The 52,439-nt window shown below is 74.2% G+C and carries 41 protein-coding genes, 1 tRNA gene and 1 pseudogene; 27 read left to right on the top strand and 16 right to left on the bottom strand.

Translation table 11 applies throughout. The features are described 5' to 3' along the window. Positions 1-240 precede the first annotated feature (240 nt). The 3 genes from ABEA77_RS18705 to ABEA77_RS18695 all read right to left on the bottom strand — a co-directional run bounded on the left by ABEA77_RS18705 (position 241) and on the right by ABEA77_RS18695 (position 3,432). Positions 241-1,896: a long-chain fatty acid--CoA ligase gene (locus ABEA77_RS18705; RefSeq protein WP_345648582.1), complete on the bottom strand. Its 1,656-nt coding sequence runs from the start codon at positions 1,894-1,896 to the stop codon at positions 241-243. Positions 1,897-2,150: 254 nt separating this feature from the next. Beyond that, positions 2,151-2,705, bottom strand: a complete 555-nt coding sequence (locus ABEA77_RS18700) for a SigE family RNA polymerase sigma factor (protein ID WP_345648580.1) — start codon at positions 2,703-2,705, stop codon at positions 2,151-2,153. Positions 2,706-3,120: 415 nt separating this feature from the next. Next, the gene (locus ABEA77_RS18695; protein WP_345648578.1) at positions 3,121-3,432 is read right to left on the bottom strand and encodes a hypothetical protein; all 312 of its coding nucleotides are present in this window, start codon (positions 3,430-3,432) and stop codon (positions 3,121-3,123) included. Positions 3,433-3,886: 454 nt separating this feature from the next. Between ABEA77_RS18695 and ABEA77_RS18690 the strand changes: the two genes are divergently transcribed. After that, positions 3,887-4,783 (top strand): bifunctional DNA primase/polymerase, encoded by an 897-nt coding sequence (locus tag ABEA77_RS18690; protein ID WP_345648577.1) that lies wholly within the window; start codon positions 3,887-3,889, stop codon positions 4,781-4,783. A 388-nt stretch (positions 4,784-5,171) separates the two neighbouring features. On the opposite strand, the gene ABEA77_RS18685 is transcribed toward ABEA77_RS18690, so the two are convergent. Next, entirely contained in the window at positions 5,172-6,161 is a 990-nt protein-coding gene (locus ABEA77_RS18685) for a DUF2382 domain-containing protein (RefSeq protein ID WP_345648575.1), read from the bottom strand. Between the two features lie 411 nt (positions 6,162-6,572). Between ABEA77_RS18685 and ABEA77_RS18680 the strand changes: the two genes are divergently transcribed. Both ABEA77_RS18680 and ABEA77_RS18675 read left to right on the top strand, forming a co-directional pair. After that, on the top strand, positions 6,573-7,271 hold the full coding sequence (locus tag ABEA77_RS18680) for a DUF4232 domain-containing protein (RefSeq protein WP_345648572.1): 699 nt from the start codon (positions 6,573-6,575) through the stop codon (positions 7,269-7,271). A gap of 475 nt (positions 7,272-7,746) precedes the next feature. Beyond that, positions 7,747-8,013, top strand: a complete 267-nt coding sequence (locus ABEA77_RS18675; RefSeq protein ID WP_345648569.1) for a hypothetical protein — start codon at positions 7,747-7,749, stop codon at positions 8,011-8,013. Here ABEA77_RS18675 and ABEA77_RS18670 read toward each other — a convergent pair. Then, the gene (locus ABEA77_RS18670; protein ID WP_425588313.1) at positions 7,985-8,698 is read right to left on the bottom strand and encodes a UTRA domain-containing protein; all 714 of its coding nucleotides are present in this window, start codon (positions 8,696-8,698) and stop codon (positions 7,985-7,987) included. The two genes, ABEA77_RS18675 and ABEA77_RS18670, sit on opposite strands and share 29 nt — an antisense overlap. A gap of 79 nt (positions 8,699-8,777) precedes the next feature. After that, positions 8,778-8,864, bottom strand: a tRNA-Ser gene (locus ABEA77_RS18665). Positions 8,865-9,018: 154 nt separating this feature from the next. Between ABEA77_RS18665 and ABEA77_RS18660 the strand changes: the two genes are divergently transcribed. Continuing rightward, entirely contained in the window at positions 9,019-10,671 is a 1,653-nt protein-coding gene (locus tag ABEA77_RS18660) for a cytochrome c biogenesis protein DipZ (RefSeq protein ID WP_345648564.1), read from the top strand. A gap of 84 nt (positions 10,672-10,755) precedes the next feature. On the opposite strand, the gene ABEA77_RS18655 is transcribed toward ABEA77_RS18660, so the two are convergent. Further along, positions 10,756-12,426, bottom strand: coding sequence for a S1C family serine protease (locus ABEA77_RS18655; protein ID WP_345648563.1), 1,671 nt, complete (start codon positions 12,424-12,426; stop codon positions 10,756-10,758). Between the two features lie 259 nt (positions 12,427-12,685). Here ABEA77_RS18655 and ABEA77_RS18650 point away from each other — a divergent pair, with 259 nt between their 5' ends. The 3 genes and pseudogenes from ABEA77_RS18650 to ABEA77_RS18640 all read left to right on the top strand — a co-directional run bounded on the left by ABEA77_RS18650 (position 12,686) and on the right by ABEA77_RS18640 (position 15,753). Further along, positions 12,686-13,510: a glycerophosphodiester phosphodiesterase gene (locus ABEA77_RS18650; protein ID WP_345648561.1), complete on the top strand. Its 825-nt coding sequence runs from the start codon at positions 12,686-12,688 to the stop codon at positions 13,508-13,510. A 73-nt stretch (positions 13,511-13,583) separates the two neighbouring features. Next, positions 13,584-14,131, top strand: a pseudogene (locus tag ABEA77_RS18645) (ATP-binding protein); the annotation flags it as partial. A 671-nt stretch (positions 14,132-14,802) separates the two neighbouring features. Beyond that, entirely contained in the window at positions 14,803-15,753 is a 951-nt protein-coding gene (locus ABEA77_RS18640) for a DUF5926 family protein (protein ID WP_345648558.1), read from the top strand. A 514-nt stretch (positions 15,754-16,267) separates the two neighbouring features. Here ABEA77_RS18640 and ABEA77_RS18635 read toward each other — a convergent pair. Then, a complete protein-coding gene (locus ABEA77_RS18635; protein WP_345648555.1) occupies positions 16,268-16,948 on the bottom strand; it encodes a bifunctional DNA primase/polymerase in 681 nt (226 codons plus the stop codon). 694 nt (positions 16,949-17,642) lie between these two features. Here ABEA77_RS18635 and ABEA77_RS18630 point away from each other — a divergent pair. Continuing rightward, complete coding sequence (locus tag ABEA77_RS18630) at positions 17,643-19,097, top strand: PP2C family protein-serine/threonine phosphatase (protein ID WP_345648552.1); 1,455 nt, start codon at positions 17,643-17,645, stop codon at positions 19,095-19,097. A gap of 197 nt (positions 19,098-19,294) precedes the next feature. Further along, positions 19,295-20,776, top strand: a complete 1,482-nt coding sequence (locus tag ABEA77_RS18625; RefSeq protein WP_345648549.1) for an aminopeptidase P family protein — start codon at positions 19,295-19,297, stop codon at positions 20,774-20,776. Positions 20,777-20,896: 120 nt separating this feature from the next. Here ABEA77_RS18625 and ABEA77_RS18620 read toward each other — a convergent pair whose 3' ends face one another. Next, positions 20,897-21,352 carry an ATP-binding protein gene (locus ABEA77_RS18620; RefSeq protein WP_345648547.1) on the bottom strand — a complete coding sequence of 152 codons (456 nt, stop codon included), beginning with the start codon at positions 21,350-21,352 and terminating at the stop codon, positions 20,897-20,899. A gap of 192 nt (positions 21,353-21,544) precedes the next feature. Between ABEA77_RS18620 and ABEA77_RS18615 the strand changes: the two genes are divergently transcribed. From ABEA77_RS18615 to ABEA77_RS18575, 9 genes are all read left to right on the top strand, one after another. Then, on the top strand, positions 21,545-22,447 hold the full coding sequence (locus ABEA77_RS18615; RefSeq protein ID WP_345648545.1) for a hypothetical protein: 903 nt from the start codon (positions 21,545-21,547) through the stop codon (positions 22,445-22,447). Positions 22,448-22,748: 301 nt separating this feature from the next. Next, positions 22,749-23,435: a YcnI family copper-binding membrane protein gene (locus ABEA77_RS18610; protein ID WP_345648542.1), complete on the top strand. Its 687-nt coding sequence runs from the start codon at positions 22,749-22,751 to the stop codon at positions 23,433-23,435. A 131-nt stretch (positions 23,436-23,566) separates the two neighbouring features. Beyond that, positions 23,567-24,229 carry an SCO family protein gene (locus ABEA77_RS18605; RefSeq protein WP_345648540.1) on the top strand — a complete coding sequence of 221 codons (663 nt, stop codon included), beginning with the start codon at positions 23,567-23,569 and terminating at the stop codon, positions 24,227-24,229. Next, a complete protein-coding gene (locus tag ABEA77_RS18600; protein ID WP_425588312.1) occupies positions 24,226-24,708 on the top strand; it encodes a copper chaperone PCu(A)C in 483 nt (160 codons plus the stop codon). Before ABEA77_RS18605 ends, ABEA77_RS18600 begins: the two co-directional genes overlap by 4 nt. A gap of 19 nt (positions 24,709-24,727) precedes the next feature. Beyond that, positions 24,728-27,058, top strand: a complete 2,331-nt coding sequence (locus tag ABEA77_RS18595; RefSeq protein ID WP_345648537.1) for a copper resistance CopC/CopD family protein — start codon at positions 24,728-24,730, stop codon at positions 27,056-27,058. Positions 27,059-27,062: 4 nt separating this feature from the next. Further along, on the top strand, positions 27,063-28,385 hold the full coding sequence (gene efeB, locus ABEA77_RS18590) for an iron uptake transporter deferrochelatase/peroxidase subunit (protein WP_345648534.1): 1,323 nt from the start codon (positions 27,063-27,065) through the stop codon (positions 28,383-28,385). Positions 28,386-28,470: 85 nt separating this feature from the next. Continuing rightward, the gene (gene pheA / locus ABEA77_RS18585; protein WP_345648531.1) at positions 28,471-29,406 is read left to right on the top strand and encodes a prephenate dehydratase; all 936 of its coding nucleotides are present in this window, start codon (positions 28,471-28,473) and stop codon (positions 29,404-29,406) included. Between the two features lie 657 nt (positions 29,407-30,063). Further along, entirely contained in the window at positions 30,064-31,341 is a 1,278-nt protein-coding gene (gene serS, locus ABEA77_RS18580; RefSeq protein WP_345648528.1) for a serine--tRNA ligase, read from the top strand. An 8-nt stretch (positions 31,342-31,349) separates the two neighbouring features. Further along, positions 31,350-32,174, top strand: coding sequence for an HAD family hydrolase (locus ABEA77_RS18575; protein WP_425588318.1), 825 nt, complete (start codon positions 31,350-31,352; stop codon positions 32,172-32,174). Positions 32,175-32,477: 303 nt separating this feature from the next. Here the strand turns inward: ABEA77_RS18575 and ABEA77_RS18570 are convergent, their stop codons facing one another. The 3 genes from ABEA77_RS18570 to pdhA are packed head-to-tail and all read right to left on the bottom strand — an operon-like array spanning position 32,478 to position 36,167. Next, complete coding sequence (locus tag ABEA77_RS18570; RefSeq protein ID WP_345648524.1) at positions 32,478-33,869, bottom strand: dihydrolipoamide acetyltransferase family protein; 1,392 nt, start codon at positions 33,867-33,869, stop codon at positions 32,478-32,480. 11 nt (positions 33,870-33,880) lie between these two features. Then, the gene (locus ABEA77_RS18565) at positions 33,881-34,861 is read right to left on the bottom strand and encodes an alpha-ketoacid dehydrogenase subunit beta (RefSeq protein ID WP_345648521.1); all 981 of its coding nucleotides are present in this window, start codon (positions 34,859-34,861) and stop codon (positions 33,881-33,883) included. Between the two features lies 1 nt (position 34,862). After that, positions 34,863-36,167 (bottom strand): pyruvate dehydrogenase (acetyl-transferring) E1 component subunit alpha, encoded by a 1,305-nt coding sequence (gene pdhA, locus ABEA77_RS18560; RefSeq protein WP_345648518.1) that lies wholly within the window; start codon positions 36,165-36,167, stop codon positions 34,863-34,865. A gap of 351 nt (positions 36,168-36,518) precedes the next feature. Here pdhA and ABEA77_RS18555 point away from each other — a divergent pair, with 351 nt between their 5' ends. The 3 genes from ABEA77_RS18555 (at position 36,519) to ABEA77_RS18545 (ending at position 38,914) form a co-directional block, all read left to right on the top strand. Next, complete coding sequence (locus ABEA77_RS18555; RefSeq protein ID WP_345648515.1) at positions 36,519-37,178, top strand: response regulator; 660 nt, start codon at positions 36,519-36,521, stop codon at positions 37,176-37,178. A gap of 170 nt (positions 37,179-37,348) precedes the next feature. Beyond that, positions 37,349-37,828: a pyridoxamine 5'-phosphate oxidase family protein gene (locus tag ABEA77_RS18550; RefSeq protein WP_345648512.1), complete on the top strand. Its 480-nt coding sequence runs from the start codon at positions 37,349-37,351 to the stop codon at positions 37,826-37,828. 105 nt (positions 37,829-37,933) lie between these two features. Continuing rightward, entirely contained in the window at positions 37,934-38,914 is a 981-nt protein-coding gene (locus ABEA77_RS18545) for a phosphotransferase (RefSeq protein ID WP_345648680.1), read from the top strand. Positions 38,915-38,958: 44 nt separating this feature from the next. On the opposite strand, the gene ABEA77_RS18540 is transcribed toward ABEA77_RS18545, so the two are convergent. Beyond that, positions 38,959-40,713, bottom strand: coding sequence for a protein kinase domain-containing protein (locus ABEA77_RS18540; RefSeq protein WP_345648509.1), 1,755 nt, complete (start codon positions 40,711-40,713; stop codon positions 38,959-38,961). A 418-nt stretch (positions 40,714-41,131) separates the two neighbouring features. Here ABEA77_RS18540 and ABEA77_RS18535 point away from each other — a divergent pair, with 418 nt between their 5' ends. The 6 genes from ABEA77_RS18535 (at position 41,132) to ABEA77_RS18510 (ending at position 48,420) form a co-directional block, all read left to right on the top strand. After that, positions 41,132-42,769: a Stk1 family PASTA domain-containing Ser/Thr kinase gene (locus tag ABEA77_RS18535; RefSeq protein ID WP_345648507.1), complete on the top strand. Its 1,638-nt coding sequence runs from the start codon at positions 41,132-41,134 to the stop codon at positions 42,767-42,769. Between the two features lie 118 nt (positions 42,770-42,887). Further along, positions 42,888-43,376: a hypothetical protein gene (locus tag ABEA77_RS18530; RefSeq protein ID WP_345648504.1), complete on the top strand. Its 489-nt coding sequence runs from the start codon at positions 42,888-42,890 to the stop codon at positions 43,374-43,376. Positions 43,377-43,507: 131 nt separating this feature from the next. After that, positions 43,508-44,140: a PadR family transcriptional regulator gene (locus tag ABEA77_RS18525; RefSeq protein ID WP_345648501.1), complete on the top strand. Its 633-nt coding sequence runs from the start codon at positions 43,508-43,510 to the stop codon at positions 44,138-44,140. A gap of 72 nt (positions 44,141-44,212) precedes the next feature. Then, a complete protein-coding gene (locus ABEA77_RS18520; protein WP_345648498.1) occupies positions 44,213-44,995 on the top strand; it encodes an ABC transporter ATP-binding protein in 783 nt (260 codons plus the stop codon). Continuing rightward, complete coding sequence (locus ABEA77_RS18515; RefSeq protein ID WP_345648495.1) at positions 44,992-47,838, top strand: FtsX-like permease family protein; 2,847 nt, start codon at positions 44,992-44,994, stop codon at positions 47,836-47,838. The genes ABEA77_RS18520 and ABEA77_RS18515 overlap by 4 nt, the downstream gene beginning before the upstream one ends. Positions 47,839-47,871: 33 nt before the next feature. After that, the gene (locus ABEA77_RS18510; RefSeq protein ID WP_425588311.1) at positions 47,872-48,420 is read left to right on the top strand and encodes a bacterial proteasome activator family protein; all 549 of its coding nucleotides are present in this window, start codon (positions 47,872-47,874) and stop codon (positions 48,418-48,420) included. A gap of 506 nt (positions 48,421-48,926) precedes the next feature. On the opposite strand, the gene ABEA77_RS18505 is transcribed toward ABEA77_RS18510, so the two are convergent. From ABEA77_RS18505 to ABEA77_RS18495, 3 genes are all read right to left on the bottom strand, one after another. Next, positions 48,927-49,904 (bottom strand): NAD(P)H-quinone oxidoreductase, encoded by a 978-nt coding sequence (locus tag ABEA77_RS18505; RefSeq protein ID WP_345648492.1) that lies wholly within the window; start codon positions 49,902-49,904, stop codon positions 48,927-48,929. 131 nt (positions 49,905-50,035) lie between these two features. Further along, positions 50,036-51,130, bottom strand: a complete 1,095-nt coding sequence (locus ABEA77_RS18500) for a potassium channel family protein (RefSeq protein WP_345648490.1) — start codon at positions 51,128-51,130, stop codon at positions 50,036-50,038. Continuing rightward, positions 51,127-52,439, bottom strand: a 1,313-nt coding sequence (locus ABEA77_RS18495) for a molybdopterin molybdotransferase MoeA (protein WP_345648487.1), incomplete at its 5' end; no start/stop codon positions are given. The genes ABEA77_RS18495 and ABEA77_RS18500, both read right to left, overlap by 4 nt.

The following is a 52,439-nucleotide window of genomic DNA, read 5'->3' as shown; positions in this document are numbered from 1 at the left end:
GGGTCGCACCGGAACAGGCTCGCGTCGCAGCCGGACCGCGCCGGACCGGGTCGCACCGGAACAGGCTCGCGTCGCAGCCGGGCCGCACCGGACCGGGTCGCACCGGAACAGGCTCGCGTCGCAGCCGGGCCGCACCGGACCGGGTCGCACTGGAACAGGCTCGCGTCGCAGCCGGGCCGCACCGGATCGGGGCCACGTCCGGCTCGCGTCGCAGCCGGGGCGCACCGGAACCGGCTCGCGTCAGAACCGGGTCACGTCCAGCTCGCCGTTGGCGTACTGCCGCCTGATCACCTTCTTGTCGAACTTCCCGACGCTGGTCTTCGGCACGGACTCCACCAGCGCCCAGCGCTCCGGCACCTGCCACTTGGCTACCTGCCCCGCGAGGAAGTCGCGCAGCTCCTCGTAGCCGGCGCCGGCGCCCTCCTTGAGGACGACGGTGGCGAGCGGGCGCTCGCCCCACCGGTCGTCGGGCACGGCGACCACCGCGGCCTCGGCGACGGCGGGATGCCCCATCAGGGCGTTCTCCAGGCCGACGCTGGAGATCCACTCGCCGCCCGACTTGATGACGTCCTTGGCCCGGTCGGTGAGGGTGAGGTAGCCGTCGGGGCTGATGACGCCGACGTCGCCGGTCCGCAGCCAGCCGTCCGGGCTGAACTTGTCGTCCGGCGTGAGCTCCGCGCCCGCGCTTCCGCCGTAGTAGGCGCGCGCCACCCAGGGGCCCCGTACCTCCAGTTCGCCCGCCGACTCGCCGTCCCAGGGCAGGAGAGCGCCGTCGGGCCCGGCGAGGCGCGCCTCGACGCCGATGGGGAAGCGGCCCTGTGTGACGCGGTAGGGCCACTCCGCCTCGGGGGTGAGGCCGGGCGGCGGGTACGAGGTGGTGCCGAGCGGCGAGGTCTCCGTCATGCCCCAGGCGTGCAGGAGGCGCACGCCGAGCTTGTCGTACGCCTCCATCAGCGACGGCGGGCAGGCGGCGCCACCGATGGTGACGCGGTACATCGACGACAGGTCGCGCGGGCGCTCGGTGACCTCGGTGAGCAGGCCCTGCCAGATGGTGGGGACCGCGGCCGCGTGGGTGGGCCGCTCCTGTTCGATCATGTCGGCGAGCGGCGCGGGCTGGAGGAACCTGTCGGGCATCAGCATGCTCGCGCCGACCATGAACGTGGCGTGCGGCACGCCCCACGCGTTGACGTGGAACTGCGGCACGACCACCAGGGACAGGTCGCGCTCCGTCAGGCCGAACGCGGCGGCGGTGGTGGCCTGCATCGAGTGCAGGAAGATCGAACGGTGCGAGAACACCACGCCCTTGGGCTCGCCCGTGGTGCCCGAGGTGTAGCACATGGCGGCGGCGGAGCGCTCGTCGAGGTCGGGCCAGTCGAAGGCGTCGAAGTCGGGTGAGTGGCGGGCGATGAGCTCCTCGTAGTCGTGCACCTGCGCGTCCGCCCCGGCGAGCAGCGAGAGGTCGCCGGGGCCGCTGACGACGACGTGCTCGACGGTCGGCAGGTGGGGCAGGAGGGGCGCGAGCAGCGGCAGCAGCGAGCCGTTCACCACGATCACGCGGTCTTCGGCGTGGTTCGCGATGTAGATCAGCTGCTCGGGCGGCAGGCGCAGGTTGAGCGTGTGCAGGATCGCGCCCATGGCCGGGACGGCGAGGTACGCCTCGACGTGCTCGGCGTTGTTCCACATGAGCGTCGCCACCCGCTCGTCGTCCCGTACCCCGAGGTCGGCGCGGAGCGCGGCGGCGAGTTGCACGGCCCGGCCGCCTGCCGCCGCGAAGCTCCTGCGCTGCGGCTCGCCCTCCCCTGTCCAGGTGATGATGCGGGATTTGGCATGGATCGTCATCCCGTGACGGAGGATGCGGGTGACGGTCAGCGGTACGTCCTGCATGGTGCTCAGCACGGCGTCCTCCCGGGAACGGTGGTCCACGGCCCGCGGTGGCGGCTGCGGGGGATGCCTGGATTCTGCGCGGTGACCGGCGCGAAAGTCACTACCCGGGAGTAGACCATCCGATCTTCATCCGGTCGGCCCGATCTTCGTCCGGTCGGCCTTCCGGTCAGGGGGCGGGTCTTCGTACGGTCGGCCTTCATCCGGTTCACAGGGCCGGGTCTTCGTCCGGTCGGCCTTCCGGTCAGGGGAGCGGGCGGCCCGTTCGGTCAGGGGACCGGCGCGAGCTCCGGGTCCTCGCGGAGTTTGGCCAGGGCGCGGGAGACCGCGCTCTTGACGGTGCCGACCGAGACGCCCATGACCTCGGCGGTCTGGGCCTCACTCAGGTCCTCGTAGTACCGCAGGACGACCATGGCGCGCTGCCGGTCGGGCAGCCGGGTGACCGCGCGCCACATCGCGTCGTGCAGCACCTGGCGCTCGGCGACGTCGGGCGCCCCGCCCTGCGCGCGGGCCGGCTCGGGCAACTCCTCGCAGGCGAACTCGTCGATCCTGCGCTTGCGCCACTGCGAGGTGCGGGTGTTGACCAGCGCACGGCGTACGTAGCCGTCGAGGGCGCGGTGGTCCTCGATGCGCTCCCAGGCGACATACGTCTTGGTGAGCGCGGTCTGCAACAGGTCCTCCGCGTCGAGCGGATTCGCGGTGAGGGAGCGGGCGGTGCGCAGCAGTACGGGCCCCCGCGCCCGTACGTACGAGGAGAACGACGCGTACGGTGCGTGGCCGTGGCCGGCGGCTCCGGAAGCGCTCGTGCGGACAGGCGTGGTCATGTGCACCACGCTAGGAGCGGCGGCGCTCCCGGGGATCGGCCCCAGGTCCCGAAGCGGGGTCCCCCTCAGGGTGTAGGGCCCAGGGAAACCCCACCTCCTGTGGGTGGAGGCAGCGCGGGGTCACCCTCGGGGCCGGGCCCGCGAGTCGCCGGCGCACGGCCGCACGGGGAGGCGCGGGGAGGCCGCGCCCCCCGCGCCCTCCGGGGCGCACGGGGATGCCGGGGCGCGGGGCGTGTGGGGGGTGGGGGGTGCCCGGGGGGCGGGGACGCCGGCCGGGCGCCGCGGGGCGCGGGCGCGGGCGTACGAGCGCGGGCGTACGAGCGCGGCGGTCCGCGCGGGGTGCTCCCACACCCTTCGCGCGGACCGCCGCTGTCACCGCTCGGTCAGTCCCCCCGGCCCCCCGGGCCGGGACCGCTCACCACAGGTGGTGGAAGGCCACCGTCACGTTGTCGTTGTGCTGGTCGATGGCCGTGAAGGCGGAGCCGATCACATTGGCCGTGTTGTTCTGGTTCGACGCACCGGCACCGGTCGCCACCTGCTGCGTGGTGGTGGAGTTGCCGTAGTTGTTGTGCCCGACGCCGCTGCCGGCGAGGGTCGCCACGGTCGCGTTCGATCCGTCGTCCGCGACGCTGCCGTTGTCGGCCGAGGCGACCCCCGTGAACAGCGCGGCGGCGAGGGGGAGGGCGGCGACAGCTGCGATGACGCGGGCGGTGCGGATGCTTGCCATGTCTTGTTCCTCCAGAGAACCAGATGTACAGCGGTTGCCGCGGGTGCGGCAGGTCCTGCGGGCCCTGCGCCTGCTGTGGGACCACGGGACCGTGTACTGCGGGATGCAGCGTGAACTTCGGCTTTTTACGGGGCAGTTGGCCGACCACCCCGGTCCTGCTCTCGACGTCGCGAGATCAGAATTGCCCACCGAATCCCCGGCGAACCAGACCGGAGGGATCTATTCCCTCGCAAGCGTGAGGACTTGTCGATAAACCCCTTTCCTGACTTCAAGGGGGCGTTCCGGTACGAGAGCGGACACCGGACCCCTTTCCGCGCAAGAGCTGAACCGTTCCGGCAGCCAATCGGCGCGCCAGGCGCACCCCGGCGCGTCGCGCTGCCGTCGAGCGACCCGATCCGAACAAGTAATCGAATCTCTCTTCCACCCGATCGAACGGATGTGCGAAAATGAACGCATGGCCACCACCGCCCGGCACGCCGCAACCCTGGCTCTCGCGCACGCGCTCTCCGCCGCCGAGCGCGGGCTGCCCGTCTTCCCCCTGTCTCCCACCAAGCTCCCCGCCCTCCGCTCGCCCCACCGTGGTCAACCGGGGCACGTCAGCTGCCGCGGCGAGTGCGGCCTGCCTGGTCACGGCGTGTACGACGCGACCACGGACCCCGTCGCCGTCCGGGCCCTGTTCGACGCCGCGCCCTGGGCCACGGGGTACGGGATCGCCTGCGGGCGGCCCCCGTACCACCTGATCGGCATCGACCTCGACATCAGCGGCCACGAGCCGGCCGCCGGTACCACGCCCGACTCCGTCGCGGCGCTCCAGCAGCTCGCGTTCGAACACCTCTTCACGCTGCCGGAGACGGTCACCGTCCTCACACCGAGCGGCGGCCGGCACATCTGGCTCAGGGGCCCCGCCAACGTCGTCGTCCCCAACTCCGCGGGCCGCCTCGCCCCCGGCATCGACGTGCGGGGCGGCGGCGGCTATCTGGTCGGGCCCGGCTCGGTCGCCACGCGCGGCGCGTACCGCCTCGCCCCTGGTACGGCCGATCTCAGCGCGCCCGCGCCCTGCCCGCGCGCCCTGCTACGGCTCCTCACGCCCTCGGCGCACGCCGGGCACTGCGGGCACCCGCCTCATGGGCAGTCGGCGCGCCAGGGCGAGGGCCTGGTGCAGTTCGTCCTCGCCTCGCACGAGGGGCAGCGCAACACCCGCCTGTTCTGGGCCGCCTGCCGCGCGTACGAGCACGGCTTCGGCGAGGCGCTCGCCGACACCCTCGTCGAGGCCGCCCTCCACACCGGCCTGACCGAACGCGAGGCGCGCGCCACGATCGCCTCGGCGCGGCGGCTGACGTTGGAGCGCTGAGGGCGGGCGCCGGGGGCGCGCGCCCGGCGCCCGCCCCGGTCGAGCAGGGCGAACGGCGGCGGCTCGGCCACCGCGGGCAGGGGGAGCGGCGGGCCCGGCCGCCGCGGGCGGGGGAGCGGCGGGCCCGGCCGCCGCGGGCTCCCTCGGCGGGCGGAGTGGGCCCGGCTGCGACGGGCTTCCTCGGCGGGTCCGGCTGCCGCGGGCTTCCTCGGCAGGCGGAGTGGGCCCGGCTGCCGCGGTCCGGCGGCCGTAGGCAGGACGTGGCGAGCGCGGGCAGGACGTGGCCGCGGGTGCGCCTGGTGCGCCCCGCGGCCACGTATGCCCTACGCCGTACGCCTACCGGAACCCGTACCCCCTGGACCCGCGCGCGTGACGGGGTTCAGGAGCTTCAGGAGCGGGGCGGCGTGTCCCCGCGGCCCGGTATGTGGCCCTTCTTGCCGTCCTCGGTCGTGGTCTCGGCCTCGATGCGCTCCTTGCGGACCGTACCCTTGACCGTCTGCTGCTCGACCTTCTCCTCGGTCGTCAGCCGGACCCGTTCGACGGGCTCGGTGCGCATCTCCACCACCGGGCGCTCCTCGTGCAGCGTCACCACGTGGTCGGCCTCGGAGATGTCCTCGCCGCGCAGCGCCGCGTCACGGTTCTCCTCCGTGATGGGCTCCCGTACGACACGCACCTCCTCGTGGCGCACGGGCACGGTCTGCTGCTGCTCCTCCGTCACCACGTACTTGTGGAGACGGGCCTGGCCCGCGTCGCGGCGCTCCGTGGTGACGTGCATCCGCTCCTCGGAGCGGGTCATCGCCACGTCCTCCGCGGCGGTGTCGCCGCGGCCCGCCGCGCCCTCCTTGCCGAGGCCCGAGGTGCCGCCCGTACGCGACTGCCGCAGCGCGGCGCTGTCGCCCCGGGTGCCGGCGCCGCCCGCCGCGTCGCCCGCGGCCGGACCCCTCCGGCCTGCCGCGCCCGCGGCGCCCGCGCCGCCCATCGCGGCCACGCCGCCCTTGGCGTCGGGACCCGCGTCGGTCTTGGCGTGCTTGCCGCCCTGCCGCTGGTCGCCCGCACCGCCGCCGTCGAGGCCGTAGTACCGGTACAGCCGGTGCTCCTCCTGCTCGGAGAGGTGGCCGCCCGCGTCGATGTCCACGTTCGGCGCGTCCTTGACCTGGTCCCTGTCGTAGGGGACCTCCAGGTGGTCCTGCACCAGATTGGCGTCGTGCATGGGGATGAACGACTCGCTCGAGCCGAACATCCCCGTCTTCACGGTGACCCACTCGGGATTCCCCGTGGCGTCGTCGTAGAAGACGTGCTTCGCACTACCGATCTTGTTCCCGTCGGCGTCGTAAACGGGGTGGTCCAGGACCGCGGGGATCTGTTCCTGTGTGATCATCGCGATTCCTCCTTGGTTCGCGGTTCGAGTGCCGGGTATCCACATCCAGCCTCACATCTCACCTGAACCGGGTAAATCACTATAAATCTCCTCCCGATCTGGCTGTATCCCGCATCACCGCAGGTCAGAGGCGCACCTACGGCGGCACGGCCGCCACCCCCGCCCCCTCCACCCGGGGTTCGACGTCCCGATGTCACGGCCTCGATGTCACGGCCCGCCGACCGGAGTGTCACGGGCGCGTCCCGGCCGGGCCGGTCCGTGAACCCGGCCGGTGCCCCGGGGATCGGACCAGTCACAACAGCACACCGGCGGGGCCCGCCGGGGCGCCAAGGACCGCTCAGCACACCGCGGGGCCCGCCGGGCGTCCCGACCCGCCCCGCACATCCTCACGACCGATCTCATGGAGAAGCGATGCACCTCAGGAAGATCTCAGCCCTCACGCTCGTCGCCCTGGCCGCCGGCGTCTCGCTCACCGCCTGCGGCAGCGGCTCCTCGACGAAGGCCGGTTCCGCGGCGGGCGACAGTGACTCGTCCGCGAGCGCGCCCGCCTCTTCCGCTGACGACTCGGGCGGCGCCGACGACTCCGCGAACGGCTCCGGCAGCGGCAGCGGCAGCGGCACGGCGAACGCGAGCACGCTCTCCAGCCACTCGGGCACGGCGTCCGGGTCCGGCGCGGCCTCGGGCGCCGGTGCGGCGTCCGGTTCCGCCTCGGGCGGCACCTGCCGCACGGCGAACCTCGCCTTCTCCACCTCGGGCGCCATGGCGGAGGGGGAACTCCTGGTCAACCTCCGCAACACCGGCCCCTCGGCCTGCACCCTGCACGGCTTCCCCGGCGTGGACCTCAAGGGCCGCGACGGCACGGTCAGCGCGGCCCGCAGCAAGGTCGCCGCACCCTCGGTGAGCCTGGCTCCCGGCCAGGAAACCCGCTTCACCCTGCACTACCCGCCGAACCACTCCGGTGGCTCCGGAGTCACCTTCACCACTCTGATCGTCACCCCGCCCAACGAGACCCACCCCCACACCCTGGCCCAGGCCATCAACATCCCCGTCACGGACGGCAGCGCGCCGGGCCCGGGCATCACGGTCGACCCGGTCGGCACGGGCAAGTAGCCCCCGCCCCGTCGTGCGGCCCCGGCCCCCGGCGCCGGGGGCCGGGGCCGCACGACGGCGTTCCCCACAGGACCCGCCCGAACCCGCCCCGAACGGCCCTCACACCCGCGCCGGACGCCCCCACCCCCACGCGGCGAGCGTCCGCGCCTCCACCACGGCCATCCGGGCTGCCCGGTCCGCCGGGCCGGTGTGGGCGCTCTGCCCCGCCGCCGCCCCTCCCACTCGCGGTACAACAGCCCCACCCCCGCGGTGAACACCGACGGGCGGGCTGTCGCAGACATCGCCCGGGAGGTGGTGGCCGCCACCGGCTGGGCCGGGCAGCACTCCGCGACCAGGTTGTGATCACCTCGGTGGACCCGAGCCTGAGGCGACTGCGGCCAGCGGTTGGACGCTGGACATCCTGTACACCGCTGGCTCACCCTCGCGATGCGCGCCCAAGCTACGCCCCTACACCGTCGCTGCCAGGAGTAAGCGGATGAAGAAGCACCGAGTTGACCCCAGGGACATGACATGGGAACAGGAAATTCCCTACTACCGCGCCTATTTCTGGGACCGGGGCGCCGTCACGTCGCACGAGTATGAACTGTCCGACGTCGGCATCGACGAGGCATTGGCCTGGACTCGGCAGTACGCACAGGAGAAGGGCTGGACGTACACGTTCTACGTCAGGGTTCACGACAGGAACGAGCCGGGGCTCGTGCGGATTGAAGGCGTCATGGGAGACCCCTTCGACGACGTGTAGGGAACGGACCTACACCCGAGTGTGCGTCGTCATCCACTGAAAACTCCGGTGACTCATCCTTTCGTTCGCACGTCGTGGCGGGCAGGACGATGTCCGCGGTTTCGACCGGGCGGCCGTCGTCGCCGTAGTACGTCCGCCTGATGCGGGTCACCAACGCGCCGCGCTGGATGCCGAGGAGCGTCGCCTCCTCGGCATCCGCATGTCCCGGCTCCGGCTGCTCCACCGCGTGGGTCACCGTGATGCCGATCTCGGCCATGCGGTCGACCACGCCCCTGCCCGCGTGCGGGCCGCCCTCCGGCAGCACGACGAGCGTTCCCGCCGTCAGCTCGTACGGCTCCCAACTCGTCGAGAGCTGCGCGGGCCTGCCGTCCACCAGGAACTCGTACGCCGTGCGCACACACAGCGCCCCCGTACCGACGCCGAGCCGCGCCGCGATCTCCCCGGGCGCCGGCACCTTCGCGTCGGTACGGCTCTCCCACGTGCCCCGGCGGCCGAGCGCCGCCATGTCCGCGCGAAACGGTGACCCGCCCTGCTGCTCACGGTACTGCGAACGCACCATCCGCAACCGCCGACTCGGCTCGGCGGCAGTCGGGGCAGCGATGAATCGCCCGGCCGCAGTGCGGCCGCTGTGAACGTCGCTGCCCCGGCTGTCGACAGATGGCGTGCCCCGTCCGGCAGGGCACACGGAGGACGGGCGGGGCCGGCGGGGCACCGCGAGCGGGACGGCCCCTGACCGATGTGGCTGGTCAGGGGCCGTGCGTATGCGGTGGGTGTGGGATTTGAACCCACGGTGACATTGCTGCCACGACGGTTTTCAAGACCGTTCCCTTAGGCCGCTCGGGCAACCCACCTGGGCCCTCCGCCGCCGGCGGGTGGGGCAGGCGACAGCCTACCGGCTGGGCGGGGGTGGGGGTGGGTGGCGGTAGTTCTTACGGTTCCGTGAAGGGGGTGTTCCACGGAGGGCCGCGGGGCTTCCGGCGCAGGTGGGCGGGCTAGCGTGAGGGCGTGCTCACTTTGGTGCTGATCGGACTCGTCGGCGGGTTCATCACGGGGATATCCCCGTGCGTCCTGCCTGTGCTGCCTGTCGTCTTCATGACGGGCGGCGTGCGGCGGCGGCCGTATCCCGTCGTCGTGGGGCTCGCGCTGAGCTTCAGCGTGTTCACGCTGCTGGGGACGCTGGTCGTCAGCGCGCTGCCCGTGCCGCAGGACGTCATCCGGTGGGCCGGGCTCGTGGTGCTGCTCGTGCTGGGCGTGGCCATGATGTTCCCGGCCGTACAGGACCTGCTGGAGCGGCCGTTCGCGCGGATCGGGCGGCGGCGGGTCGACGGCGAGCGCGGGGACTTCGTGCTCGGGCTCGCGCTCGGCGCGGTGTACGTGCCGTGCGCGGGGCCTGTGCTCGCCGCGATCACCGTCGCGGGCGCCACGCACCGGATCGGCGTGGGCACGGTCGCGCTGACGCTGGCGTTCGCCGTGGGCACGGCCGCGCCGTTGCTGTTCTTCGCGCTCGCCGGGCGCGGTGTCGCCGAGCGGGTGCGGGCCTTCCGCGAACGGCAGCGCGGAGTGCGGTTCGTGGCGGGCCTCGTGGTGATGGGGCTCGCGGTCGCGCTGACGTTCAATGTGACGGACGTGCTCCAGCGCGCCGTTCCCGACTACACCTCGACGCTGAACCAGGCGCTCGACAAGAGCGGCGCCGTGGGCGCGCTCGGCTCCGAGCAGGCCGCGGGGCTCCAGCACTGCGCGCAGCTGCCGAGCCCGCAGCTCGCCGACTGCGGGAAGGCGCCCGCCCTTTCGGGCATCCAGCAGTGGTTCAACACCCCGGGCGACAGGCCGCTCCCGGCGAGCGCGCTCAAGGGCAAGGTCGTGCTCGTCGACTTCTGGGCGTACTCCTGCATCAACTGCCAGCGCGCCATCCCACACCTCAACGCCTGGTACCGCGCCTACGCGAAGGACGGCCTCGTCGTCGTCGGCGTGCACGCGCCCGAGTACGCCTTCGAGCACGTGCCGGCGAACGTGAAGGCCGGCGCCGAGCGGCTCCACATGACCTATCCGATCGCGCTGGACAACGACTTCACGACCTGGAACGCCTTCGGCAACGACTCCTGGCCCGCCGAGTACCTGATCGACGCGAAGGGGCAGGTGCGCCATGTCGCCGTCGGCGAGGGCGAGTACGACACCGGCGAGTCGCTGATCCGGCAGCTGCTGACGGCCGCCCACCCGGGCGCGCACCTGCCGCCGCCGACGCATGTCGCCGACACCACCCCCACCGACGAGGGCCAGACGCCCGAGACGTATCTCGGCTCGGAGCGCGCGGGGTCGTTCGCGGGCGGGCGGCTCTCGGACGGCGTCCACGACTTCACCGTCCCCGGCACGCTGCCGGCCGACGCGTTCGCGCTCGGCGGCACCTGGTCGGTCGGCAAGGAGTCGCTGACCGCGCGCAAGGACGCGGACCTGCGGCTCGCGTACTCGGCAGACGACGTGTACCTGGACGTCGGCGGCACGGGGACGCTCACCGCCACGGTCGGCGGCAGGACCACCACGTACAAGGTCTCCGGCGCGCCGAACATCCACACCCTCGTCCACGGGGACGACCCGACGAGCGGCATCCTGGACGTGAAGCTGTCGCCCGGGCTCAGCGCGTACTCGTTCACCTTCGGGTGACGCCTCCTGCGCCGCCCGTCCCTCGACGCGTCTGCCCCCGGCGCCTGTTGGCGCCGGGGGCAGAGGGGGAGCGTACGGCGGGGGTCAGTTGCTGCTGTCGCCCTTGCGGGCGCCGAGGGTGACCTCGACCGTGTGGCTCTGGCCGTCGCGCTGGTAGGTCAGGCTGACCTTGTCGTTCGGCTTGTGGGTCCAGATCTCGCTGATCAGGGTCGGGCCGCTGTCGATCGGGGTGTCGCCGAACTTCGTGATGACGTCGCCCGAACGCAGACCCGCCTTGGCCGCGGGGCCGTTCGGCGTGACGGCCTGGCTGCCGTTCACACCCTGGGAGGCGATCACCGCGCCGTTGCCGCCCTGGTCGCCCTGCTGCTGGCTGTCGTCCATGGTGACCGTGGCGCCGATGATCGGGTAGACCGGCTGGCCCGTCTTGATCAGCTGCTGGGCGACGGTGGCCGCCTGGTTGATCGGGATGGCGAAGCCGAGGCCGACCGAGCCGGGCTGGCTGCTGCCGCCGCCGAGGCCGCCGCCACCGCCGCTGCTGCCCGGCTGGATCGCCGAGTTGATGCCGACGACGGCGCCGCGCGCGTCGAGCAGCGGGCCGCCCGAGTTGCCCGGGTTGATGGACGCGTCGGTCTGCAGCGCGCTCATGTACGAGGTGCTGTTGCCGCTCTCGTCGCCGGAGACGACCGGGCGGTGCTCGGCGCTGATGATGCCGGTGGTGACCGTGTTGGACAGGCCGAAGGGGGCGCCGATCGCGATGGTCGAGTCGCCGACCTGGACCTTGTCTGAGTCGCCGAGCGGCAGGGGCTTGAGACCCGAGGGGGCGTTCGTCAGCTTGATGACGGCGACGTCGTAGCCCTCGGCGCGGCCGACGACCTGGGCCGCGTACTTCTTGCCGTTGGAGAACGTCGCGGACAGCTTGCCGCCGCTCGCCGCCTCCGCGACCACGTGGTTGTTGGTCAGGATGTGGCCCTGCTTGTCGAAGACGAAGCCGGTGCCGGTGTCGCCGCTGCCGTTGCCGCTTGTGGCGTCGATGGTGACGACGCTGGGCAGTGAGTTGGCCGCGACGGCGGCGACCGAGCCGCCGGCCGCCTTGCCCTTGGGCAGGTCGGCAGCGGAGACCGTGGTGGAGCCGATACCGCCGCTGTCGCCGCTCGACGCGGCCCAGTAGCCGATGCCGCCGCCGATGCCGCCCGCGACGAGCGCGGCGACGATGACGGCGGCGATCAGGCCGCCCCTTATCCGGCCGCCGCGCTCCGGGTGCTGCGCGCCGGGCGCGCCCCAGACGGGTCCGCCGGGGCCCTCGCCACCGCCGCCGTAGCCCTGGCCTCCGATGCCCTCGGAGGGGGTGCCGTACGCGGGGTACTGGGGCGGCGGCCAGCCGCCCGCAGGGGGGCCGCTCGGCGGGGGCGGGGTGGCGCCCGCGGCGTGGGCCGGATGGGCGGCGTGCGCGCCGTGGGTCGCCGCGTGGTGGTGCGGCGGCTGGTCGGGCGGCGGGGGCGCGCCGTACGGGGCGCGGGTCCTCGGGTCCTCGCCGACCGGGGGGCCGGAGGGGGCGGGCGCGGCGGCCGGGGTGCCGACCGGGAACGTGGACGGCTCGCCGGGGGCCGCGGCCGGACGCTCGGGCGGCGCGGCGTGCGGGGGCGCGCCCTCGGGAGCGGAGGTCCCCTCAGGAGCGGCGTCCGGCCCGGGAGGTACGGACTGGGTGGCGGGGCGCTCCGTGCCCTCGCCCGCAGTGCCCTCGTTCTCGGTGCTCACAGCTCTTTTACTCCTCGGTTCCACGGTTCCACGGCTGTCGTCGGCAAGCGTCCCGCTGTGCAAGTGTCGTGGTTAACCCTTACCCACGACACGTCGGGCCACGGTAAGCGGGACCTGTGCGTCATTTGGCCATCTTTTACTTCGGACAATCCGGGCGCATCCCGAGGTGGACCGCCGGGATCCGCGCGGCTCCCCCGCCGACCGGCCGGGGAGGGCCGCCGTTCACCCGGCTGCCCCGCGGGGATGGGACCATGACGCCGTGACCCACGCACGTCAGCACAGCATTCAGGTCGTCGCCCACCGGGGCGCCTCCGAGGACGCGCCCGAGCACACGCTCGCCGCGTACGTGAAGGCCCTGGAGGACGGCGCCGACGCCCTGGAGTGCGACGTGCGGCTCACGGCCGACGGTCATCTCGTATGCGTGCACGACCGCCGGGTGAACCGTACCTCCAACGGCCGTGGCGCGGTGTCCGCGCTCGAACTCGCGGACCTCGCCGCGCTCGACTTCGGCGGGTGGAAGAACAGCCCGGCGTACGCGGAGAGCGAGGAGGGCCCGGAGTGGCGCGACCCCGGGTACACGTCGGTGCTGACGCTGGAGCGGCTGCTCGGACTGGTGCGGGACGCGGGCAGGCCGGTGCAGCTCGCCGTGGAGACGAAGCACCCGACCCGGTGGGCGGGGCAGGTGGAGGAGCGGCTGGTCGAGACGCTGCGCAGGTTCGGCCTCGCGGAGCCGGCGGGGCCGGGAGAGTCTCAGGTGCGCGTCATGAGCTTCTCGGCGCGGTCGCTGCACCGCGTCGCGCGGGCGGCGCCGCAGCTGCCGACGGTCTATCTGATGCAGTACGTCTCGCCGCGGCTGCGGGACGGGCGGCTGCCTGCGGGCGCGCGGATCGCGGGGCCCGGGGTGCGGATCGTCCGCAACCACCCGGGGTACGTCGCCCGGCTGCGCCGCGCGGGGCACCGGGTGCACGTGTGGACGGTGGACGAGCCCGAGGACGTCGAGCTGTGCGTACGGCTCGGGGTCGACGCGATCATCACGAACAGGCCGAAACAAGTCCTCTCCCAACTCGGCCGTACCGGGCCATAACCGGAGGAACCCACACAGGTCGCACCTGAACCGTTCGGCGGGGAGTGCACCGGCGCGCTCGCTGCGTGTCCGAATGTCACGAGTGCGTCAAAGGCTGGTTGGTGGCCGGTTTCCGGTCCAGGCCAATGGGGCATCCACACCGTGGCTTGGGCGAAGGAGGTCTCGGGGGTGGCGATTTTGGTGGCACAGGAAGCGCCGGCGTCGTCGAGCGTGGCCGTGGCCCACGGCCCGGCGGGCGTGGGCGAGGCACGGCACAGGATGCGCGCGCAGCTCAGCCGCAGCGGCGTCTCTGACACGGTCGTCGAGGACGCGGAGCTGGTCCTCTCCGAGCTGTTGAGCAACGCCTGCAGGTACGCGAGGCCGCTGCGGCGGGCGGGCCGCGGCGACGCGGACCCGGACGGCGGCATAAGAGCGGCCTGGAGCGTCGACCCGGCGGGCGGCCTGACGGTCGAGGTGACGGACGGCGGCGGCCCCACGAGGCCCGCGCCCGCCCGGCCGTCCCTGACGGCGCGCGGCGGCCGCGGACTCACCATCATCTCGGCGCTCGCGAAGGACTGGGGCATTCGCGACAGCGCCTCCGGCGAGGTCACCGTCTGGGCCCACCTCTCGGCCCCCGACCCCGCCCACTGACGCTCCGGCCGCTGTGCCCCATGGCCCCTCTCGGCTCCCGTGGACCGTGGCGCCTTGGCCTGTGGCTCCGGCTCCGGCCCGCCCCCTGACGCTCCGGTCGCGGTGCCCCTCGGCCCGCGGCCCCGGCTCCGCCCCCAGCGCTGTGGACTCCTGACTCCGGCCCCGTGGGCCCCGCTCGCTGACACCCTGCCCCCTCGGGACCATGGCCTCCCCCGGCCTCCGGCTCCGACTACGGCTCCGTGAACCCCCGGCCCCGGCTCCGGGCCCGCCCACCGACGCTCCCAGCGCCGTGCCCACGGCCCCTTGACCCGTGTCCCCGGCCCCCGTGAGCCCCCGACCGCCGGGCCGGTCCCCGACGCGGGTGGGCCGGTCCGCGACACAGGGCCCGAGCTGCTCCCCGCCGGCCGCCCCACCCGTTCCCCCTCCCGCGGTTCCCCGGCAGCCCCGCCGGTTTCCGACCGGCTCCGCGTCCGGGGCCGGACCGGCCTCTCCTTCGCGCGGGCGCTCTCCGCCCTCCGGGCCCCGGCCCCACCGGCCGCGGCGCGGTCGCGCGCGGGCCGCCGCGGGGGTGTGCCGCGCGCCGGGGGCGGGGCCGCGCGGCTAGGCTCGCCGTCTGCATTCGCGCACGACGCATCGCCGCAGCAACCGGGAGACACCCCACGATGGCCAAGAAGCAGAAGAAGGCGCAGCTCACGGACGGACCGATTCCGGTGGTGGGGGCCAGGGAGCCCTGCCCGTGCGGTTCGGGGCGCCGCTACAAGGCGTGCCACGGGCGCGCGGCCTCGCACGCGGTGACGGAGCTGGTGCATCGCCCGTTCGAGGGGCTTCCCGGGGAGCCGCACTGGGTGGCGATGCGGGAGCTGGTGCCCGCGGCGACGGCCGCGCTGACGCTCAGGGACGGGCTGCCCGAGGGCGTGCCGTCGGTGACGCTCGCGACGGTGCTGCCGATGGCCTGGCCCGCGCTGCGCCGCGACGACGGCTCCGTGCTGCTCGCGCTCCAGAACGACACGGCCTCGGGGGACCTCAGCCGCGACCTCGCGGACACCCTGGTGCGTGCGCTGACGGCGGAGCCGGGCAACCCGGTGCCCGCGCGCCGGGTCGAGGGCGAGGGCCCGAGGCTCCAGGACCTGCTCGACCTCTCCGCGGACTTCGCGCCGGTCGTGCACCCGGGCTTCGAGTTCTGGGTGCCGGACGCGGAGAACGCGTCGCCCGAGGTCGCGGCATCGCTGGAACGGGCGAACGCGGCGGCGATCCCGACCGTGCTGCTGTCCGGCGCCGACGCGGCGTACTGGTGCGAGACGCCGGAGAAGAACCACCTGCGCTGGGTGATGCCGCACGCGGAGGAGGCGCTGCTCGACGCGCTGGCCAGGCTGCACGCCGCGGGCGAGTCCTCGCTCGGCGAGGGCACCAGGCTCGTGGGCTCCTTCCGCGCCCACGGCCTCACCGTGCCGGTGTGGGACCTGCCGAGCGCGATGGGCGCCGAGGAGTGCGAGAAGCCGGCCGCGGCGTTCGCCGAGCGGCTCACCGCGGCGCTCGCCGAGACGGCCCCGCTGACGGCGGAACAGCGCAGGGCGCGCGGCGGCCTGACGAACCGCCAGGTGACGCTGAGCTGACGGAGAGCGACGACGACGGGGGCGAGTGGCCGATCCGAAGTGATACCGGTCACACAGTTTTGCCGTGAGGCCCGTACTTCCAGGTAATGAGCGGCCCGAAATCTCTGATCGAATTTGCTAACGGCCGATCTCTTGTTACCGTTCTAGAAGCCCGGTCGCTGGTGCATCCCCCGTCGCCAGCGACCGGGCCTTTGCGTTCTCGGGCCACGCCGGCCGCAGTCGGGCCATTGCTCCGATTTTCCGGCGCCCGCCCGCGCCGCCCCGGGTTTACCTGCGGTTTCCTGGACGGCGAGGGGCGGCGAGACCGCCCCGGAGCGGGGTGGCACCGAACCCCAACTCCCCCTGGACTGCGCTGACCTGCAGGATCTCCACGATCCCGCGCGCCGCGGCGCCGGGCGGAGGCCCGGCGCCTCGCGGGCCCGTGCGGCGCGGTTTTCGGTGAATTTCCGCGCACGCCCCGCTTGCCAGGCCATACGCGGGGAATTGAATTTTGTTCAGTACATCTCAGAACATCTCAGTACGCGAGTCTGCTGCCCTCGTCGGGCGCGCTCGTACTCGCCCGTACCAACGCGTCCACGACGGCCTCGACATCGGGCAGCCAGGGCGCGGAGGAACCGGGCAGCGGGCCGCGTTCCCACCGCACCTGACCGCCCGCGGCCTCGGACGGCGGTAGCACCAGGTAACCGCCGCCACTGTGGAAGCGGAGGGAACTCGGCACCCACGGCTTCGCGTACAGGAGGTCGCCGAGGCGTTCGAGGCCGTACGGGGCGACCAGGATCGACCAGCGGGTCGGCGTCGCCACCACAGGGCCGAGCCGTACGCCGTCGCGGTCGAGCGCGGCGAGCGCCCGCGCGCCCGCGACGGCCGGCAGGCTGATCGCGCAGGGCGCGGAGCCGCCGGTCGCGAGGACGACGGGGGCGGTCGGCCGGTTCGTCCACCACCAGCGGACCATCCGCTCGTCGTACGTGGCCGCGAGCAGGTTGGGGTCGAAGGGGTGGGCGCCCGGCACCGCGCACTCCGGGTCGGGGCAGGAACAGCCCGTGCCGCGGGTGCCGCGGCCGCCGGTCGCCTTCAGCGCGGCACCGGGGACCACGGGCCATCTCCAGGCGGAGAAGGCGAGCGCCGCATCGAGTGGGGCAGGCATCCCCTTGCGCCGGAACCGGAGCCTGCGTCGCCTTCCGAGGATCTCGCGCATGAGCGCTCGTTCCTTTCCGTTGAACGCCGAGTCCACATGAACACTGACTGACACCATCTGGGTGCATCACTTCGTCGTGCGTACCGTCGCGCATACAGCCGTGCGTACATTCAGCCATTCAGCCATTCAGCGTCGCGCTGCGCCGTGCCGCCGGGGTTCGCCCGGTCCCGCATCCGGTACGCGCCGGTGCGCCGTACGGCTCCGGGCGTCCTGCGGGCGGTGGCGCGCGGGCGCCCTGCTGCTGTCCCGCTGTGCTGTGCGTGGTGCTCGCCACTCCGGGGAGACGGGCGTCGGCCGGACCCCGACCTGTCTGACGCCGGGTCGCTGCCGCCGGGTTCCAAGGGGCCCCAACTGCCCCTGTCCGTCACCTTTTACGTACCCATCGCGTACGGAATGACGCTCGGGAGAACGCTTCCGGGGTGCCACGGATTTCCCGTGGGCCCCGGAAAAAACCCTCTTGAGCGAGCTCAGTCGATCGCAAAAACCACAGAGGGGGTACTTTTTTCGGTCAACTTCGCTACGGAGCCGGAGATCGGCCGGGGCACCGGCTTCACGCTGGACATTGCCCGAGTTGTGCGTGTACATGTGGGTACATTGCCGACCGCGCAGAATGACATGGGGGTTTTGCGATGCTATTCAGCGAAACGCACCGCCCGGAAGGTCGGCTGCCATGAACGCTCCACAGGCGCGGAAAGTGGCTGGAATCAGCCCTCTGGTTCCCTCGCCTGCCCAGACACCCCCTCCGCTCGACGACCTCCAGGCGCCGCCCGTCGTCCTCATCCAGGACCGGCTCGCCGGCTGGGTCTCCGACCTCACCACCCTGCACGAGCTGACCGAGCGCCTGGCGCGCACCGACCGCCTGGAGTCCGCACTCACCGAGCTGCTGCGCGCGGGCGCCGCCCTCGTCGGCGCGCGGCGCGGCCTCGTCGTCCTCGACCCGCCCGGCGGCGAGGGCCCCCGCACCACGGTCGGCGTCGGCCTTTCGCGGTCCGATATCGGCCATCTGGAGACCGTGCCGCACGCCGCCACCGCGTACGGCGCGCTGCTCGACGGCACCGGCCCGCTCGACGGCGGGGGCGGCGGCACCGCCGCGCGGCCCGCGGCCGTGGCCACCCCCGACCTGCTCGCGGACCCGGCGCTCGACCCGCGCCACCGGGACGTCGCCCTGCGCCTCGGCTACGGCGCCACGTACGCGGTGCCGCTGCTCAGCGACCCGGACGCCAACGCCGCGGGCGAGCCCGCCGGTCACCGCCCGCGCCGGCTCGGCGCCGCCGTCTGGCTCTACGACGAGCCGGCGGAGCCCGACGAGCGCAGCCGCCACCTCGTCGGCCTCTACTCCCGCTACGCGGGCGAGCACCTGGCGCGCCTCGTCGAACTGGAGCGGGCCCGCGCCCGGGTGGCCGACCTCACCGGGGAACTGCTGCCCACGCGGCTGCCGCACGTGCCCGGCGTACGGCTCGGCCTGTGCCACCACAGCGGGCCGCGCGGCGGCGGCCACTGGTACGACGCGCTGCCGCTGCCCGACGACTGCCTCGGCCTCGCGGTCGGGGCGGTCGACGGCTCGGGCCCAGCGGCGGTGGCCGCGATGAGCAGGCTGCGGGCGGCGCTGCGCGCGTACGCCGTGATGGAGGGCGAGGACCCGGTCGCCGTCCTGTCCGACCTGGAGCTGCTGCTCAGCCTCACGGAGCCCGGCCGCACGGCCACCGCGCTGTTCGCCCACGCGGAGCCGGCCGCGGGCCGCGTCCTGCTCGCGGGCGCCGGACACGCGCCGCCGCTGATCGTCGGCGACCGGCGGTGCGCGTACGTGGAGACGACGCTCTCGGCGCCGCTCGGCATGCTGGCGTGCTGGGAGGCGCCCAGCGTGGAGGTGGTTCCCGAGCCCGGAGAAACGGTGCTGCTGTACACCGACGGGCTGCTGCGGCGCACGGGCGACCCGGTGGACCGGGCGTACGCGCGGCTGCACGCGGCGGCGGCGAGCGTGCCCGCGGCCGTACGGGACGACCCGCAGGCTGTCGCGGACCACGTGGTGCGCACCGTGCTGGCCGACGCGGGCGCCGCCCGGGGCGGGGCCGGCGGCAGTGACGGCAGTGCCAGCAGTGACGGCAGTACGGACGACGTGGTGCTGCTCGCGGTCCGCTTCGAGGGCTGAGCTGCGTTCGAGGGCCGAGAGCTCGGGGCCGCCGGGGGCCCCGCCCGGGGCGCCCCGGCCGCAGTCGTCCCGGCCGGGCGGTTTCGGCGGATTCCTCACAGCAGGGCGCCGGCCCGTCCCGCTCACCTGCGCGGCTCCTTACGATGGAGAGGGCCGGTGCCGAACCGGAGAGCCGGTGGTCGTAGCGAGGAGAAGACGTGGCCGACGAGAGCGGCCGGGAGAACCCCGGCGCCGAGGCGGAAACCGACGGGAAACCCATCAAACAGCGGAAGAACGGACTGTATACCGCCGTGTCCGACGAACTCGCGGAGAACATGAGGACAGGCTGGGCCGACACCGAGCTGCGCGGCCTCGCGCCCGTGCCGGAGGCCGGGCACACGGCGGCGCGGCGCGCGGCCCTGTCGGCGCGGTTCCCCGGTGAGCGCCTCGTGGTGCCCGCCGGCAACCTGAGGACCCGGTCGAACGACACGGAGTACCCGTTCCGCGCGGCCACCGAGTACACGTACCTCACCGGCGACCGGACGCAGGACGGCGTGCTCGTGCTGGAGCCCGAAGGCACCGCGGGCCACACCGCGACGGTGTACCTGCTGCCCCGCTCCGACCGGGAGAACGGCGAGTTCTGGCTCGACGGCCAGGGCGAGCTGTGGGTCGGCCGCCGCCACTCGCTCGCCGAGGCCGAGCAGCTGCTCGGCCTGCCGGCGAAGGACGTGCGGAAGCTGCCCGCCGCGCTCGCCGACGCCACGGGGCCCGTACGGGTCGTGCGCGGCCACGACGCGGGCATCGAGGCCGCGCTGGCCGACAAGGTGACCGCGGAGCGCGACGAGGAGCTGCGGGTCCACCTCTCCGAGGCGCGCGCCGTCAAGGACGCGTTCGAGATCGGCGAGCTGCAGAAGGCCGTGGACGCGACGGCGCGCGGCTTCGAGGACGTGGTGAAGGTCCTCGACCGGGCCGAGGCGCACGAGAGGGGCGAGCGCTACATCGAGGGCACGTTCTTCCTGCGCGCCCGCATCGAGGGCAACGACGTGGGCTACGGCTCGATCTGCGCCGCCGGCCCGCACGCGACCACGCTGCACTGGGTGCGCAACGACGGCCGGGTGCGCTCCGGCGAGCTGGTCCTGCTCGACATGGGCGTCGAGACGGACACCCTCTACACGGCGGACGTGACGCGCACACTGCCCGTCGACGGCCGCTTCACCGACCTCCAGCGGCGGATCTACGACGCGGTGTACGACGCGCAGGAGGCGGGCATCGCGGCGGTGCGGCCCGGCGCGAAGTACCGCGACTTCCACGACGCCGCACAGCGGGTGCTCGCGGAGCGCCTCGTCGAGTGGGGCCTGATCGAAGGCCCGGTGGAGCGGGTGATCGAACTCGGCCTCCAGCGCCGCTGGACGCTGCACGGCACGGGCCACATGCTCGGCCTCGACGTGCACGACTGCGCCGCCGCCCGCCGCGAGGTGTACGCGGACGGCACCCTGGAGCCCGGCATGTGCCTGACGGTGGAGCCGGGTCTCTACTTCCAGACGGACGACCTGACCGTGCCCGAGGAGTACCGGGGCATCGGCGTGCGCATCGAGGACGACTTCGTCGTCACCGAGGACGGCAACCGGAACCTCTCGGCGGCGCTGCCGCGCACCTCGGCCGAGGTGGAGAGCTGGATGGCGGGCCTGCGCGGCGCCTGATCGCGGCCGTACGTGCGGGCGCCCCCGTGGCGAACCCGTACGGCACCGTGCGGCACCGTGCGCGCCCCGCAACCCCGCGCCCCGCGCCCCACAACGACGAGGACGCCCGCTCCACGCGGCTCAGATCGCGTGGAGCAGGGCGTCCTCGCGCCATTTCAGGATCTTGTCGAAGCTGACGACGGCGCCGTGGCCCGGACCGTTGCGGAAGTGGACGTGGTCGGCGAGCTGCTCGATCAGTCCGAGGCCCCGGCCGCTCTCCGCCGTGGACGGCGGCGGCAGCGGGTTCCTGACGACGCGTCTCGCGGGGAACCCCGGCCCCGCGTCGGCGACTTCGATCCGGCACTTCTCGCCTTCCAGATAGGCGGTCACCCGGTAGCCGCCGCCCTCGACGCCGTCCGCGGCGCCGTCCCCGCCGTGCTCCACGGCGTTGGCACACGCCTCGGTGAGCGCGACGGACAGGTCGAAGGAGATGTCCGGGTCGACCCCCGCGGTGTCCATGGCGCCGAGCAGCAGGCGCCGCGCGAGAGGGACACTCGCCGCTTCCCGCCGCAAATGCAGAGACCACCAGATGCTCATGCTCCAGCCTCCTGGCCATGGCTCGACATACGGAGACGTATTGCCGCATGCGGCCTTCCGTAAGCCCGCCTCCCGTGGTATCGCCCTCGTTCGGCCGACGCGGGCCGCGCGGGGTGGCGCGTACGGGGCAGAGCGTGACGTCCCGGACCTGCCCGCCCGCGGCGGGGGCCGCAGTGCGATGATGGCCCCGCCATGAATCCCGTCGCGCGCGCCGCCGTCGGCGCACGGCTGCTGAGGGCCGCGGTGTTCGCCGCGGTCTGCGCCGTGCTGTCCGCCGTGGGGCACGCGGTGGCGGCCTGCGCGTCGGTGCCCCGCTGGTCGGTGGCGGCCGGATTCCTCCTGCTGTTCGCCGCGGCGGCCCCGCTCGCGGGCCGTACGCGCTCGACCGCGGGCACGGTCGCCGCGCTCGCCGCGGGCCAACTCGGCCTGCACGCCCTGTTCGGGCTCGCGCAGCAGCGGGCCGCCGCGCCCGCGCACGCGGGCGGCGACGCGGTCGTCCGCACGGCCGCCACCCTGGTGTGCGGCGCGGGCCACGGCCTCAGCCACGCGCAGGCGCTGCGGGTCCTCACCCGGGCGCACATCAGCCCCGGGAGCGTCATCGCCGGGCCGGGCGGCACGGACCCGGGCGCGGCGTCCGGCACCGCGTCCGACGCGGCGTCAGCCATGACCAACATGCCGGGCATGGGCGACATGCCCGGCATGGGGGGCGGGGCGGGGTCCGCGACCGGCTGGACCGGACTCGCAGGGCTGCTGCCCTCGCTGCCGATGCTCCTCGCCCACCTGCTCGCGGCGCTCGCCGCCGGCTGGCTGCTGCGCCGCGGCGACCTCGCGCTGCTGCGGCTGTGCGAACTCTCCGAGCAGGGCGCCGAGGGCCTCGGCGAGGTCCGCGAGACGCTGACCGACGCCGCACGGCTGCGCTCCCTGCGCGCCGCGCTCATGCTCGTACGGCACCTGCTCGCCGGACTGCCGGGCGCGCGGGTGCTGCCGCAGGGGCCGCCGCCCACGCACGGCATACCCCCCGCGCCCTCGGCCGTGGCACTCCAGCACACGGTGGTCAGGCGCGGGCCGCCCGCGGCGGTCGCGCTCGCCGCCTGACACGACGCCCTCGGCACCCGGGAGACGGGAGAGGCGGCGTCGTGCTGCCGCCGTGCGACCGCACGCGGCTCCCGCCACCACCTCACCTCTTGGGGAGTGTTCTGTGTTCTCTGTGTCTTCTGGGTCTGCTGGGTCTGCTGGGTCTGCTGGGTCTGCTGGGTCTGCTGGGTCCAACGCGCCTGCTGGTTCCGACGCGCCTGCTGATTCCGCCGGATACGCCGGGAAGCCCCCGCGCGCCGCGGCCCGTACGCGCACCCGTCTCGCCAGGCTCGGCGTCGCGGGCGGTGTCGCAGGCTCCGCCGTGCTGCTGCTCGCCGGGCCCGCGTCCGCGCACGTGACGGTGCAGCCGCACGGCGACGCGGCCAAGGGCGGCTCCGCCGTCGTCGACTTCAAGGTCCCCAACGAGCGCGACAACGCCACCACGACCAAGCTCGAAGTGGCCTTCCCGACCGACCACCCGCTCGCCTCCGTGATGCCTGAACCGGTGCCCGGCTGGAAGATCGACGTCACCACGGCCAAGCTCGCCAAGCCGGTGGAGCTGCACGGCGGCAAGGTCACCGAGGCGGTGTCCAAGGTGACCTGGACCGCGCAGGGCGACGGCATCCCCGTGGGGCAGTTCCAGCTCTTCCCGGTCTCGCTGAGCACGCTGCCCGCCGACGCCGACCAGGTCACGTTCAAGGCCCTCCAGACGTACTCCGACAAGGAGGTCGTCCGCTGGATCGAGCCGCAGCAGCCGGGCGCCCCCGAGCCGGAGGACCCGGCGCCCGTCCTCAAACTGACCGCGGCGTCCGCAGCCGACGGCGCGGCGCAGGGCGGCACCGGGCACGCCGCGACCGAGACCTCCGCCAAGAACGCGCAGGCGGCAGGCGACTCCGGGGGCTCGGACACCGACACCGTCGCGCGGGTGCTTGGCATCGTCGGCATCGTGGTCGGCGCAGCGGGCGTCGCGTACGGGCTGTTCGTCGGCCGCCGCCGCTCCGCCGCCTGACCCCGCGCCGGCGGGCCCCGGGAGGGGGCGCGCCCCGCTCCCTCCCCGGGCCCGCTCCCTCCAGGGGCCCGCTCCCTCCCGGGCCCCTGGGCAGCCCCCGAAACCTCCCGCTCGTCCACAGGAAAGACCTCATGCGCAAGAAGACGCTCATCGCGGCGGCCGCCCTCACGGCGGCCGCGGCCCTCACCCTCACCGCCTGCGGTGGAGACGACAGCAACACCAAGCCGAAGGCCGTGGCCGACGTCTCCGGCGGGCAGCGTCCCGGCGCGGCGACCGTGCTCGACCCGGCGTTCCACAAGCCCGACCTGGTGCTGAAGGACACCCACGGCAAGACGTTCGATCTCCGCGCGGAGACGAAGAACAAGCCGACGCTGCTCTACTTCGGCTACACCCACTGCCCCGACGTCTGCCCGCTGACGATGAGCAACCTCGCCGTCGCGCGGAAGTCGCTGACCAAGGCGGAGCAGGACAAGCTCCAGGTCGTCTTCGTCACCACCGACCCCGAGCGCGACACCCCGGCCGAGCTCGGCAAGTGGCTGCCGGCCGCCGGCGACCCGTCCTTCATCGGCCTCACCGGCGACTTCAAGACCATCCAGGCCGGTGCGAAGAAGCTCGGCATCGGGATCGACCCGCCGGTCAAGCAGAAGGACGGCACCATCGTCTCCACGCACGGCGCCGAGGTGATCGCCTTCTCCCCGAGGACCAACGACGGCTACCTGCTGTACGGGGACAACACGACGGCCCAGGACTACGCCAAGGACCTCCCCGAGATCATCGAAGGGAAGCGGCCGTGACCCGCCGCGCGGCCCTGCTGCCCGCGGCGCTCCTCGCGGCCGGGCTCACCCTGGCGGCGTGCTCGGGCGGCGGCCAGGATGCCGCGGCGAAGCCCGCGGGCGGCGGCGCCCCGAAGCTCACGGTCTCCGGCGCGTACATGCCGCAGCCGGTGGGCGACCTCGCCGCCGGCTTCCTCGTCGTGCACAACGCGGGCAGGGGCGGCGACAAGCTGACCTCCGTCACCAGCCCGCTCTCCGAGAGCGTCTCCATCCACAAGACCGTCGACAACCGGATGGTCGAGGTGACGTCCTTCGACGTCCCGCCGGGCGGCACGCTCGACCTCGCGCGCGGCGGCAACCACATCATGCTCATGGGGATCGCGCACCCGCCGAAGCAGGGCCAGCGCGTCGAACTGGACCTGCACTTCAGGAAGACCGGCGCGATCAAGGTCACCGTTCCCGTCAAGGCGGCCAACTACCAGCCGCCCGCCACGCCGTGAGTGAGGGACACCAGACGCCATGACAGCTGCTACCGCCCCGTACCCCGCACCGGCCGGCGCCCCGGCGGGTCCGCGCCGTCGCCCCCGGCTGCCCGGCGTGCCGCCCCCGGCCGGGCCCGCCAGGCTCCTGGCCGCGGCGGGCGTGGTCGTCGCCGCCGTGCTGTCCGTGCTGACCGTGTTCGCGGGCAGCGCCTCCGCGCACGCGGCCCTGACCGGCAGCGACCCGAAGGACGGGGCGGTGGTGGCCACGGCGCCCAAGGCGGTCACCCTGACCTTCTCCGAGCAGGTCTCGCTCGGCAGGAACGCGATACGGGTGCTCGCGCCCGACAACAAGCGCGTGGACACCGGGAAGATCACCGACGTCAGCACCGGGTCCACCGCGAGCTACCGGACGGCGCTGCGCCCCGGGATCGGCGACGGCACGTACACCGTCGCCTGGCAGGCGGTCTCGGCCGACACCCACCCGGTGGCCGGCGCGTTCACCTTCTCCGTCGGCGCGCCGTCGAGGACCGAGGCGAGCGTCACGGGCCAGAACGCGGGCGGCGGGCTGGTCGGCGCGCTGTACGGGATCGCCAGGTACGTGTCGTACGCGGGCTTCACCGTCCTCGTCGGCGGGGCCGCGTTCGTCCTGGTCTGCTGGCCGCGCGGGGCGTCCGTGCGGCCGGTCCAGCGGCTCGTGGTGCGCGCCTGGACGGCGTTCACCGCGGCGACGCTCGCGCTGCTGCTGCTCCGCGGCCCCTACACCGGCTCGGGGAAGCTCGCGGACGTCCTCGACCTGAGCGGGCTGCGGGACGTCCTCGGTACGAAGGAGGGCGCGGCGCTCGTGTCGCGGCTGCTGCTGCTCGGCGCGGCCGCGGTGTTCGTCGCGGTGCTGTTCGGCGCGTACGCGCGGCGGGGCGGGGAAGGGGCGGACCGCGCCGAACGGCGCGACCTGGCGTTCGGGCTCGGCGCGGGTGGTGCGGCCGTCTCCGCGGGGCTCGCGGCGACCTGGTCGCTGAGCGAGCACGCCTCGACGGGCATCCAGACCGGGCTCGCCATGCCGGTCGACATGGTGCACCTGCTGGCGATGGCGTGCTGGCTCGGCGGGCTCGCGGCGCTGCTCACCGCGCTGTACCGGGCGCCGTCCGTGGACGCGGCGGCGGTACGGCGGTTCTCCGCGCTGGCGTTCTGGAGCGTGGCCGCGCTGGTGGCGAGCGGCCTCTACCAGGCGTGGCGGCAGATCGGCACGTTCTCCGCGCTGGCGTCGACCTCGTACGGGCGGCTGCTGATGATCAAGGTCGGCCTCGTCGTGGTGATCGTGGTGATCGCGTACTTCTCGCGGCGCTGGACGGCGCGGCTCGCCGAGGCGCCGGGAGCGTCCGCGTCCGGCGCTGGGGCGGGAGCGGCCGAGCCGCTTCCGGTGGGCGCGGCTGCCGCGTCCGGCGCGCCCGGCGCCGGGGCCGGCTCCGGTGCGGGCGCGGCGGCCCGCGCCCCGGTGCCGGCGGGGGGCGGCGGTTCCGGTACGGGCCCCGGCGCGGGCGAAGAGGCCGGCGCGGGAGCCGGTGCCTCCGGTACGGGCCCCGGCGCGGGCGCCGACGCGAAGCCCCGTGCGGGCTCAGGTGCTTCCGGTGCGGGCACGGTGTCCGGGGCGAAGTCCCCTGTCGGCGGCGGCGGTTCAGGTGGGGAGTCCGACGCGGGCTCGGAGACCGGTGCTTGCGGTGTGCAGAGCCGTGCGGCGGGCGGCGGTTCCGGTGCGGCGGGCGCGACGGCACGGGCGGGCGCGGGCGGGGAGCGGGCGGCGCAGTTGGCGCGGCAGCGGGCGGCGGTGGACACGGCGCGCACCAAGCGGGTGCGCGACGCGGACCCGGCGCGCGGCGGCCTGCGCAGGTCGGTGCTTGCCGAGGCCGCGGTGGCGGTCGTGGTGCTGGTGTTCGCCGTGATCCTCTCCGACACCGAGCCAGCGCGGACCGCGCAGGCCGCGGCGCACACCCCGGCGGGCGCCGCGGCGGCCGCGGTGCCGAAGGCCGGCCCCGTCGACCTGTCGCTGCCCTTCGACACGGGCGGCCCGAAGGGCAGGGGCGTGGCGGAGTTCTACCTGGAGCCCGCGCGGGCGGGCGGCCAGAACCTGATGCACCTCTATGTCAACGGCCCCGACAACCGGCCCCTCGACGTCCCCCAGGTGAAGGCGAGCCTCACCCTGAAGTCGCGCGGGATCGGGCCGCTCCCGATCGCCCCCGAGCGGTTCGCGCCGGGGCACTGGGCGGCCGAGCACGTGCAGATCCCGATGCCGGGCACCTGGCAGCTCGCGCTGACCGTCCGCACGTCCGACATCGACGAGACGACCGTCTACAAGAACATCACGATCGGCTGAGTCAGTGACCGACACCTCGAAGCACCCCACGAAGAACGGCGCGCGCACCACACCGCCCCCGGCGGCGGACGCCGCGGCGGGTGGCGTCTCCCGGCGCCGGCTCCTCGGCACCGCGTGGGCCGCGGGCGCGGGCGGCCTCGTCGTCTGCGCGGCCGGGGGCGCGGGCGCCTACGCCGCGACCCGGCCCGCCGCGCCCACGCCGCTGACCAGGCTCGGCGCGGAGGCCGTCCCCTTCCACGGCACCCACCAGGCGGGGATCGCCACCCCGCTGCAGGCCGCCGGCCACCTCGCCGCGTTCGACCTGGCGCCGGGCGCGGGCCGCGCGCAGGCGGTGGCGCTGCTGCGTCGCTGGACCGCCTGCGCCGCCGCGCTGACCGAGGGGCGGCCCGCGCCCGACCACGACACGGGCGTCGCCCTGGACGCGGGCCCCTGCTCGCTCACCGTGACCTTCGGCTTCGGCCACAGCTTCTTCGACCGCACGGGCCTGGTGAAGCAGCGCCCCGTGCAGCTCGACCCGCTGCCCGCGTTCTCGTCCGACCACCTCGACCCGGCCCGCAGCAACGGCGACCTGTGGATCCAGGTCGGGGCGGACGACGCGCTCGTCGCCTTCCACGCACTGCGCGCCCTGCAGAAGGCGGCAGGCGCGACGGCACGCGTGCGGTGGCAGATGAGCGGGTTCAACCGCTCCCCCGGCGCCACCGCGCACCCCATGACCATGCGCAACCTGATGGGGCAGATCGACGGCACGGGCAACCCGCAGCAGTCGGCGCCACGCTTCGACGAGCAGGTCTTCGTGCCGGCGAAGCCGGCCTCGGACGGCACCACGCCCGCCGGCCCCGCGTGGATGGCGAACGGCTCGTACGCGGTGGTGCGGCGCATCAGGATGCTGCTCGACGACTGGGAGAAGCTCTCCGTCGACGCGCAGGAGAAGGTCATCGGGCGCCGCAAGTCGGACGGCGCCCCGCTGACCGGCGGCACCGAGCGCACGGCGATGAACCTGACCAAGACAGGACCCGACGGGAAGCTCGTCATCCCCGCCGACGCGCACGCGCGGATCGCGCAGCCGAGCGCGAACGGCGGGGCGGCGATGCTGCGCAGGGCGTTCTCCTACCAGGACGGGATCGGCGCGGACGGCACCCCGGACGCGGGGTTGCTGTTCGTCGCCTGGCAGGCCGACCCGCTCACGGGGTTCGTACCGGTGCAGCGCAAGCTCGACCGCGGCGACGCGCTCTCGGCGTTCATCAGGCACGAGGCGAGCGGCCTGTTCGCGGTGCCGGGCGGGGCCGCCGAGGGGGAGTACGTGGGGCAGCGGCTGCTGGAGTCCTGAGGGGCCGCCCGCCCGCGGCGCTGGAGTCCTGGGGCCCCGCCGCCCGTCCGCGGGGCCCCTCGCGGGGGCGGCTAGGGTGGGCCGCATGTCGGCCACGCGCTATACGTATCTCGGGCCCGAGGGCACCTTCACGGAAGCCGCCCTGCGCACCCTGCCGGAAGCCGCCACCAGAGAGCTGACGCCGATGGTGTCGGTGCCCGCGGCCTTCGACGCCGTGCGGTCGGGGCAGGCGGCGGGCGCGTTCGCCGCGATCGAGAACTCGGTGGAGGGCGGCGTGACCGCCACCATCGACGAACTCACCGGCGGGGAACCGCTGATGATCTACCGCGAGGTGCTGCTGCCGATCACCTTCGCCCTGCTCGTACGGCCCGGTACGGCGCTCGGCGACGTGCGGACGGTGACCGGGCACCCGGTGGCGCAGCCGCAGGTGCGCGACTGGCTGCGGGAGCGGTTGCCCGAGGCGGTGTGGGAGTCGGCCGCGTCGAACGCGGACGGCGCGCGGCTGGTGCGCGAGGGCAAGTACGACGGCGCGTTCGCCGGGGTCTTCGCGGCGGCGACGTACGGCCTCGAACCGCTGGTCACCGACATCCACGACGCGGCGAACGCGGTGACGCGCTTCGTCCTCGTCGGGCGCCCAGGACGGCCCGCGGCGCCCACGGGCGCCGACAAGACGTCGCTGGTGATCTGGCTCGGCGACGACCACCCGGGCGCGCTGCTCGGCCTGCTCCAGGAGTTCGCCGTGCGGGGGGTCAACCTGATCCAGATCCAGTCGAGGCCGACCGGCGCGGGCATGGGCAGGTACTGCTTCACCGTCGACGCGGAGGGCCATGTCGCGGAGCGCCGGGTGGCGGAGGCGCTGATGGGGCTCAAGCGGATCTGCCCGAAGGTGCGGTTCCTCGGCTCGTACCCGCGTGCGGGGGTGGCGCCCTCGGACGTGCCGCCGCCGCGGCCCGGCACGTCGGACGCCGACTTCATCGCGGCGGCCGAGTGGCTGGCGCGGAGCCAGGACGGGCGCTCCTGAGCCGCTCGCCCGCGGGGTGCCCGGCTCCTGTGTGCACAGTGCCACCCGGCCTGTGGATAACTATGCAAGTTATCCACAGGAATAGATCTCGACCTGAGGACAAGTCGACAAGGCGAGCCCCTCGCGTCGACAAATCCCCCGAGTCACTCGTTCGCTGTCCACAGGGTGTGGGGTGTTGCCAAGCCCTCACATGACCCTCACCCGCGGTGATCGTCCACCCGGGAGGGCCGACTCCCACCCGAAGGAGTGGGAATTGCAGGTTTAGCAGCGCATTTGTCCGGCGACCGCCCTTCCGGGAAAATGATCAAGGCCATTGTCCACAGCGTTACCCGCGGACCTGTGGATAACTTTCCGCCGGACCTTTTCCCACTGTGGACAAGGGGCGCCAAGTGCCGTCCCCCACAAGGGATGTGAGTCAAGGTGAGGTGGCGCGGACACCTCCTGGCGGGGAATTGCGGGTGACCGGTTGACTTATGGCCGGTGCGCGACCGGCAAAGGCCCGGCCCCGGTCCCGCCGGGCTCGCTCATGATCACATTCCGACATTGTCGCCATTTACACCAATAAATCCAATTGCGGCAAAAGGGAGTAATCGCATCCGTGGCGGTGCCGTGGATACGGGGTGAGCCCCAGGCGCGCGCACCGGTAGCCTTGGCCGGGTGATTGACCTTCGCCTGCTCCGTGAGGACCCCGACCGTGTCCGCGCCTCCCAGCGCGCCCGTGGAGAGGACGTCGGCCTCGTCGACGCCCTGCTCTCCGCCGACGAGCGCCGCAGGTCGTCCGGCGTCCGCTTCGACGAGCTGCGCTCCGAGCAGAAGTCGCTCGGCAGGCTGATCCCGAAGGCGTCGCCCGAGGAGAAGGCCGAGCTGCTGGCCCGCGCGGAGCGGCTCAAGGCCGACGTGAAGGCCGCGGACGCCGCGCAGCACGAGGCCGACGAGGAGGCCAGGAAGCTCCTCCTCCAGCTCGGCAACGTCGTGCACGAGGACGTCCCGGTCGGCGGCGAGGAGGACTTCGTCGTCCTGGAGACGCACGGCACGATCCGCGACTTCGGCGCCGAGGGCTTCGAGCCCAAGGACCACCTGGAGCTCGGCGAGGCGCTCGGCGCGATCGACATGGAGCGGGGCGCGAAGGTCTCGGGCTCGCGCTTCTACTACCTCAAGGGCGTCGGCGCGCTGCTGGAGCTCGCCCTGGTCAACGCGGCGGTCGCGCAGGCCACCGCCGCCGGGTTCACCCCGATGATCACGCCCGCGCTGGTGCGCCCGCAGGCCATGGAGGGCACCGGCTTCCTCGGCCAGGCCGCCGCCGACGTGTACCACCTGGAGCAGGACGACGCCTACCTGGTGGGCACGTCCGAGGTGCCGCTCGCCGCGTACCACATGGACGAGATCATCGAGGCCGACCGGCTGCCGCTGCGGTACGCGGGCTACTCCTCGTGCTTCCGCCGGGAGGCCGGCACGTACGGCAAGGACACCCGGGGCATCTTCCGCGTCCACCAGTTCGAGAAGGTCGAGATGTTCTCGTACGTGGCGCCCGAGGACGCCCAGGCGGAGCACCTGCGGCTGCTGGAGTGGGAGAAGGAGTGGCTGCTCGGCCTCGGTCTGCCCTTCCAGGTGATCGACGTGGCCTCGGGCGACCTGGGCGCCTCGGCGTCCCGCAAGTACGACTGCGAGGCGTGGATCCCCACCCAGGGCAAGTACCGCGAGCTGACCTCCACCTCCAACTGCGACGGCTTCCAGGCCCGCAGGCTCTCCGTGCGCATGCGCGACGGCAAGCAGGTCAGGCCCCTCGCCACGCTCAACGGCACGCTGTGCGCGGTGACCCGCACGATCGTGGCGCTCCTGGAGAACCACCAGCAGCCCGACGGCTCGGTGTGGGTGCCCGAGGTGCTGCGCCCCTACCTGGGCGGCCGCGAGTTGCTGGAGCCGGTCGCCAGGTGAGCGCGGACGTGAGCCCCGCCGCGGCCTTCCCCTACCGGCTCGTCGCGACCGACCTGGACGGGACGCTGCTGCGCGACGACGGCACGGTCTCGGACCGTACGCGCGCCGCGCTCGGCGCCGCGGCGGCGGCAGGCGCGGCGCACATCGTCGTCACCGGCAGGTCCGTGCCGTGGGCCAGGCACGTGCTCGCCGACCTGTCCTACGAGGGCCTCGCCGTGTGCGGCCAGGGCTCGCAGCTCTACCACGCGGGCGAGCGCAGACTGCTCACCTCGGTGACGCTCGACCGGCAGGTCGCCCGGCTGGCGATCGCCAAGATCGAGGCCGAGCTCGGCCCGCTCGCGCTCGCCGTCAGCCAGGACGGCACCGAGGGGCGGGTGCTGACCGACGAGCGCTACGCGCTGGGCGGCGGCACGTCGGACCGGGTCGCCGCGGTCACCGACGCGGACGCCTTCTGGGCCGCCCCCGTCAACAAGGTCTACCTCCAGCACCCGGAGCTCGACGACGACGCCCTGGTGGCGGCGGCCCGCCCGGTGGTCGCCGGTCTCACGGACGTGGTGCTGGCGGGCCCCGGCACGGTGGAGCTGGTGCCGGTGGGCCTCACCAAGGCGCGCGGCCTCTCGCTCGCGGTCCGGCGCCTCGGCCTCGCGGCCAGGGACACCATCGCGTTCGGGGACATGCCCAACGACCTGCCGATGTTCGCCTGGGCCGGACACGGCGTGGCGATGGCCAACGCCCACCCCGAGGTGCTCGCCGCCGCCGACGAGGTCACCTCGTCCAACGAGGACGACGGCATCGCGCTCGTCCTGGAGCGGCTGCTCGCCGCTGCGGCCTGAGCCGACCCCACCCGAAGGGGCTGGGCGGCTGGGCGAGGGAGCGGCCCGCGCCTGCGCGCGCTCGAAGCGGCCGCCCCCTCCGGGCGGTGCGCGCCGTGCCGCCCGGCTGCGGCACGCACCCGCAGGGACGAGTGTGCTGACCGGCCCGCGGCACCGCCACCGGATATCCGCGGCGCGGGGCGCGGGACGCGCGGGACGACCCCCGCCCCCTGCGGTCCCCGGGGCCCGTCGCCCCCTGCGGTCCGGGGCGGGGCCGCGCCCCTCCTGCGGTCCGGGGGCGGAGGTCGCGCGCGTGCCGGCCCGTCAGGCCCAGGTGATCAGGCGCTTCGGCTGTTCGAGGATCGCGGCGACGTCCGCGAGCACCCTGGAGCCGAGCTCGCCGTCGACCAGGCGGTGGTCGAAGGAGAGCGCGAGCGTGGTGACCTGGCGCGGCTTGACCTTGCCCTTGTGGACCCACGGCTGGGGCTTGATCGTGCCCACCGCGAGGATGGCCGCCTCGCCCGGGTTGAGGATGGGCGTGCCCGAGTCGACGCCGAAGACACCGACGTTGGTGATGGTGACCGTGCCGCCCTGCATCGCGCCGGGCGCCGTACGGCCCTCGCGCGCGGTGGACACCAGCTCGGCGAGCGCAGCCGCCAGCTCGGGCAGCGTCTTGTCCTGCGCGTCCTTGATGTTCGGCACGATCAGGCCGCGCGGGGTGGCCGCCGCGATGCCCAGGTTCACATAGTGCTTGGTGACGATCTCCTGGTTCGCCTCGTCCCACGCGGCGTTGACGGCGGGGTGGCGGCGGATCGCGACGAGCAGCGCCCGCGCGATCAGCAGCAGCGGGCCGACCCGCAGACCCGCGAGCTCCGGGTCCGCCTTCAGCTCCTCCACCAGCTTCACGGTGCGCGTCACGTCGACCGTGACGAACTCCGTGACGTGCGGCGCGGTGAAGGCGCTGCCCACCATGGCCGCGGCGGTGGCCTTTCGCACGCCCTTGACGGGGGTCCGGGTCTCGCGCGCGCCGGGCTGCTGCTCGGGCGGCGCGGCCGCGGTGCCGTTGACGGGCGCCTGCGGCTCCTCGACGGCCGCCGGGGCCGCGGCGACCGCCGCGTGCACGTCCTCGCGGGTGATGACCCCGTCGGGTCCCGTCGGCGCGATGGCCGCCAGGTCCACGCCGAGGTCCTTCGCCAGCTTGCGCACCGGCGGCTTGGCCAGCGGCCGGTCGGCGGCGGGCCCGGGCTCCGCGCGGGGCGCGGGCTCAGGCGCGGCGGGGGCCGCGGGCGCGGACTGGCCCGGAACGCCCGGGGTGCCGCGCCGCGGGCGGCGCTTGGTGGAGGACTCGGCGACGCCGTAGCCGACCAGGACGGGGGTGCGCGCGGGCGCGGCCTCCTGCTCCGCGCCCTCCGCCCCGGTCCGCTGCGCCGGCTCCTCGGGCGCGGGCGCGGAGCCCGGCGCGTCGACCGTGATGATCGGGACGCCGACGTCGACGGTCGCCCCCTCCTCGAACCGCAGCTCGCGCACGACGCCGTCGTACGGGATCGGCAGCTCGACGGCCGCCTTCGCCGTCTCCACCTCGCAGACCACCTGGCCGTCCGTGACGGTGTCGCCCGGCTGTACGTACCACTTGAGGATCTCCGCCTCGGTGAGCCCCTCGCCGACGTCGGGCATCTTGAACTCGCGCGCAGGGGCGGCGGACATGTCAGTCGTCATGATGCGGCTCCTCAGTACGCCAGCGAGCGGTCGACGGAGTCGAGCACCCGGTCGAGGCCGGGCAGGTACTCGTCCTCTAGGCGGGCCGGCGGGTACGGCGCGTGGAAGCCGCCGACGCGCAGCACCGGCGCCTCCAGGTGGTAGAAGCACCGCTCCGTGATCCGGGCGGCGATCTCCGCGCCGGAGCCGTAGAAGACGGGTGCCTCGTGCACCACGACGAGCCGCCTGGTGCGCTCGACCGACGCCTGGAGGGCGTCGAAGTCGATCGGCGACATCGACCGCAGGTCCACGACCTCCAGCGACTTGCCCTCCTCCGCGGCGGCCTCGGCCGCCTCAAGGCAGACCTTCACCATCGGGCCGTACGCGGCGAGCGTCAGGTGCTCGCCCGCCCGCACCACCTTCGCGCCGTGCAGCGGCCCGGGGATCGCGTCGGTGTCGACCTCGCCCTTGTCCCAGTAGCGGCGCTTCGGCTCGAAGAAGATCACCGGGTCGTCGGTCTGGATGGCCTGCTGCATCATCCAGTACGCGTCGGAGGCGTTCGAGGGCGAGACGACCTTCAACCCGGCGACGTGCGCGAACAGCGCCTCCGGGGACTCGCTGTGGTGCTCGACCGCGCCGATGCCGCCGCCGTACGGGATCCGCACGACGACCGGCATCTTCACCGTGCCGAGCGAGCGGGCGTGCATCTTCGCGAGCTGCGTGACGATCTGGTCGTACGCGGGGAAGACGAACCCGTCGAACTGGATCTCCACCACCGGGCGGTAACCGCGCAGCGCGAGGCCGATCGCCGTGCCGACGATGCCGGACTCGGCGAGCGGGGTGTCGATGACCCGCTCCTCGCCGAAGTCCTTCTGGAGGCCGTCGGTGACGCGGAAGACGCCGCCGAGCTTGCCGACGTCCTCGCCCATGACGAGGACCTTCGGGTCGTTCTCCAGGGCCGTGCGCAGCGACTCGTTGATCGCCTTGGCGAGGGGGAGCTTGCGGGCGCTCATGTCAGTTGCCTCCCTCGGCGTGGGCCGGGGCGTCCTCGAACGACGCCTGGTACGCGGCGAACTCCTTGCGCTCCTCGTCCACCTGGGCGCTGCCGTCCGCGTAGACGTGGTCGAAGACCGCCATCGGGTCCGGGTCGGGCATCGAGCGCACGGCGTCGCGCACGCGCCGGCCGAGGGCCTCGCTCTCCTCTTCGAGGGCGGCGAAGAACGCGTCGTCCGCGTACCCCTCGCGCTCCAGGTGGCGGCGCAGCCGCAGGATCGGGTCCTTCGCTCCCCACGCCTCCCGCTCCTCCTCGGAGCGGTACTTCGTCGGGTCGTCGGAGGTGGTGTGGGCGCCCATGCGGTACGTGAACGCCTCGACGAGCATCGGGCCGGCGCCGCCGCGGGTGTGTTCGAGGGCCGCGCGGGTGACGGCGAGGCACGCGAGCACGTCGTTGCCGTCGACCCGGACACCGGGGAAGCCGTAGCCGCGGGCGCGCTGGTAGAGCGGGACGCGGGTCTGGCGCTCGGTGGGCTCGGAGATGGCCCACTGGTTGTTCTGGCAGAAGAAGACGACCGGCGCGTTGTAGACGGCCGAGAAGGTGAAGGACTCGGCCACGTCGCCCTGGCTTGAGGCGCCGTCGCCGAAGTACGCGATGACGGAGGAGTCCGCGCCGTCCTTGGCGACGCCCATGGCGTAGCCGGTGGCGTGCAGGGTCTGCGAGCCGATGACGATCGTGTACAGGTGGAAGTTGTTGCTGTTGGGGTCCCAGCCTCCGTTGTTGACGCCGCGGAACATCCCCAGCAGGTTCACCGGGTCGACACCGCGGCACCAGGCGACGCCGTGCTCGCGGTAGGTCGGGAAGACGTAGTCGTCGTCGCGCAGCGCGCGGCCCGAGCCGATCTGGGCGGCCTCCTGGCCGAGCAGGGAGGCCCACAGGCCGAGCTCGCCCTGGCGCTGGAGCTGGGTGGCCTCGCCGTCGAAGCGGCGGGTGAGCACCATGTCGCGGTAGAGGCCGCGCAGCGACTCGGGCGTCAGGTCGGCGACGTAGCCGTCGTAGTCCGGACGGGCGACGCGTTCACCCTCGGGGCTGAGCAACTGGACGAGGTCGTCGTCGGGGCGCTCCGCGGGGCTCGCGCCCTTGCGGGCGGCGGTGGCGCGGGTGCGGCCGGTGCCGCGCGCCGCGGTCCTGCCCTGCCCGCCCGACCTGCCGGTCTTCGCCGTCTTCGCCGCTCCGGTCGCCCGGGGCGTCTTCGCGCTCGCCGAGGCGCTCGGCGCCTTCTCGGCGCCTCGCGGTTTCCGCGCGGTGGTGCTCTCCACGGTCACGTGCGTGTCCCTCCGTCTGTCCGGCCACCCGGGATCTGCCGGGTACCAGTGCGGTTCCGCCCGGTTCCTCCGGCCGCACGGGGTGGGTGCGGGAACGCGAAGGCCCCGGACGTGACAGGTGCCCCGGCGAGCACCTTCGAAAAGGCACGTTACCCAGAGTGCAGCGTGCCTGTGAAACCCCGCCTGACCTGCGATTTTCCTTGGATTTCCAAGTAAATCGGCGGGACGGGGGCACAGCCGCTGGTCAGGGCTTCGGCAACAGCCTCGCAGGCCGCCGGGACAACGGCACGTTATCCCGGGCCTTCGGCGGCAGGGAAGGGGTGAATGTGTGACACTGCGACTGTGGGAGAAATGGACGAAAAGGACAAAATTACCGTCTTCCTCCTGGACGACCACGAGGTCGTCCGGCGGGGAGTCCACGAGCTGCTGTCCGTCGAGGAGGACATCGAGGTCGTGGGCGAGGCGGGCACGGCCGCGGACGCGCTGGTCCGCGTGCCGGCGACCCGTCCGGACGTCGCGGTGCTCGACGTGCGGCTGCCGGACGGCAGCGGGGTCGAGGTGTGCCGGGAGATCAGGTCGCGCGACGAGAACATCAAGTGCCTGATGCTGACGTCGTTCGCGGACGACGAGGCCCTGTTCGACGCGATCATGGCCGGGGCCTCCGGCTATGTGCTCAAGGCGATCCGCGGCAGCGAGCTGCTCGCGGCGGTGCGCGACGTCGCCGCGGGCCGCTCGCTGCTCGACCCGGTGGCGACCGCCCGCGTGCTGGAGCGGCTGCGGGGCGGCACGGGCCCGCGCGCGGACGACAAGCTGGCGAACCTGACCGACCAGGAGCGCAGGATCCTCGACCTGATCGGCGAGGGCCTGACCAACCGCGCGATCGGCGAGCGGCTGCACCTCGCGGAGAAGACCATCAAGAACTACGTCTCCGGCCTCCTGTCGAAGCTGGGCATGGAGCGCCGCTCCCAGGCCGCGGCCTACGTGGCCCGCCTCCAGGCGGAGCAGCGCTGAACCCGCCACCGCGCCGGGCCGGCGTGGCGGCCGCGCGGGGCGGGCGGGCCCCACAGGCCCCACGGGCCCCACAGGCCCCACAGGGGCCCGGCCCAACCGGGACCTAGGGCCCCTCATGTCGGGGCGGTCTGCTCTGTCGCGGGGGCGGAGCGGTGACGCAGAGTCGTGGTATGTCCACCGACGCCCCCCTGACGGCCGAGGCCACCGCCCTCCTGGCCCGCGTACCGTACGGAAAGCTCGCGGCGACCCTGCGCGCCCTTCCGTTCGTCGCCCCCGCCCGCCATGTCGTCCTGCAGGACGCGCTGCTGCTGCGCATGCACCGGGGGCTCGGCTACCACCGCGCCTGCGCCGGCACCGTGGTGGCGTACGGCGCGGACAACCTGGCGCCGCGGCCGGGCGACCGCGACCGGTGGTCCGTGCAGTGCATCGGGACCGCTTCGATCGTGCGGCCGACCGAGGCGGAGGAGGCCCTCTTCGGGGCGGCGGACGGCCTCGTGGACGGCGAGCCGTTCGACCCCGTCTACCTGCGACTCGTACCCGAACTCAGCACCGTGCACCGCCTGATGCCCGAGTACGGGGCCGATCCGCCGGCCACACTCACCGACTCCGCCGCGCGACCGGATCGACACGCAGCGTCATCTACCATCTGACGAGTGCAGCGCTCATCTGTCCTCGCCCCTCCCGCCGTCGTACGCCCCGCGGAACCCGCCAGGCAGCCGGCCCCAGGCCCCCTCGCCGACGTCCCGCTCGGCGCCCTGTTACGGCACTTCGGCAGCGCGGGCGAGGCCCTGTCGTGCGAACCGGTCACCCAGGGGCTGCTCAACCGCGGCTACCGGGTCACGACCACCCGCGGCACGTACTTCCTCAAGCACCACCTCGACGGCGACCGCGACGCGATCGTCCGCCAGCACCGCGCCACCCGGCGCCTCCAGGAGCTCGGCGTGCCCGTCGCCCCCGCCGTCGAGGGCGCGGACGGCGCCACCGTGGCGGTCGTCGGCGGCCACTGCTACGCGCTGCACCCCTGGGTCGAGGGCAGGCACCGCGACGGCGCCCAGCTGACCGTCCGCGCGTCCTGGCGCCTCGGTGGGCTGCTCGGGCTCGTCCACACCTGCCTCGACCACGTGATGGACCCCGGCGCGGCAAGCACCCCCGCCCCGCGCTACGAGAGCCGCGACCCCGCCCTGACCCTCCGCGAGATCGCCGAGCTGCTCGCCCTCGCCCGCGGCCACAGTCCGGGCGACGCCTTCGACGAGCTGGCCGCCTACCGCCTCACGGAACGCCGCGCGCTGCTCGAACGGCACGCGCACCGCAGGCCGCCGCCGGGCGCCGAGCCGGCGCCCGGCTGGGTGCACGGCGACTTCCACCCGCTGAACCTGCTCTACCGGGGCATCGAGCCCGCGGCGATCGTCGACTGGGACCGGCTCGCGGTCCAGCCGCGCGCCGAGGAGGCCGTACGGGCCGCCGCGATCTTCTTCGTCGGCCCGACGGGCGAGCTCGAACTCCCGAAGGTGCGCGCGTACGCGACCGCCTACCGCCGCGCGGCAGGCGCCGACGCCCGCGAACTCGCCGCCGCCGTCCACCGGGTCTGGTGGGAGCGCCTCAACGACTTCTGGACGCTGCGCTGGCGCTACGTGCGCCACGACCGCAGGGCCGACCCGCAGTTCGCCGCGGTCTCCGCGCTCGCTGTGTGGTGGACGAGGGAGTACGAGGCGGTGCGCGAGGCCTTCACCTGCTGACCGCGCGCGCCAAGACCGGGGCGGCGTCAGCCCCCGCTGGGGCGTCAGCCCCCGCTGGGGAGGGAGCCGCCCAGCGTGCCGCCCTGGGTGGCGCCGCCCGCGCCGTCGCCGCCGGTGTCGTTGCCGCCGTTCCCGCCGCCGTCGGTGCCGCTGCCGCCGCCCGTGTTCGTACCGCCGGTGTCGCCCGTACCGCCGTCGTCCGAGCCGCCGCCCGACGAGCCCGAGCCGCCGCCCGTGCTCGACGAGCCGCCGCCCGAGTCGGACGAGCCGCCGCCGTCGCCGCCGGACGGCGGGGACGAGGTGCCGCCCGAGGAACTGCCGCCTGAGCCGCCGCCCGTGGTGCCGGAGTCGCTCGGCTGCGAGGGCCGGCCCGAGGGGCTCTCCTCGTCCGTGTGCGAGGGGTAGGGCTGGTCGCCGGACGACGTGTAGCCGGAGCCGTCCTGCTCGCCGCCGTCCGTGGACTCGTCCGACTGGCCGTCGCCCGCGGTGTCCTCGTCACCGGGAGAGGGCGAGTCCGTGGTCCTGGAGTGCGAGACGGTGGGGGCGGGGCTCTTGTCGTCGGGCTTCTTGGTGCCCGTGTCCATGCTGCTCAGCGCGAAGGCCACGCCGCCGACGATCGCGACCAGCGCGAGCGCGACGAACAGCGCCATCCTGCCGCGGCCCCGCGAGCGCCCTGCGCCGCCCTCGTCATAGCCGGAGTAGCCGCCGTCGTTGGGGTTGAGCGGCGGCAGCATCGGGCGCTGCGCCGTGTCGCCGTAGGCCCCGTAGCCGCCCTGACCGTAGCCGCCCGGGCCCATCGCCGCGGTCGCCCCGGTCGCGCCGAGCGCGGCGGTCGTGGCGGGGCCGCCGTGCGGCGCGACCGCGCCGGTGTTCCAGGAGCCCGTCCAGCCGCCCTGCTGCTGGAGCATCTGGAGCCCGTACTGGACGAGCCCGCGCATCTCCTCGGCGCTCTGGAAGCGGTCGTCGGGGTCCTTCGCCAGCGACCGCATCACCAGGCCGTCCAGCTCGGGCGGGCAGTTCGCCGCCATCTCGGACGGCGGCACCGGGGTGTCCTGGACGTGCTGGTAGACCACGGAGAGCGGCGTCTCGCCGACGAACGGCGGGCGCTGCGCGAGCAGTTCGTACAGCAGGCAGCCGGTCGCGTACAGGTCGCTGCGGTGGTCGACGGCCTTGCCGAGCGCCTGCTCGGGGGAGAGGTACTGCGGCGTGCCCATGACCATGCCGGTCTGTGTCATGGTCGACTGCGCGCCGTGCAGGGCGCGGGCGATGCCGAAGTCCATGACCTTGACCGCGCCGGTGTCCGTGATGATCACGTTGGCGGGCTTGATGTCGCGGTGCACGATGCCGTGCTGGTGCGAGTAGGCGAGCGCCTCCAGCACGCCGGAGACGATGATCAGCGCCTGCTCGGGCGGCGGGGCCTCCGCGTTCAGCAGCAGGTCGCGGATGGTGCGGCCCTCGACGAGCTCCATCACGATGTAGGGGACGGTCCTGCCGCCCACGACGTCCTCGCCGGAGTCGTACACCGCGACGACCGCGTGGTGGTTGAGCCCGGCCACCGACTGCGCCTCGCGCGTGAAGCGCGCCTTCGCCACCGGGTCCTCGGCCAGATCGGAGCGCAGCAGCTTGACGGCGACGGTGCGGCCGAGCCGTACGTCCTCGGCCGCGAACACCTCCGCCATGCCGCCGCGGCCGAGGCGGTGGGTCATGCGGTACCGGCCGTCGCCGACCAGCCCGCCGATGCCCCAGGAGTCCCCAGCATCCGGCGTTCCGCCGCCGCCTGCTTCGGATTCGGGTGCCATCAGTCCTCGCCGTCGTCTTCTGTCCGCGGGTCGCCACGGGTCGTCCGCCGCGCGCATCACGGGGGTGGTGGAATGGAGAATGTCCCAAGGGGCTGTGTGCCCGTCACGCTACAGGGTCGGTGCGACCCGCCTGTCCCGGGCGGACCGGCCATCAAACCCGCTGCGGCCCGTGCGAGGCAAATCCCCGGCCCCCCGTGTAACGCTTGCGAGACGGTTGCTGTGCGTACGGTCACGGAACGGGGATGCCCGCTTGACGTGTCTGTGCCCTCCGGCAGACTTGGCGCGTAATAAGGGGATCGGATGGCCGATTTCCGCGAGCACGGTGTCGCGTGGACGGCCGCCGCACCCGCGTTGTCAGGAATGTCCTGCACCGCGCGGGGGCCGGGGCGGCCGCCGCTGCCTAGGGGGAAGCACAGCCATGAGCCAGGACGGGGACGGCGCGCGGGGCCGTGAAGTGGGGGCGTCCCTGGCGGGCGGCCGGTACCAGCTGCGCGGGCTGCTCGGGCAGGGCGGCATGGCGTCCGTCTACCTCGCCCACGACGCCTCACTCGACCGGCAGGTCGCGATCAAGACACTCCACTCGGACCTCGGCCGCGAGCAGTCCTTCCGCGAGCGCTTCCGGCGCGAGGCCCAGTCCGTGGCGAAGCTCTCGCACCCGAACATCGTCTCCGTCTTCGACACCGGCGAGGACGAGCGCGACGGCACCGTGATGCCGTACATCGTTATGGAGTACGTGGAGGGGCAGCCGCTCGGGTCCGTGCTCCAGGCCGACATCGCGCAGTACGGGGCGATGCCGGCGCAGAAGGCCCTCACGATCACCGCGGACGTGCTCGCCGCGCTCGACGCGAGCCACGAGATGGGCCTCGTCCACCGGGACATCAAGCCGGGCAACGTGATGGTCACGCGCCGCGGCGTGGTCAAGGTGATGGACTTCGGCATCGCGCGGGCGATGCAGTCGGGCGTCACGTCGATGACGCAGACCGGCATGGTCGTCGGCACTCCGCAGTACCTCTCGCCCGAGCAGGCGCTCGGGCGGGGCGTCGACGCGCGCTCCGACCTGTACTCGGTCGGGATCATGCTCTTTCAACTGCTCACCGGCCGGCTCCCGTTCGACGCGGACTCGCCGCTCGCGATCGCGTACGCGCACGTGCAGGAGGAGCCGCCGGTCCCGTCCACCATCAACAGGTCGGTGGGGCCCGGCGCCGACGCGCTGGTCGCGCGCGCCCTGCGGAAGAACCCGAACGAGCGCTTTCCCGGCGCCGCCGCGATGCGCGAGGAGTGCCTGCGGGTCATGCCGGCCGCCGGACAGGCGACCGCGCCTGCCATCGTGCAGGGCGCGCCGCCGCAGGCCAGCGGCTCGGGGGTGGGCTCCGCGGTCTTCCCGCCGGTCGACCAGGCGCAGCCCGCGCCGCCCGCGACGGGCCATGCGGCCGGCCCGTACGGCACTCCCGCGCCCTACGGGCAGCCGGGGCCCTACGGAGCGGGCCCGCAGCCCGTGACCGGCGCCCCGGCCGCCACCCCGCCGCAGGGGTACGGCTACCCGCAGGGCGGCCTGCCGCCCACGCCGCCCCCGTACACCATCGCGCCGGGGCAGGGCGGGGGCGCCGCGGGCGGGGGCGGGCGGCGCAGGCGCACCCCGCTGATCGTGGTGGGCGCGGTCGTGGTGCTCGCGGCGGTCGGCGGGACGGTCGCCGCGATCCGGTCGGGCGGCGGCGACCGTGGCCACCACGCGTCGCCCACCGCCAAGGAGAGTCCGTCCACGGCGAGCTACCGGCCGCCGGACCCCAACCGCACCATGCAGGCCGACGCCTGCACGGACGCCTACAAGGACTACGACGACCCGAAGAAGGTCGACGCCCCGGACTTCCGCTACAAGGACATCCGCTCGGTGAAGGCGTGCATGAACAAGGTCGGCTGGTCGGTGAAGGAGACGGACGTCGACAGCGGCGCGTTCGCGGACGGCCAGATCCTTGAGCAGTACCCGGCGCCCGGCGACCCGGTCGACCCGAAGGACCAGGTCTTCGACCTGAAGGTGTCGACGGGACGCTCGGAGTAGCCGCCTCGGGGGCGGGTCGGCCGGGGCCGCTCACCCCGCGGGCACGTGGAGCACCGCGTGTACTTCGGGTGGGTTTGCTGCGGATGCCGGGTTCTTCCAGGCATGTGACGCTGGGTCGGTGATCCCGAGGCTGCGCACCCCCTGTGCTCTCGCCGTCGCGTCGCTGCTGCTCGCCGCGCCCGCCGCGCGGGCCGACGGCCCCGGCGCGCCGGCCAGCGGTCCGCCCTCGCCGCACGTCGGCTCGGGACTCGCGGGACGGGCGGCGGGCGAGGGCAGGGAGCGGCCCGGACGGCCGCAGAAGCCGTCCGCCCCGGTGCCGTCCGGCCCGGCTGCGGCCCGGCTCCCCGACGCGCAGCCCACCGGTACCCCGGCGCCGCACCCCTCCAGGACCGGCACCCCCACCGCGCCGCGGGCCACCGGCACCGGGGAGGGCACCTCCGCGACGGCGGGCACGGGGGAGGAAGCGGGGCGGCGGCCCGGCGACCGCAGGGTCGCCTCGGCGCGCTCGCACGCGTCCCCGCGCTCCTCCGTGGCGACGCTCGGCGCCGGGATCATGCTGCTCGGCCTCGGCCTCGCCTTCCTCGCACTGCGTCTGCGCCGCCGGTGACCACCGTCGAGGCCACCCCCACAGTACGCGCCTGACCTGCGGATTCATCCGCCCGTACGACGTGAGGGGGACGCCGGACGTCCGTCTGCGGTCGCTTGCCGTGGCCAGCATACCGGGTATACATACTGAGTATGTCGATTCGCCACGGGCTTCTGGCCCTGCTCGAAGAGGGCCCGCGCTACGGCTCGCAGCTGCGCTCGGACTTCGAGAGCCGCACCGGTGCCACCTGGCCCCTCAACGTCGGGCAGGTCTACACGACCCTCAACCGCCTCGAACGGGACGGGATGGTCGCCCACGAGGGCTCCGACGACGCCGGCCACACGCTCTACACCATCACCGGGCGGGGCCGGGACGAGCTGGCCTCCTGGTTCCGCAGGCCGGTCGACCGGGCCAACCCGCCGCGCGACGAACTCGCGATCAAGCTCGCGATGGCCGTCGGCGCGCCCGGTGTGGACATCCGCGAGGTCATCCGGGCCCAGCGCCACCACACCCTCCAGGCCATGCAGGACTACACGCGGCTGAAGGCACAGGCCCTCGAACCGCCGCCGCGGTCCCGCGAGGAGATCGCCTGGCTCCTCGTGCTCGAACAGCTCATCTTCCAGACCGAGGCCGAGGCGCGCTGGCTCGACCACTGCGAGGCCCGCCTCGTGCGGCTCTCCGCGCCGCCGCGGCCCCCGGCCCAGGAGCCCCCGCACGCCCAGGCCCCGTCCGACGCCGGGACGGCACCGCGGGCGCGGCCCCGCCGCGGCTCCTCCGCGTCCTGAGACGCCCCGCCCCGGGCCCGCCACCCGGCCGGCCCGCCCCCAGCCACCCCTTCCCGAGGAGAAGACCGCCCCATGTCCCACGCGATACCCCAGCCGGGCCCGCCGCCGCTGCCCGGCGGCCACCCCTCCGCGCAACCCGTCCTGCGCCTGGTGGACCTGACCCGCGTGCACGGCGCGGGCGCCACCGAGGTGAACGCCCTGCGCGGGGTCGACCTCGACGTGTTCCCCGGCGAACTCGTCGCCGTGATGGGCCCCTCGGGCTCCGGCAAGTCGACCCTGCTCAGCCTCGCGGGCGGCCTCGACATCCCCACGTCGGGCCAGGTGATCGTGGAGGGCACGGACATCACCGCGATCAGCCGCAAGAAGCTCGCCGCGATGCGCCGCCGCAGCATCGGCTACGTCTTCCAGGACTACAACCTGGTGCCCGCGCTCACCGCAGTCGAGAACATCGCCCTCCCCCGCGAACTGGACGGCGTCTCCGCCCGTACGGCCCGCGCCGAGGCCCAGGCCGCCCTCGCCGAGATGCGGCTCGACCAGCTCGCCGACCGGTTCCCCGACGAGATGTCCGGCGGCCAGCAGCAGCGCGTGGCCATCGCCCGCGCCCTCGTCGGCGACCGCCGCCTCGTCCTCGCCGACGAACCCACGGGCGCCCTCGACTCCGAGACCGGCGAGTCCGTGCTCGCGCTGCTGCGCACCCGGTGCGACGCGGGTGCCGCCGGCATCCTCGTCACCCACGAGCCGCGCTTCGCGGCCTGGGCCGACCGCGTGGTCTTCCTGCGGGACGGCTCCGTCGTCGACCAGACCGTACGCACCGGGGCCGAGTCCCTGCTGGGCGGCGGGATGGCCGAGCGGTGAGGGCCTGGTACCGCTCCTGGCGCGTGGCGCTGCGCATCGCCCGCCGCGACGCGTGGCGCTTCAAGGGCCGCAGCTTCCTGGTCCTCGCGATGATCGCACTGCCCATCCTCGGCGTCAGCGCCGCCGACCTGACGCTGCGCAGCGCCCAGCTCTCGCCCGCGGAGTCGCTGACCCGGCAGATCGGCGGGGCCGACGCACGGGTCAAGGACCTCGACCTGGGCGGCGTCCCGGTCATGCAGGACCCCGCGGACGCCCTGTCCTACACGACGGCCAAGGACTACGGCGACGGAGCGTGGCCCTCGGGCGCGGGCGACCTCGCCGCGGCGCTGCCCGCCGGGACCCGTACGCTCTCCGACACGTCGGCGCAGGTCAGCCTGCGCACCACGCACGGCATCCTGGACACCGAGGTACGGGAACTCGCGGCGGACGACCCGCTGGCCAAGGGCATCCTGCGGCCGGTCGAGGGCCGCTTCCCCGCCGCGGCGCACGAGGTCGCGGCGACCACGCACTTCCTGAAGGCCAGCGGGCTCAGGGTCGGCTCGGAGCTGACCGCGCGCGACCTGGGTACGAAGTACCGCATCGTCGGCTCGTACGAGCTGCCCGACGCGCTCGGCACCGACCAGGTCGACCTGCGGCCCGGCGCCCTGCTCGGGCCGCTGCGCACGGCGCTCGCGGCCAAGGGGCTGCCGCCGTTCACCGCCGACACCTCCCGGCTGGTCGGAGTGCCGGGCGGGCGAGGTTTCACGTGGAACATGGTGCGGACCGCCAACGCGCACGGCTTCTCGGCGCTGTCTCGCGCCGTGGTGCTGCACCCGCCCGCGCGCGCGGACGTGCCGTACTTCCGGCACAACAGCCCGTCCCCCGGCGGCGACGGCGTGGTCGTGACCTCGATCCTGGTGACCGTGGTCGGCCTCGCCATGCTGGAGATCTGCCTGCTGGCCGGGCCCGCCTTCGCGGTCGGCGCGCGGCGCTCGCGCCGCCAGCTGGGCCTGGTCGGGGCCAACGGCGGCGACCGCAGGCACATCCGCGCCGTCGTCCTCGGCGGCGGTGTGGTGATCGGCGCGGCCTCGGCCGTCGTCGGCACCGTCGCCGGCGTCGCCCTCACCTTCGCGCTGCGGCCGGTGCTCGAAGGCGCCATCGGCCGGCGGTTCGGCCACTTCACCGTCCACCCGGCCGAGCTGCTGGCCATCGCGGGGCTGGCCGTGCTCACCGGGGTGCTCGCGGCGATCGTGCCCGCCGTCACCGCGTCCCGGCAGACGGTCCTCTCCTCCCTCACCGGCCGCCGCGGAGTGCGCAGGAGCAGCCGGGTCCTGCCGGCGCTCGGCCTGGCCGCCGTGGTGCTCGGCGCCGCGGTGGCGGTGTACGGCTCCGCCGTGTCGAACCGGCCGGCCGTCGTCGTCGCCGGCAGCGCCCTCGCCGAACTGGGCTTCGTGGCGCTGACGCCCGCGCTGGTCGGCCTGTTCGGCCGGCTCGGCCGCCTGCTGCCGCTGTCGCCGCGGCTCGCGCTGCGCGACGCCGTGCGCAACCGGGGCCGTACGGCGCCCGCCGTCGCGGCGGTGCTCGCCGCGGTCGCGGGCACCGTCGCCGTCTCCACGTACGCGGCGAGCAGCGACGCCCAGGAGCGGGCCGCGTACCAGCCGGCCCTGCCCCACGGAGCGGTCTTTGTCCTCACCGGCTCGGGCGGCGGCCGGGACGCGGCCGCCGCGCGCACCGCGGTGGTGAAGTCGCTGCCCGTGCGGCTGCGCGCGAACGTGGACCGGATCCAGATCGGCGCGGCGTCGTGCAACGAGTACTCCTACGAGCCCGGCTGCGGACACGTCGAGATCGACGTGCCGAAGGCCCACCAGTGCCCGATGTGGACCTACGGGGAATCCGGCCGGGAGGTCCGGCTCACCACGGCGCAGCGCCGCGCCTACGCCTCCGACCCGCGGTGCAGGGACGAGGCGGGCAGCGACGTCGCCGGCGGCATCCTGGTCGGTGACGCGAACCTGCTGCGGGTCCTCGGCATCCACGATCCGGCCGCCGAGCACGCGCTCGCCGCGGGGCGGGCCGTCTCCCTCGCACGGCGGAACCTCTCCACGGACGGCGGCAGCACGGTCGCCCTGCGCGTCTACGCCGACATGGCGAAGACGCAGGCGGCGCTCGACAAGGGCGAGAGGCCCGAGAGCACCCTCGTCACGCTGCCCGCCACGGAGGTCGCGGGGGACCCGGCCGCCTACGGCGTGCAGCTGCTGATGAGCCCGGCGACCGCACGCGCCGCGCACCTGGGTGCCGTGCCGTACGGGGGCTACTACACGACGAGTTCGCCGCCGACCGGCGCGCAGCAGCAGCGGGCCGACGCGGCCGTCGCCGACCTCGGCAGCTCGGTCACGCTGCACATCGAGAAGGGCTACACCAGCCACTACGGCATCGTGCTGCTCTCCCTCGGGCTGTTCGCGGGGCTGATCACCCTGGGCGCGGCGGGCATCGCCACCGGCCTCGCGCAGACCGACGCGGAGGCCGACCTGAAGACGCTGGCCGCGGTCGGCGCGCCCGACCGGGTGCGCAGGACCCTCAGCGGGTTCCAGTGCGGGGTGGTCGCCGCGATGGGGGTGGTCCTCGGGTCGCTCGCGGGCGTGCTCCCGTCGATCGGCCTGCGGCTGACCGAGCGGCGCAGCGAACTGGCGGGGTACCGGCAGGACCTCGCGCGGGGCCTCGCCGACGGAAAGGTGCCGCATGTGCCGATCGTCGTCCCGTGGGGGACGCTCGCGCTGCTGCTCGTGGCGGTGCCGGTCGGCGCCGCGCTCCTCGCCGCGGCGGTCACCCGATCGCAGCGCTCCCTGTCCAGAAGGGCGGCTACCTGACCGGCGCCGCGCGGCGTGCGAGACACTGGGCACATGGAGATGCCGAGCAACGAACGGTCGCAGGAGAGCCCCCACGTTCTCGTGGTGGGGCAGGACGGGATGGCTCTCGGTGGCGGTGACGCGCAGGACGCACCGCGCGAGAGCCCGGTGACGGAGATGGTCGAACAGCCCGCGAAGGTCATGCGCATCGGCAGCATGATCAAGCAGCTGCTCGAAGAGGTACGCGCGGCTCCTCTGGACGAGGCGAGCCGGGTGCGGCTCAAGGAGATCCACGCCGGTTCCGTGAAGGAGCTGGAGGACGGTCTCGCACCCGAGCTGGTGGAGGAGCTCGAACGGCTGTCGCTTCCCTTCACGGAGGAGGCGGTGCCGTCGGAGGCGGAGCTGCGGATCGCCCAGGCCCAGCTCGTCGGCTGGCTCGAGGGCCTGTTCCACGGCATCCAGACCGCCCTGTTCGCGCAGCAGATGGCGGCGAGGGCGCAGCTGGAGCAGATGCGCAGGGCGCTGCCGCCCGGCGCCGTCCCTGACGAAGAGGCCGACGGCAGCCCGGGCCACGGCGCGGTCCGCTCGGGCCCGTACCTCTAGGGTCTTTCGTTTGGACCAGGGCGGATCTGGGAGCGGGGTCCGGTGCCTGGGGGTGCCCCCGGCCGGAGGCTGGGGGAGGTGCCGGGGCACGCCCGGCATGATCCAGACGAGAGGCCCCAGCCCCGACCGCCCGAGACGCGGCGGGTCCGCACCGCCGGGCCAGCGGCCCGGCACGGCCTGGTCCACAGGCGCGCGGCCCGTGCGCCCACGGCCCGTGCCGCCCACGGCCCGTGGGCCCGTGCCGCCCCCGGGCCCACGGTCGGCCGAGGCCCGTAGGCCCCCGGCCGGCGGACACGGCGGGACCGCGGTCCGCGCCCGCCCGCCGGCCGACAAGGCCACCGGGCCGCGGTTCGCGGTTCGCGGTTCGCGGTTCGCGGCAGGGTCGCGCGCCGCGTGACCGGAGCCGCCCGGAACACAGGGGCCCCGGCCGGTGCCCCCTCGGATCGAGGGGGCACCGGCCGGGGCCTTTCAGCGTGCGCACGGTTCCGCGCGTACGCGGTGCCGGCTCAGGTCAGGAGGAGGATCTTGCCGACGTGGCTGCCCGCGTCGAGCGCCCGGTGCGCCTCCACGGCGTCCGACATCGCCAGCCGCTGGTCGATCACCGGCCGCAGGTCGCCCGACGCGACCAGCGGCCACACGTGCTCGCGCACCGCGGAGACGATCGCGGCCTTCTCGCTCGCCGGGCGGGCCCGCAGCGAGGTCGCGGTGATGGCGCCCCGCTTGGCCAGCAGCGCACCGAGGTTCAGCTCGCCCTTCACGCCGCCCTGCATCCCGATCACGGCGAGCCTGCCGTTGACGGCGAGGGCGTCCACGTTCCGCTCCAGGTACTTGGCGCCCATGATGTCGAGGATGACGTCGGCCCCGCGCCCGTCCGTCGCCGCCTTGATCTCCTCCACGAAGTCCTGCTCGCGGTAGTTGATCAGGATCTCGGCCCCCAGCTCCTGGCAGCGCGTGAGCTTGTCCGCGCCGCCCGCCGTCACCGCGACCCGGGCGCCCGCCGAGGTGGCCATCTGGATCGCGGCCGTGCCGATGCCGCTCGCGCCGCCGTGCACCAACAGGGTCTCGCCCGGCCGGAGATGGGCGATCATGAAGACGTTCGACCAGACCGTGGAGACCACCTCGGGCAGCCCTGCCGCGTCCACCAGCTCCACCGCGGCGGGCACGGGCAGCAGCTGGCCCACCGGGACCGCCACCTTCTCCGCGTAGCCGCCGCCGCCCAGCAGCGCGCACACCTCGTCGCCCACGGCCCAGCCCGCGACTCCGGGGCCGACCGCGGAGATCCGGCCCGCGCACTCCAGGCCCGGGTAGGGCGAGGCGCCGGGCGGCGGATCGTAGAAGCCCTGGCGCTGGAGCACGTCGGCGCGGTTGACGGCGCTCGCGACGACGTCCACCACCACCTCCCCCTCGCCGGGCACGGGGTCGGGCACCTCCGCCCACACCAGTGCTTCGGGTCCACCGGGTTCCGGGATCGTGATCGCATGCATGGCCGTGAGGCTACCCCCGCGCCCCTGACGCCACCCGCGCCCCGCCAGGCCCCGGGCGTCACGGGGTGTTGACGGCGGCTCCGGGACACGCGGACCCGACCCGACCCGAACGAGGGGCCCCGCGAGACGCCCTACGTGAGCGAGATGCCCTTGCCGGGGCCCAGCGGGGGCTCGGTGCGGGCCCGGACGATGGAGATGACCCGGTCGGTCGGCTGGAGCGGACTCGCCTCGGGGTCGTCGTAGCCGAGCAGCCTGTGTCCCCGCACCACGCTGACCACCAGGTCGTCCGTCTCCCGCACGCCCCGGCCCACCTCCGCCTTGGTCACCGGCCGCTCGACCATGTCGAGCCCGCTGCCCTGCTGGATCAGGTCGTCCATCACGGTGCCGGCCCAGGGGCTGAGGACGGAGAGGCCGAGCATCCGCCCGGCCGCGCTGGCGCTGGTGATCACCGCGTCGGCGCCCGACTGGCGCAGCAGCGGCGCGTTCTCCTCCTCGCGAACCGCCGTGACGATCTTCGCCTTCTTGTTCAGCTGGCGGGCGGTCAGCGTCACCAGGACCGCGGTGTCGTCGCGCTGCGTCGCGATGACGATCTGCCGGGCGCGCTGGACCTCCGCCCGTACCAGCACGTCGCTGCGGGTCGCGTCGCCGATGACGCCCGTGAGGCCCTCGGCGTTGGCCGCCTCGATCACCTTGCTCGACGGGTCGACGATGACGAGCTGCTCCTTGCGCAGCCCGGTGGCGCACAGCGTCTGCGCCGCCGACCTGCCCTTGGTGCCGTAGCCGATGACCACGGTGTGGTCGCGCAAGGTGGACCTCCAGCGGTTCTGCCGCCACTCCTCCCGGGTGCGTTCCGTGAGGACCTCAAGAGTCGTGCCGACCAGGATGATCAGGAACAGCACGCGCAACGGCGTCACGAGCAGCACGTTCGCCAGCCGCGCACCGTCGCTGTACGGGACGATGTCACCGTATCCCGTGGTGGAGAGCGTCACGGTGGAGTAGTAGACGGCGTCCAGGAAGTCCACGGCGCCATCGGCGTTGTCGTGGTAGCCGCCCCGGTCGAGCCAGACGATCAGGACCGTCAGGAACAGCACCGCGAGCGCCATGGCCAGCCGGCGCAGCACCTGCCGCAGGGGCGCCTGGACCGTCCGCCGTGGCAGGCTCACCCGGGCGCTGACCAGATGTTCTTCGGCGTTGCGCGCTATGGCGTCATGGCCGGGAAGTTTCACGTGAAACACCCTCCCTCGACCGGCGCCGTCCACGGCAGGTCGAGCACGTCGAGCAGTTCCCCCGGATCCACGCCGCCGGGGGGCACCACCGCGAGTCCGTCCGCGATCGCGATGCCCCGGAGCATCGCCGGGCCGTTGAAGTGCACCGGCTCCAGCACGTCGTCCCGGTGCACGAACGGCACCAGGCGGGTGTGGTGCGGGTGCCCGCGCAGGCCCTCCCCGACCGGCGCGTGGTACGGCGCGAGCGCCCGGCGGCCCGCCAGCCCGCGCAACAGCGGTTCGACCAGCGTGAGGAGCCCGGACACGGCGGCCAGCGGGTTGCCGGGCAGCCCGACCAGATGGCGCCCCGCGTCCAGCTCCGCGAGCAGCATCGGGTGGCCGGGGCGCACGGCGACCCCGTCCACCAGCAGTGCGGCGTGCGCCGCGCGCAGCACGGGGTGCACATGGTCGACGGGGCCCCCGGCGGTGCCGCCGGTGGTGACGATCAGGTCGGCCCGTGACGCGGTGATCGCGGCGCGCAGGGTGTCGGCGTCGTCGCGGATCCGGTGCGTGGCGAGCACCTCGGCGCCCAGCGACCGCAGCCAGGGCGCGATCATCGGCCCGAGCGCGTCCCGGATCAGGCCGTCGTGCGGGAGCCCCTCCGTCAGGAGTTCGTCGCCGAGCACCAGCACCTCGGCCCTCGGGCGCGGCACGGTGTGCAGGGTGTCGTAGCCGGCCGCGGCGGCGAGGCCGAGCACGGCGGGCGTGACCGTGGCGCCCGCGGGCAGCAACTGGTCGCCCGCGCGGCACTCCTGGCCCCGGGGCCTGATGTCCTGACCCTGGGTGACGCGCTGCTCCGCGTGGAGCCGCCCCGCCTCGTCGGTGCGCGCGTGCTCGCTGCGGATGACCGCGGTGGCCTCGCCGGGTACACGCGCGCCGGTCGCGATCCGTACGGCCGTGCCGTCCGCGAGGGGGCCCGGGTACGCGCGCCCCGCGAGCACCGACCCCTCGGCCTGGACCGTCCAGGGGCCGGGGCCCGAGACGGCCCAGCCGTCCATGGCCGAGGTGTCGAAGGACGGCAGGTCGGTGAGGGCGGTCAGCGGCTCCGCGAGGGCCTCGCCGAGGGCGTGGCCGCCCGGCACCCGATGGGAGCGTGAGCCGCGGGCCACCCGGCCGGCCCGCGCCGCGCGCACACGCGCCTCGGCCCAGGAGACCGGGCGGTGCGGGTGCGCGGGCGCGTCGGAGGAACCGGGCGCCGGCAGCTCCCTGACCAGTGCGAGAGCGTCGTCGAAGCCGTCGGGCCCGCCGCCGTCCGCGGCGCTTGGCCCGC

The sequence above is a fragment of the Streptomyces tremellae genome, from assembly GCF_039540215.1.
GTDB classification, from domain to species: domain Bacteria; phylum Actinomycetota; class Actinomycetes; order Streptomycetales; family Streptomycetaceae; genus Streptomyces; species Streptomyces tremellae.
This window is presented reverse-complemented; position numbering and strand designations above follow the sequence as displayed.

Coding starts and splice junctions, on each gene's coding strand:
- ABEA77_RS18700 (WP_345648580.1), bottom strand. CDS start 2,705: ATGACCACGCCTGTCCGCACGAGCGCTTCCGGAGCCGCCGGCCACGGC.
- ABEA77_RS18695 (WP_345648578.1), bottom strand. CDS start 3,432: ATGGCAAGCATCCGCACCGCCCGCGTCATCGCAGCTGTCGCCGCCCTC.
- ABEA77_RS18690 (WP_345648577.1), top strand. CDS start 3,887: ATGGCCACCACCGCCCGGCACGCCGCAACCCTGGCTCTCGCGCACGCG.
- ABEA77_RS18685 (WP_345648575.1), bottom strand. CDS start 6,161: ATGATCACACAGGAACAGATCCCCGCGGTCCTGGACCACCCCGTTTAC.
- ABEA77_RS18680 (WP_345648572.1), top strand. CDS start 6,573: ATGCACCTCAGGAAGATCTCAGCCCTCACGCTCGTCGCCCTGGCCGCC.
- ABEA77_RS18675 (WP_345648569.1), top strand. CDS start 7,747: ATGAAGAAGCACCGAGTTGACCCCAGGGACATGACATGGGAACAGGAA.
- ABEA77_RS18640 (WP_345648558.1), top strand. CDS start 14,803: ATGGCCAAGAAGCAGAAGAAGGCGCAGCTCACGGACGGACCGATTCCG.
- ABEA77_RS18635 (WP_345648555.1), bottom strand. CDS start 16,948: ATGCGCGAGATCCTCGGAAGGCGACGCAGGCTCCGGTTCCGGCGCAAG.
- ABEA77_RS18620 (WP_345648547.1), bottom strand. CDS start 21,352: ATGAGCATCTGGTGGTCTCTGCATTTGCGGCGGGAAGCGGCGAGTGTC.
- ABEA77_RS18615 (WP_345648545.1), top strand. CDS start 21,545: ATGAATCCCGTCGCGCGCGCCGCCGTCGGCGCACGGCTGCTGAGGGCC.
- ABEA77_RS18605 (WP_345648540.1), top strand. CDS start 23,567: ATGCGCAAGAAGACGCTCATCGCGGCGGCCGCCCTCACGGCGGCCGCG.
- ABEA77_RS18595 (WP_345648537.1), top strand. CDS start 24,728: ATGACAGCTGCTACCGCCCCGTACCCCGCACCGGCCGGCGCCCCGGCG.
- pheA (WP_345648531.1), top strand. CDS start 28,471: ATGTCGGCCACGCGCTATACGTATCTCGGGCCCGAGGGCACCTTCACG.
- ABEA77_RS18570 (WP_345648524.1), bottom strand. CDS start 33,869: ATGACGACTGACATGTCCGCCGCCCCTGCGCGCGAGTTCAAGATGCCC.
- ABEA77_RS18565 (WP_345648521.1), bottom strand. CDS start 34,861: ATGAGCGCCCGCAAGCTCCCCCTCGCCAAGGCGATCAACGAGTCGCTG.
- ABEA77_RS18555 (WP_345648515.1), top strand. CDS start 36,519: ATGGACGAAAAGGACAAAATTACCGTCTTCCTCCTGGACGACCACGAG.
- ABEA77_RS18550 (WP_345648512.1), top strand. CDS start 37,349: ATGTCCACCGACGCCCCCCTGACGGCCGAGGCCACCGCCCTCCTGGCC.
- ABEA77_RS18540 (WP_345648509.1), bottom strand. CDS start 40,713: ATGGCACCCGAATCCGAAGCAGGCGGCGGCGGAACGCCGGATGCTGGG.
- ABEA77_RS18535 (WP_345648507.1), top strand. CDS start 41,132: ATGAGCCAGGACGGGGACGGCGCGCGGGGCCGTGAAGTGGGGGCGTCC.
- ABEA77_RS18525 (WP_345648501.1), top strand. CDS start 43,508: ATGTCGATTCGCCACGGGCTTCTGGCCCTGCTCGAAGAGGGCCCGCGC.
- ABEA77_RS18520 (WP_345648498.1), top strand. CDS start 44,213: ATGTCCCACGCGATACCCCAGCCGGGCCCGCCGCCGCTGCCCGGCGGC.
- ABEA77_RS18510 (WP_425588311.1), top strand. CDS start 47,872: ATGGAGATGCCGAGCAACGAACGGTCGCAGGAGAGCCCCCACGTTCTC.
- ABEA77_RS18505 (WP_345648492.1), bottom strand. CDS start 49,904: ATGCATGCGATCACGATCCCGGAACCCGGTGGACCCGAAGCACTGGTG.